The organism is Pseudonocardia sp. CA-142604 (assembly GCF_050948475.1).
GTDB lineage: Bacteria > Actinomycetota > Actinomycetes > Mycobacteriales > Pseudonocardiaceae > Pseudonocardia > Pseudonocardia alaniniphila.
In genome coordinates this window covers 341564-399234 of record NZ_CP192045.1, presented here as the reverse complement: position 1 = coordinate 399234, position 57671 = coordinate 341564, and the positions used below count along the sequence as shown (strand labels likewise).

General features: G+C 70.5%; 51 protein-coding genes, 1 tRNA gene and 1 pseudogene (2 of these 53 running past the window's edge). 33 read left to right on the top strand and 20 right to left on the bottom strand.

Annotated elements, in window-relative coordinates; translation table 11 throughout:
* From ACQPZQ_RS01920 to arfB, 3 genes are all read right to left on the bottom strand, one after another.
* Positions 1-789, bottom strand: the 5' portion of a protein-coding gene (locus ACQPZQ_RS01920; RefSeq protein WP_433291367.1) for an alpha/beta fold hydrolase. It extends 144 nt beyond the left edge of the window; only the first 789 of its 933 coding nucleotides appear in the window; it begins with the start codon at positions 787-789; its stop codon lies off the left edge, out of view.
* Between the two features lie 5 nt (positions 790-794).
* Positions 795-1316 carry a phage holin family protein gene (locus ACQPZQ_RS01915; protein WP_241041842.1) on the bottom strand — a complete coding sequence of 174 codons (522 nt, stop codon included), beginning with the start codon at positions 1314-1316 and terminating at the stop codon, positions 795-797.
* A gap of 168 nt (positions 1317-1484) precedes the next feature.
* Complete coding sequence (gene arfB / locus ACQPZQ_RS01910) at positions 1485-1913, bottom strand: alternative ribosome rescue aminoacyl-tRNA hydrolase ArfB (protein WP_433291364.1); 429 nt, start codon at positions 1911-1913, stop codon at positions 1485-1487.
* 201 nt (positions 1914-2114) lie between these two features.
* Here arfB and ACQPZQ_RS01905 point away from each other — a divergent pair, with 201 nt between their 5' ends.
* Positions 2115-2855, top strand: a complete 741-nt coding sequence (locus ACQPZQ_RS01905) for a GntR family transcriptional regulator (protein ID WP_241041840.1) — start codon at positions 2115-2117, stop codon at positions 2853-2855.
* Between the two features lie 249 nt (positions 2856-3104).
* Complete coding sequence (locus tag ACQPZQ_RS01900; RefSeq protein ID WP_433291362.1) at positions 3105-3296, top strand: hypothetical protein; 192 nt, start codon at positions 3105-3107, stop codon at positions 3294-3296.
* Between the two features lie 73 nt (positions 3297-3369).
* On the opposite strand, the gene ACQPZQ_RS01895 is transcribed toward ACQPZQ_RS01900, so the two are convergent.
* Complete coding sequence (locus tag ACQPZQ_RS01895; protein WP_433291360.1) at positions 3370-4761, bottom strand: MFS transporter; 1392 nt, start codon at positions 4759-4761, stop codon at positions 3370-3372.
* 137 nt (positions 4762-4898) lie between these two features.
* Between ACQPZQ_RS01895 and sucC the strand changes: the two genes are divergently transcribed.
* The 5 genes from sucC to ACQPZQ_RS01870 all read left to right on the top strand — a co-directional run bounded on the left by sucC (position 4899) and on the right by ACQPZQ_RS01870 (position 9787).
* Positions 4899-6071: an ADP-forming succinate--CoA ligase subunit beta gene (gene sucC / locus ACQPZQ_RS01890; protein WP_433291358.1), complete on the top strand. Its 1173-nt coding sequence runs from the start codon at positions 4899-4901 to the stop codon at positions 6069-6071.
* Positions 6072-6074: 3 nt separating this feature from the next.
* The gene (gene sucD / locus ACQPZQ_RS01885) at positions 6075-6962 is read left to right on the top strand and encodes a succinate--CoA ligase subunit alpha (RefSeq protein WP_433291356.1); all 888 of its coding nucleotides are present in this window, start codon (positions 6075-6077) and stop codon (positions 6960-6962) included.
* A gap of 64 nt (positions 6963-7026) precedes the next feature.
* A complete protein-coding gene (locus ACQPZQ_RS01880) occupies positions 7027-7884 on the top strand; it encodes a hydroxypyruvate isomerase family protein (protein ID WP_433291354.1) in 858 nt (285 codons plus the stop codon).
* Positions 7881-8093, top strand: coding sequence for an NAD(P)-binding domain-containing protein (locus ACQPZQ_RS01875; RefSeq protein ID WP_433291352.1), 213 nt, complete (start codon positions 7881-7883; stop codon positions 8091-8093). Before ACQPZQ_RS01880 ends, ACQPZQ_RS01875 begins: the two co-directional genes overlap by 4 nt.
* A 35-nt stretch (positions 8094-8128) precedes the next feature.
* Positions 8129-9787, top strand: a complete 1659-nt coding sequence (locus tag ACQPZQ_RS01870) for a thiamine pyrophosphate-binding protein (RefSeq protein WP_433298954.1) — start codon at positions 8129-8131, stop codon at positions 9785-9787.
* Positions 9788-10005: 218 nt separating this feature from the next.
* Here ACQPZQ_RS01870 and ACQPZQ_RS01865 read toward each other — a convergent pair whose 3' ends face one another.
* Positions 10006-10983 carry a 2-dehydropantoate 2-reductase gene (locus tag ACQPZQ_RS01865; RefSeq protein ID WP_433291350.1) on the bottom strand — a complete coding sequence of 326 codons (978 nt, stop codon included), beginning with the start codon at positions 10981-10983 and terminating at the stop codon, positions 10006-10008.
* 214 nt (positions 10984-11197) lie between these two features.
* On the opposite strand from ACQPZQ_RS01865, the gene ACQPZQ_RS01860 reads away from it, so the two are divergent.
* The 6 genes from ACQPZQ_RS01860 to ACQPZQ_RS01835 all read left to right on the top strand — a co-directional run bounded on the left by ACQPZQ_RS01860 (position 11198) and on the right by ACQPZQ_RS01835 (position 19767).
* Entirely contained in the window at positions 11198-12925 is a 1728-nt protein-coding gene (locus ACQPZQ_RS01860; RefSeq protein ID WP_433291348.1) for a thiamine pyrophosphate-binding protein, read from the top strand.
* Positions 12926-12953: 28 nt separating this feature from the next.
* A complete protein-coding gene (gene frc, locus ACQPZQ_RS01855; protein ID WP_241040541.1) occupies positions 12954-14180 on the top strand; it encodes a formyl-CoA transferase in 1227 nt (408 codons plus the stop codon).
* A gap of 2 nt (positions 14181-14182) precedes the next feature.
* Positions 14183-16327: an acetate--CoA ligase family protein gene (locus ACQPZQ_RS01850; RefSeq protein ID WP_433291346.1), complete on the top strand. Its 2145-nt coding sequence runs from the start codon at positions 14183-14185 to the stop codon at positions 16325-16327.
* A 307-nt stretch (positions 16328-16634) separates the two neighbouring features.
* Positions 16635-18041, top strand: coding sequence for an Nramp family divalent metal transporter (locus tag ACQPZQ_RS01845; protein WP_433291344.1), 1407 nt, complete (start codon positions 16635-16637; stop codon positions 18039-18041).
* A 1-nt stretch (position 18042) separates the two neighbouring features.
* On the top strand, positions 18043-18645 hold the full coding sequence (locus ACQPZQ_RS01840; protein ID WP_433291342.1) for a hypothetical protein: 603 nt from the start codon (positions 18043-18045) through the stop codon (positions 18643-18645).
* An 87-nt stretch (positions 18646-18732) separates the two neighbouring features.
* On the top strand, positions 18733-19767 hold the full coding sequence (locus ACQPZQ_RS01835; RefSeq protein ID WP_433291340.1) for a TerC family protein: 1035 nt from the start codon (positions 18733-18735) through the stop codon (positions 19765-19767).
* Positions 19768-19852: 85 nt separating this feature from the next.
* Here the strand turns inward: ACQPZQ_RS01835 and ACQPZQ_RS01830 are convergent, their stop codons facing one another.
* The 3 genes from ACQPZQ_RS01830 to acs all read right to left on the bottom strand — a co-directional run bounded on the left by ACQPZQ_RS01830 (position 19853) and on the right by acs (position 25206).
* The gene (locus tag ACQPZQ_RS01830) at positions 19853-20392 is read right to left on the bottom strand and encodes a beta-class carbonic anhydrase (protein ID WP_433291338.1); all 540 of its coding nucleotides are present in this window, start codon (positions 20390-20392) and stop codon (positions 19853-19855) included.
* A gap of 179 nt (positions 20393-20571) precedes the next feature.
* Complete coding sequence (locus tag ACQPZQ_RS01825) at positions 20572-21963, bottom strand: OFA family MFS transporter (RefSeq protein ID WP_433291336.1); 1392 nt, start codon at positions 21961-21963, stop codon at positions 20572-20574.
* 1260 nt (positions 21964-23223) lie between these two features.
* Positions 23224-25206: an acetate--CoA ligase gene (acs, locus tag ACQPZQ_RS01820; RefSeq protein ID WP_433291334.1), complete on the bottom strand. Its 1983-nt coding sequence runs from the start codon at positions 25204-25206 to the stop codon at positions 23224-23226.
* Positions 25207-25406: 200 nt separating this feature from the next.
* Here acs and ACQPZQ_RS01815 point away from each other — a divergent pair, with 200 nt between their 5' ends.
* Entirely contained in the window at positions 25407-26177 is a 771-nt protein-coding gene (locus ACQPZQ_RS01815; protein WP_433291332.1) for an oxidoreductase, read from the top strand.
* Positions 26178-26549: 372 nt separating this feature from the next.
* On the opposite strand, the gene ACQPZQ_RS01810 is transcribed toward ACQPZQ_RS01815, so the two are convergent.
* On the bottom strand, positions 26550-27380 hold the full coding sequence (locus ACQPZQ_RS01810; RefSeq protein WP_433291329.1) for an HAD family hydrolase: 831 nt from the start codon (positions 27378-27380) through the stop codon (positions 26550-26552).
* A gap of 398 nt (positions 27381-27778) precedes the next feature.
* Here ACQPZQ_RS01810 and ssd point away from each other — a divergent pair, with 398 nt between their 5' ends.
* The 7 genes and pseudogenes from ssd to ACQPZQ_RS01775 form a co-directional block, all read left to right on the top strand.
* Positions 27779-28891: a septum site-determining protein Ssd gene (ssd, locus tag ACQPZQ_RS01805; protein WP_433291327.1), complete on the top strand. Its 1113-nt coding sequence runs from the start codon at positions 27779-27781 to the stop codon at positions 28889-28891.
* 220 nt (positions 28892-29111) lie between these two features.
* Entirely contained in the window at positions 29112-30257 is a 1146-nt protein-coding gene (locus tag ACQPZQ_RS01800) for a TadA family conjugal transfer-associated ATPase (RefSeq protein WP_433298952.1), read from the top strand.
* Complete coding sequence (locus tag ACQPZQ_RS01795) at positions 30251-31054, top strand: type II secretion system F family protein (RefSeq protein ID WP_433291325.1); 804 nt, start codon at positions 30251-30253, stop codon at positions 31052-31054. The genes ACQPZQ_RS01800 and ACQPZQ_RS01795 overlap by 7 nt, the downstream gene beginning before the upstream one ends.
* Positions 31051-31809 carry a type II secretion system F family protein gene (locus ACQPZQ_RS01790; RefSeq protein ID WP_433291323.1) on the top strand — a complete coding sequence of 253 codons (759 nt, stop codon included), beginning with the start codon at positions 31051-31053 and terminating at the stop codon, positions 31807-31809. The genes ACQPZQ_RS01795 and ACQPZQ_RS01790 overlap by 4 nt, the downstream gene beginning before the upstream one ends.
* A 34-nt stretch (positions 31810-31843) precedes the next feature.
* On the top strand, positions 31844-32056 hold the full coding sequence (locus tag ACQPZQ_RS01785; RefSeq protein ID WP_433291321.1) for a DUF4244 domain-containing protein: 213 nt from the start codon (positions 31844-31846) through the stop codon (positions 32054-32056).
* Between the two features lie 98 nt (positions 32057-32154).
* Positions 32155-32493 (top strand): TadE family type IV pilus minor pilin, encoded by a 339-nt coding sequence (locus ACQPZQ_RS01780; RefSeq protein ID WP_433291319.1) that lies wholly within the window; start codon positions 32155-32157, stop codon positions 32491-32493.
* Positions 32490-32783 (top strand): annotated as a pseudogene (locus ACQPZQ_RS01775) (Rv3654c family TadE-like protein); the annotation flags it as partial. The gene ACQPZQ_RS01780 and the pseudogene ACQPZQ_RS01775, both read left to right, overlap by 4 nt.
* A 643-nt stretch (positions 32784-33426) precedes the next feature.
* Here the strand turns inward: ACQPZQ_RS01775 and ACQPZQ_RS01770 are convergent.
* Together ACQPZQ_RS01770 and ACQPZQ_RS01765 are read right to left on the bottom strand one after the other, a co-directional pair.
* A complete protein-coding gene (locus tag ACQPZQ_RS01770) occupies positions 33427-35895 on the bottom strand; it encodes a DEAD/DEAH box helicase (RefSeq protein ID WP_433291317.1) in 2469 nt (822 codons plus the stop codon).
* 31 nt (positions 35896-35926) lie between these two features.
* On the bottom strand, positions 35927-36895 hold the full coding sequence (locus tag ACQPZQ_RS01765; RefSeq protein WP_433291315.1) for a serine hydrolase: 969 nt from the start codon (positions 36893-36895) through the stop codon (positions 35927-35929).
* Positions 36896-37126: 231 nt separating this feature from the next.
* Between ACQPZQ_RS01765 and ACQPZQ_RS01760 the strand changes: the two genes are divergently transcribed.
* The 6 genes from ACQPZQ_RS01760 (at position 37127) to topA (ending at position 45302) form a co-directional block, all read left to right on the top strand.
* Positions 37127-39439, top strand: coding sequence for a sodium-translocating pyrophosphatase (locus tag ACQPZQ_RS01760; RefSeq protein WP_433291313.1), 2313 nt, complete (start codon positions 37127-37129; stop codon positions 39437-39439).
* Positions 39440-39573: 134 nt separating this feature from the next.
* A complete protein-coding gene (locus ACQPZQ_RS01755; RefSeq protein ID WP_433291311.1) occupies positions 39574-40128 on the top strand; it encodes a hypothetical protein in 555 nt (184 codons plus the stop codon).
* 73 nt (positions 40129-40201) lie between these two features.
* A complete protein-coding gene (locus ACQPZQ_RS01750) occupies positions 40202-40795 on the top strand; it encodes a hypothetical protein (protein WP_433291309.1) in 594 nt (197 codons plus the stop codon).
* Positions 40796-40913: 118 nt separating this feature from the next.
* Complete coding sequence (locus tag ACQPZQ_RS01745; RefSeq protein WP_433291307.1) at positions 40914-41519, top strand: hypothetical protein; 606 nt, start codon at positions 40914-40916, stop codon at positions 41517-41519.
* A 118-nt stretch (positions 41520-41637) separates the two neighbouring features.
* Positions 41638-42231: a hypothetical protein gene (locus ACQPZQ_RS01740; RefSeq protein WP_433291305.1), complete on the top strand. Its 594-nt coding sequence runs from the start codon at positions 41638-41640 to the stop codon at positions 42229-42231.
* A 380-nt stretch (positions 42232-42611) separates the two neighbouring features.
* Positions 42612-45302 (top strand): type I DNA topoisomerase, encoded by a 2691-nt coding sequence (gene topA, locus ACQPZQ_RS01735; protein WP_433298950.1) that lies wholly within the window; start codon positions 42612-42614, stop codon positions 45300-45302.
* 17 nt (positions 45303-45319) lie between these two features.
* Here topA and ACQPZQ_RS01730 read toward each other — a convergent pair whose 3' ends face one another.
* A complete protein-coding gene (locus ACQPZQ_RS01730; RefSeq protein ID WP_433291303.1) occupies positions 45320-45790 on the bottom strand; it encodes a GatB/YqeY domain-containing protein in 471 nt (156 codons plus the stop codon).
* Between the two features lie 144 nt (positions 45791-45934).
* Between ACQPZQ_RS01730 and ACQPZQ_RS01725 the strand changes: the two genes are divergently transcribed.
* From ACQPZQ_RS01725 to ACQPZQ_RS01715, 3 genes are all read left to right on the top strand, one after another.
* On the top strand, positions 45935-46876 hold the full coding sequence (locus ACQPZQ_RS01725) for a metallophosphoesterase (protein WP_433291301.1): 942 nt from the start codon (positions 45935-45937) through the stop codon (positions 46874-46876).
* 24 nt (positions 46877-46900) lie between these two features.
* A tRNA-Pro gene (locus ACQPZQ_RS01720) sits at positions 46901-46974 on the top strand.
* Positions 46975-47090: 116 nt separating this feature from the next.
* Positions 47091-47681, top strand: a complete 591-nt coding sequence (locus ACQPZQ_RS01715) for a VanZ family protein (RefSeq protein WP_433291300.1) — start codon at positions 47091-47093, stop codon at positions 47679-47681.
* 71 nt (positions 47682-47752) lie between these two features.
* Here ACQPZQ_RS01715 and ACQPZQ_RS01710 read toward each other — a convergent pair whose 3' ends face one another.
* From ACQPZQ_RS01710 to ACQPZQ_RS01700, 3 genes are all read right to left on the bottom strand, one after another.
* Positions 47753-49306, bottom strand: a complete 1554-nt coding sequence (locus tag ACQPZQ_RS01710; RefSeq protein WP_433291298.1) for an amidase — start codon at positions 49304-49306, stop codon at positions 47753-47755.
* Positions 49287-49574 carry a hypothetical protein gene (locus ACQPZQ_RS01705; protein ID WP_433291296.1) on the bottom strand — a complete coding sequence of 96 codons (288 nt, stop codon included), beginning with the start codon at positions 49572-49574 and terminating at the stop codon, positions 49287-49289. Before ACQPZQ_RS01705 ends, ACQPZQ_RS01710 begins: the two co-directional genes overlap by 20 nt.
* Positions 49575-49826: 252 nt before the next feature.
* A complete protein-coding gene (locus ACQPZQ_RS01700; protein ID WP_433291294.1) occupies positions 49827-50246 on the bottom strand; it encodes a DUF1707 SHOCT-like domain-containing protein in 420 nt (139 codons plus the stop codon).
* A 95-nt stretch (positions 50247-50341) separates the two neighbouring features.
* Here ACQPZQ_RS01700 and ACQPZQ_RS01695 point away from each other — a divergent pair, with 95 nt between their 5' ends.
* A complete protein-coding gene (locus tag ACQPZQ_RS01695; RefSeq protein WP_433291291.1) occupies positions 50342-51265 on the top strand; it encodes a cation diffusion facilitator family transporter in 924 nt (307 codons plus the stop codon).
* A gap of 9 nt (positions 51266-51274) precedes the next feature.
* Here ACQPZQ_RS01695 and ACQPZQ_RS01690 read toward each other — a convergent pair whose 3' ends face one another.
* Genes ACQPZQ_RS01690 through ACQPZQ_RS01675 form a run of 4 tightly spaced genes read right to left on the bottom strand, consistent with a single transcriptional unit; the run spans position 51275 to position 54191 of the window.
* On the bottom strand, positions 51275-51604 hold the full coding sequence (locus ACQPZQ_RS01690) for a YnfA family protein (RefSeq protein ID WP_241040490.1): 330 nt from the start codon (positions 51602-51604) through the stop codon (positions 51275-51277).
* Between the two features lie 4 nt (positions 51605-51608).
* Complete coding sequence (locus ACQPZQ_RS01685; protein ID WP_433291289.1) at positions 51609-52829, bottom strand: hypothetical protein; 1221 nt, start codon at positions 52827-52829, stop codon at positions 51609-51611.
* On the bottom strand, positions 52830-53735 hold the full coding sequence (locus tag ACQPZQ_RS01680; protein ID WP_433291287.1) for a hypothetical protein: 906 nt from the start codon (positions 53733-53735) through the stop codon (positions 52830-52832).
* A 54-nt stretch (positions 53736-53789) separates the two neighbouring features.
* Positions 53790-54191 carry a hypothetical protein gene (locus ACQPZQ_RS01675; protein ID WP_433291285.1) on the bottom strand — a complete coding sequence of 134 codons (402 nt, stop codon included), beginning with the start codon at positions 54189-54191 and terminating at the stop codon, positions 53790-53792.
* Positions 54192-54257: 66 nt separating this feature from the next.
* On the opposite strand from ACQPZQ_RS01675, the gene ACQPZQ_RS01670 reads away from it, so the two are divergent.
* Positions 54258-56123, top strand: a complete 1866-nt coding sequence (locus tag ACQPZQ_RS01670) for a prolyl oligopeptidase family serine peptidase (RefSeq protein ID WP_433291282.1) — start codon at positions 54258-54260, stop codon at positions 56121-56123.
* Between the two features lie 51 nt (positions 56124-56174).
* Here ACQPZQ_RS01670 and ACQPZQ_RS01665 read toward each other — a convergent pair whose 3' ends face one another.
* Positions 56175-56597, bottom strand: a complete 423-nt coding sequence (locus ACQPZQ_RS01665; RefSeq protein WP_433291279.1) for an organic hydroperoxide resistance protein — start codon at positions 56595-56597, stop codon at positions 56175-56177.
* A gap of 130 nt (positions 56598-56727) precedes the next feature.
* On the opposite strand from ACQPZQ_RS01665, the gene ACQPZQ_RS01660 reads away from it, so the two are divergent.
* On the top strand, positions 56728-57671 hold the 5' portion of the coding sequence (locus tag ACQPZQ_RS01660; protein WP_433291277.1) for a GNAT family N-acetyltransferase. Its footprint extends 94 nt past the window's final position; the window shows 944 of its 1038 coding nt (coding positions 1-944); its start codon is at positions 56728-56730; its stop codon lies beyond the right edge, outside the window.

Here is a 57671-nt window from a genome sequence, read left to right as displayed (position 1 = left end):
GCACGGGTCCAGCGCGCCGTGCACCTGCAGCACCGGCACCGCGGTCGGCCGGGCCACAGCGGCGGCGAACCGCGGTCCCTCGGCCCGCAGTTGCGAGCGCGCGGCCCAGCGGTAGTACTCCATCGCGCAGTGCACGACCCCGGGCACCTGGATCGCGCGCCGGTAGCACGCGGTCGCCGCCGCGAAGTCGTCCGAGGCCGCCCACTCCGGGCCCGCCCATGCGCGCATGATCCGGACCACCCGAGCGCCGTCGTCCGCTCGCAGGGATCGCTCGGGCCAGCGGGGCAGCTGGAAACCCAGCGCGTAGCTCGCACTCGCCCGGCCCTGGCCGCGGAGGTCACGCAGCACCGAAGCACGCACCGCCAGCGGGTGGGGAGCGCCGAGTACGGCCAGCGATCGCACGAGCCGCGGGTGCAGCGCCGTGACCGTCCAGGCGATGAGCCCACCCCAGTCGTGCCCGACGAGGTGCGCCCGCGACTCCCCCAGCGCACGGATCAGGCCGGCGACGTCGCCTGCGAGGGTCCAGAGGTCGTAGCCGCGGGGTGGCTTGTCGGAGTCGCCGTAGCCACGCAGATCGATCGCGACGGCCCGGAAGCCGCGCTCAGCCAGATCGACGAGTTGGTGGCGCCAGGACCACCAGAACTCGGGGAACCCGTGCAGCAGCACCACCAGCGGGCCGCCCCCGTCGCATTCGGCGACGTGAAGCCGGATGCCGTTGGCCGAGACCGCGCGGTGGGTCCACGGGCCAGGCAGCCGGACCGACGACGGGTCCGGGCCGGCCCTGCGCACTCCGATCAGTGTGCTCGGGAGGCCGGTCGGCCGTTCAGCTCGTGCGCCGCGGCTCCGTCCGGCTCGCCCCGGCCGCGCTGGGACAGCACTTGAGCCGACTCCTTCAGGCTGGAGAGCGTGCGTTCCGGCTTGCGGATCCGCCGCACCCGCAAGTAGCCGAAGAGACCGAAGAGACCGGCGACGAGGAGCATGATCCCGAAGACGATCGCGAACGAGACGGCGCGGTTGAGCCACAGGGCGAGCAGCTCAGCGAGGGCGAAGAACGCGAAGAAGAGGCTGAACAGCAGGATCGTCAGCGCGACGATGAAGAAGACGCTGCCCTGCACACCCTTCTTCACCTCGGCCGTCACCTCGGCGCGGGCGAGCTCCACCTCGGCCCGCACCAGCGTGGAGACCTGTGCGGTGGCGTCACGGACGAGTTCGCCGATCGACTGCTCCGACGCCGGTTTGACCGGCTCGCGCGATAGCGGGATCGAGGGCAGCACGGGCGGAACCTCCGCGCCGCTGGAGCTGGTCGGGCTGGCCACCGGTCCTCCTGCACGTGCTGCTCGGCATGTCCGTGATCGGTCCGCCATCCTTCCACGGTCGCGGGGTCAACGCCCGACCAGGAGCACGGGCGCGCCGCGCCCTCCACCGGTCGGGTCGGATCCGTCACCGACACCGGTGTGAGGTGTGCGGGAACGGCGCCGCGAACGTCACTCCTCGGGTCGGCCGCGCAGCCGTTTGACGGCGCCCCTCCGGGTCTTCGCGTCGAGCCGCCGCCGCTTCGCCCCAGCCGTGGGCCGGGTAGGCCTGCGCTGCGGCGGATCCGCTGTCATTGCTTTCCGCAGGATCTCCGCCAGCCGCTCACGTGCGGACTCACGGTTGCGCAGCTGGCTGCGCTGCTCGGACGCGACCACCGTGATCACCCCGTCGACGAGCCGCCCGGCGAGCCTGCCCAGCGCCCGCTCACGGAGCGGCTCGGGCACCGAGGGGGACCGGGCGAGATCGAAGGACAGCTCCACCCGCGAGTCCGTGGTGTTCACGCCCTGGCCACCCGGCCCTGACGCACGGGAGAACCGCCAGTGCAGCTCACGCTCGGGGAGCACCAGCGATCCACGTACCGGCAGGTCGCCGTCAGCCACACCGTTAGCATGCCTGAGTGCTCGCGACAGGGCAGGCACCACCTGTTCACCAAACGGACACATCGGGCGGATGTCGTGAGGAGCTTCACCGCCAGTAGTGCGACAAAGTACCGCGGCACTTTGTATGCTGTAAGCAGTCGACCGGACAGGAGTGCCCCCGCAAGGGACCGGATCGACTCACCGTCCCACCTGGAGTCCACGATGTCACTGTCCGAGACGCAGCCCGACGCCGCCGGTGCACGACGTATCGCCCGGCCTGTCCCGCTCCGCGAGAGCGTGTACAGCGCGATTCTGGACATGATCGTCAGCCGGAATCTCCAGCCAGGCCAGCACCTGGTCGAGAGTGAGCTCGCGCTGATGCTGGGAGTCTCCCGGCAGCCGGTGCGTGAGGCGCTCCAGTGGCTCAAGAACGATGGTTGGGTCGACCTCCGGCCCGGCCTGGGCGCGTACGTCCACACGCCGACCGTCGAGGAGGCGGATCAGCTTCTGGCCGTACGCAGGCTGCTGGAGACCGAGTCCGCCCGGTTGGCCGCGCAGCACGCCACGGAAGAAGGCGTCGAGCACCTGCGGGAGCTGTGCCGCCAGGGATTCGCGGCGCTCGAGGCCGAGGATGTCGCCACCATGGTGGCCCTCAACGCCGAGCTGCACGCCACGGTCATGCGGCTCTCGCGCAACGACGTGCTGGTCGAGCTCGCGAGCCAGGTCGACCGCAGGGTGCGCTGGTACTACACGCCTGTGGCACGCCACCGTGGCGCGCAGAGCTGGACCGAGCACTCGGCACTGATCGACGCGATCGCCGCAGGCGACGGGGATCGCGCAGGCGAGGTCATGCACGCGCACACCGAGCACACGCGCCTGTCGTACCTCGAGCAGCAGAACCTCGAGAAGTCCGGCGCCGACGCCGGATCGCCCGCACGCCCGATCACGGGTCGCCGGCCCTAGGCCGCAGCCCGCACCACACCTTCTCCCGTCGACGCCGACGGGCTCACCGTCGACGACCAGCAGCAGTTCGTCGACGTCCAGATCTGACGTCCAGATCTACTGCGCCCCGCGCTCCAGAACCGGGCAGCGGGGATGCCCCTTCACGCGCAGAGCCGCGCGCTACCTGCTCGCCGTACCGACGGCGCAGCCGTGGCCAGGCCGCATACCTCGGCCGCGGAATGGGAACACTCAGTAACAGAGGTGATACGAATGAACACGTTCCGGAAGATCGTCGACGCCCTATCCACGATGCCGCGCGGCTTCAACGCCGACGGACGGGCGCTCGGCCTCGGGCTGGACGCCGCACTGAAGGCCCACCGGGCAGCCGGTGCAGACGTGCAGCCGCTCCGCAGCGCGGAGCGGCCCGTGCACGCCGACACTCCGTTCTCCCGCGCCTCCTGATCGTGGCGCAGCGGCCATCCCTGGGTCGGCTCCCCGCACGGAGCCGACCCAGGGATGGGTGGTAGCCGTAGCCTCAGGTGGCATAGCGCGAGGGGACCGCGCTGTGCTTCGACACCCGTGCTGACGGCAAAGTGCTGGGCAGCCCCGGCCGCTGCAGAGCGCCGGTGGCCCAGGCTGCTCCGAGCGACACGAACGCTGCCACGAGGAACGTGACGGCGAAGCCCCACGAGCTGACCGCGATCGCGGCCAGCCCGACTCCCAGCAGCCCCCCGAGAGCCTTGGCGCTGTAGACGAGGCCGTGCACCTCGAAGGCGCTCTGCTCCCCGAAGTACTCCCTCGCGATGCTGGCGAACAGCGGGTAGAAGCCGCCCCCACCGATGCCGGCAAGCACAGCTGCCAGCACCATCGCGACGCTGGAGTGCGTGCTGGCGGCCAGCGCGAACAGAGTCTGGGCCACTGCCTGCACGAGAAGTACGACGTTGAGCGTCCGGCAGCGCCCGACCCTGTCGGAGATCCCCACCGAGACGGCCCGCCCGGCGCCGTTCACCCCGGCCAGCACACCTGCGGCGAGGGCGATCACACCGATGCCCGCAGGGAAGCCGGAGGCGAAGACCACGACGAACGCCGCGTTGAACAACGAGACCGCTCCGGCGGCGAGCAGGATCACGTACAGAACCGGCATGACGCGCGTGCGCATCGCCTGCATCGCCGAGTACTCGCGCACCGCAGGCGGGTTCTTCCGCCGCCCGGGGTTGACGGTGGCGCCGAGCCCCCACGCACGCGGGTCGACCTCCGCGGGCCACCAGCGGGCCGGTGGGTCGCGGAAGTACATCCCGGCGCCCGCCACCACCGCGAACATCACGGCCGCCGCCACGTCGAAGACCGGCGTGATGTTGCCGGCGTGGAGTCCGACCACAGCGGCGATGATGAAGGGCACGGAGCCGTACGCGAAGACCCCGGTCACCCGGCTGACCCGCAGGGCCATGCGCTCCGGGTACCACTTGGCCACCGCGGACGTGCACGCCGCGTAGACGAGGCCCGCACCCGTGCCCCCGAGCACCGAGTAGCCCAGCAACGCGGCAGCCAGGCTGGTGGTGTGCGCGAGGGCCACGAGGCCCAGTGCGCTCAGCGCCGCGCCGGCGATCATCACGGCGCGCGGGTCGAGGCGCCTGCGCTCCCGCAGGTAGGCGGTGGGGAAGCCGACGCCTGCCTGGAACACGATCCACACGGCGAGCACCCAGAACGCGCCGACGAGCCCCCAACCGTTGCGCGCCATCAGGGCCGGGACCGCCGCGCCGTAGCCGTACTGCAGCACGCCCACAGCGGCCATCGGGACCCAGGCCATACGTAGCACCGATGATCGAGGCCGGCCGATGAGGTCCACCGGGTCCTCCCCCACCCGGTACCGACGGCCGTACCAGTCGCGCACCTCCTGGAAGGCGGCAGTGCGTTCAGGTGCTCCCACGACGACTCCCCTCCATACTGTATGCCAAATAGTGACCACGACGTGAGCTGGAACACAAGAGCCCTGGACAAAGTCGTTCCATACTGCATACAGTCGACCACTCCGTGACGAGGCCGTCAGACAGGAGATGCCGCAGCGTGGACCTCTACGAGCACCAGGCAAAGGACTTGTTCGAAGGGCATGGCGTCCCGGTGTCCCGCGGCTCTGTCGCGATCACGGCCCATGAGGCCGAAGTCGTGGCCCGCGGCATCGGGGGCGCCGTTGTCATCAAGGCGCAGGTGAAGACCGGTGGCCGGGGCAAAGCGGGCGGCGTCAAGCTCGCGAAGACGCCGGAAGAGGCCAATGAGAAGGCCGCGGCGATCCTGGGCATGGACATCAAGGGCCACACCGTGCACCGCGTGCTGGTGGCCGAGGCGTCCCAGATCGCGCAGGAGTACTACGTCTCGTTCCTGCTCGACCGCGCCAACCGCACCTTCCTCGCCATGGCGAGCGCCGAGGGCGGCATGGAGATCGAGCAGCTCGCCGTGGAGCGCCCCGAGGCGCTCGTGAAGGTGGCCATCGACCCGCTCACCGGCTGCGACGTCGAGAAGGCCCGGGCGATCGTCGACGCGGCCGGGTTCCCCCAGGAGGTGGCGGGCGGCGCCGCCGAGGTCATCGCGAAGCTGTGGGAGACCTTCGTGGCGGAGGACGCCACTCTCGTCGAGGTCAACCCGCTGATCTCCGACGCCTCCGGCGCGGTCATCGCGCTGGACGGGAAGGTCACGCTCGACGAGAACGCCGACTTCCGGCACCCCGACCACGCGGCGCTCGTCGACCAGACCACGGAGAACCCGCTGGAGGCGAAGGCCAAGGCCAAGGGCCTCAACTACGTCAAGCTCGACAAGGGCCAGGTCGGGATCATCGGTAACGGTGCCGGTCTCGTGATGTCCACGTTGGACGTCGTGGCGTACGCCGGTGAGAAGCACGGCGGCGTGAAGCCGGCCAACTTCCTCGACATCGGCGGCGGCGCGTCCGCGCAGGTGATGGCCGACGGGCTGAACGTCATCCTCGGCGACCCCGACGTGCGGTCGGTGTTCGTCAACGTCTTCGGTGGCATCACGGCCTGCGACGCCGTGGCCAACGGCATCGTCGAGGCGCTGAAGATCCTCGGCGACTCGGCGACCAAGCCGCTGGTCGTGCGGCTGGACGGCAACAACGTGCTCGAGGGCCGCCGGATCCTCGACGAGGCGAACCACCCACTGGTCACCCAGGTGGACACGATGGACAACGCGGCCGACCGGGCCGCCGAGCTTGCGGCTGCGGGGGTCTGAGCCATGTCGATTTTCCTGAACGAGAACAGCAAGGTCATCGTGCAGGGCATCACCGGCGGTGAGGGCACCAAGCACACCGCGAAGATGCTGGCCGCGGGCACGAACATCGTCGGTGGCGTGAACGCGCGCAAGGCCGGCACCAGCGTGTCGATCGGTGGCAAGGACCTCACCGTGTTCGGCACGGTCGAGGAGGCCATGAAGGAGACCGGCGCCGATGTCAGCGTCGTGTTCGTCCCCCCGCGGTTCGCCAAGGACGCGGTGATCGAGGCGATCGACGCCGAGATCGGCCTCGCGGTCGTCATCACCGAGGGCATCCCGGTACACGACTCGGCCTACTTCTGGGCACACGCGGTAGCGAAGGGCAACCACACCCGGATCATCGGCCCGAACTGCCCCGGGATCATCAGCCCCGGCCGTTCCAACGCGGGCATCATCCCGGCCGACATCGCAGGCGAGGGCCCCATCGGGCTCGTGTCGAAGTCGGGCACGTTGACCTATCAGATGATGTACGAGCTGCGGGAGATCGGTTTCTCCACCGCGATCGGTATCGGTGGTGACCCGGTGATCGGCACCACCCACATCGACGCGCTGGCCGCGTTCGAGGCCGACCCCGACACCGCCGCGATCGTGATGATCGGCGAGATCGGCGGCGACGCCGAGGAGCGGGCGGCCGACTTCATCAAGGCCAACGTGCGCAAGCCCGTGGTCGGCTACGTCGCGGGCTTCACCGCCCCGGAGGGCAAGACCATGGGCCACGCCGGCGCCATCGTGTCCGGCTCCGCCGGCACCGCGCAGGCCAAGAAGGAGGCCTTGGAGGCCGCGGGCGTCAAGGTCGGCAAGACCCCCAGCGAGACCGCGGCACTCATGCGGGAGCTCATCAAGGCGCACTAGCTCCCAGGCCTGCCGGAGCCGATCTCCGTCCTCGCCACGTCCGTCGACTCCGGGAGGAGCCCCTATGCCCGACGCCGCCCAGATGGCATTGCGTTACGACGTCAATCTGTCCATCTTGTTCACCGAGCTACCGCTGCTGCAGCGACCCGCTGCCGCCGCGGCAGCCGGGTTCGACGCCGTTGAGCTGTGGTGGCCCTTCCCGGAGCCGGTGCCGTCCGATCGGGATCTCGACCAGCTGCGTGACGCGATTCTCGACTCGGGCACGCGGCTGGTCAGCCTGAACTTCGACGCGGGCAACATGGCAGCAGGAGAGCGGGGGCTCCTCTCCCGGCCCACCGACAGCGAGCGCTTCCGTGCGAACATCGACGTGACCGTCGGCTTCGCAGCCTCGCTCGGATGCACCGTGCTCAACGCCCTGTACGGAAACTGGGACCCCGAGTCGAGCGTGCCCGAGCAGCGCGAGATCGCGACGGAGAACCTCGTGATCGCCGCGCGCTCCGCCGAGCGGGCAGGGGCCACCATCGTGATCGAGGCACTCAACAACATCGAGAGCCCCGGCTACCCGATCACCTCCTCGCACGAGGCGCTGGACCTGATCGAGTACCTGCGGGTCATCCACGACGTGCCGAACATCGCGTTCCTCGCCGATCTGTACCACCTCGCCCGCATGGGCGAGCCGGTCGAGCAGCTCATCGAGCGGCGCGCCGACCGGTTCGGTCACGTCCAGATCGCCGACCCACCCGGCCGGGGCCAGCCGGGCACGGGCAACCTCGACTGGCCCACCGTGCTCGACCGGCTGGCCGAAAGTGAGTACCGCGGCTACGTCGGACTCGAGTACAAGCCGGTGGGGCCGAGCGCCGACAGCTTCGACTGGCTCCCCCGGCACCTCCGGTCCGCCGCCGCCGTCGAGGAGTCCGTGTGACACAAACCGTCGGGATCGTCGGCCTCGGGATCAGGGCCGCCGTCACGACCGACGCCGATGCCGTCATCACGCGGCTGCCGGACTCGTCACACGGGGAAGAGGTCGTTCTCGGGCCCGGTGGGGTGCCCGAGAACGCCGAGCCCGGACTGCTGTTGATCGACACGAGCACGATCCGGCCCGACTCCTCGGTGAAGGTGGCGCAAGGCTAGCGATGGCAACCACCGCGAGCAGGGTCGTGCCCTGCATGGAGGCGGTGGCGGTAGTCATGGCGTCGGAGGGTGTCGACACCGTCTTCGGCATCCCCGGCGCCACGGTCCTGCCGCTGTACGCGGCGCTGCGGAACAGCGGGATCAAGCACCTGACGGTGCGCCACGAGGCAGGCGGCACGCACGCCGCCGACGGGTGGGCACGAGCCACCGGCAAGGTCGGCGTGACGATCGGTACGTCCGGTCCTGCCGCCACGAACATGATCACCGGCCTCCACACGGCGCTGGCCGACTCCATCCCGATCATCTGCATCACGGGCCAGGCGGAGCACGCCGAGCCGTGCCAGGAGGCGTTCCCGGCCGTCGACATCGTCGAGATCGCCAAGCCTGTGACGAAGTGGGCCGTGCGGCTCACGGAGCCGGCCCAGGCCGCCTGGGTGTTCCGTGAGGCGTTCCGGATCGCCCGCTCGGGCCGTCCGGGCCCGGTGCTCATCGACCTGTCGATCGCCGTGCAGCGCGGCACCTGCCTCTACAACCGCAAGGTCGACGCACCGCTCCCGATCGAGGTGCCGGCGCCACGGGTGCAGCCGATCAACGCGGCCGTGCAGATGCTGGAGGCGGCCGAGCGGCCGATCATCCTCGCCGGCGGCGGGGTCATCGGCGCAGAGGCGTCGGACGAGCTGCGCCAGCTCGCTGAGTACCTCCAGGTGCCTGTGCAGGTCACGCTGATGGGCAAGGGATCGTTCCCGGAGAACCACCCGCTGTTCGCCGGTATGGCGGGGCTGCAGACGCAGGCCCGCTGGGGCAACGCCCCGTTCCTCGAGAGCGACCTCGTGCTCGCGGTCGGAGTGCGGTTCTGCGACCGGCACACCGGCGACCTGCAGACCTACCGGCACGGACGGAAGTTCGTCCACGTCGACATCGAGCCGACGCAGATCGGCAAGGTGTTCGAGCCGGACCTGGGGATCGTCGGGCACGCCAAGCCGACCTTGGCCGCCATGCGTGACCACGCCCGGCGCTCGTCGCCGCAGCACGCGCCCGGGGTGTGGGTGGAACGGGTGGCGCACCTGCGTGCCACCCTGCGACGCCCGGACGACGTCGACGTCGACGTCGACGTCGTGCCGATCAAGCCCTCGCGTGTGTTCCGGGAGATCGACCGGTCGTTCGGACCCGACACCGCATTCGTCACTGCGATCGGTCTTCACGAGATCTGGTCCGGCCAGTTCCAGCAGACGTTCAAACCGCGCCGTCACATCGTGTGCGGTCAGCCCGGCCGACTCGGCTGGGAGGTGCCAGCCGCGATCGGCGTCAAGAGTGCGCTACCGGACAAGCAGGTTGTCGCCGTGGTCGGCGACCATTCCTTCCAGTTCCTGATGGAAGAGATCGCCGTCGCCGCCCAGCACAAGATTCCGTTCGTCATCGTCATGGTCAACAACGCCGTCGATCTGCATCACGGCGAGGGCGGAATCGACCACGTCACGCTCATGGATGCCTTCGGCTGCCCGGCGCGACGCATCGAGCAGCCCGGCGACATCGCCGATGCGCTGAGCTGGGCGACGCTCGAGTCGGAGGCTCAGCAGCTGCCGGTCCTCGTCGAGCTCATGGTGGAACGCGAGGTCGACGCCGCGACGGGCACGTCCCTGAACGCCGTCGACGAGCTCGAGCCGGCGTCCGAGCTGGTGCCACTGGCCGACTGAGGCCCCCGGACGCAGAACGGCCCCCTCGTCCGGCAGGACCGGCGAAGGGGGCCGTCTCGCATATTCAGGGCCTCGCAACGTGCACGCCGGCCGCCCGGAATACAGAAACGGCACCCCCGTCGACTCGATCGGGAGTGCCGTTCGTGCGGTTCGGGCCCGGAGACGCGCCGGCCGCCGGCAGGCTGTTCACCCGCCGACGGCCTCTGGGCGTGGACCTGTCAGGACGCCGCGGCCACCTGCTGGTTGAGCAGGTCGGCCACAGCGGTGATCGCCCGAAGAGTGGGGACCTCGGCGCCGGTGAGATCGGCGAGCTCCACCACGGCGGTCAGGAGCACGTCGAGCTCCATCGGGCGTCCACGCTCCAGGTCCTGAAGCGTGGAGGTCTTGTGCTCGCCGGTGCGCTCGGCGCCGGCGAGACGCTTCTCCACGGAGATCTCGGGGTAGCTGCCCACCCGGTGGGCGACCTCGAGGGTCTCCTCCATCATCTGGGCCACAAGGGCGCGAGTGCCCTGGTGGCGGCAGATCCCGGCCATCGTCGCCCTGGTGAGCGCGCTGAGCGGGTTGAAGGCGATGTTGCCCATCAACTTGATCCAGATGTCGCAACGCAGGTCGGCCTCGACCGGACACTTGAGTCCGCCGGCCACCATCGCCTCGGCGAACTCCGTGCAGCGTGTGGAGATGCTGCCGTCCGGCTCCCCGATGGAGAACCGCGTGCCCTCCAGATGCCGTACGACGCCGGGAGCTTCGATCTCCGTGGCGGCGTAGACCACGCAACCGATGGCCCGATCCAGGTCGAGCGCGGCCGTGACCGCACCGCCCGGGTCGACACTCTCGATGCGGTGGCCCTCGAACTGCCCGGGAAGGCGGTGGAAGTACCACCACGGGATCCCGTTCTGAGCGGCGATGATGCTGGTGCTGTCGTGCAGCAACGGCTTGATCATGGGGCCGGCCGCTGCGTAGGCGTTGGCCTTGAACCCCAGGAACACGTGGTCGACGGGCCCGATCTCGCCGGGATCGTCCGTTGCGTGGGGATGGGCGGTGAAGTCACCGCGGGGACTCAGTACCTGGACTCCGTTGGCTCGGAGCGCTTTGAGGTGCTCGCCGCGGGCGACCAGGTGCACATCGACACCCGCCCGACTGAGGCTCGCTCCTACATACGCACCGATCGCACCGGCACCCAGCACAGCAACCTTCACGTCGAGCTCCCGTCCTCGGCGACTGTGCATTCAGTATGCAGTATGGAACCGCGACGTCAAGACGGAACAGGACGGACATACAGGGGTCACGAGGGCTGTCGGGAAACCAACTCTGGACATCCGACGAAGCTAGGAGTACCAAAGCACCCATACCGTATGCAGTATGGAACTAGCCGCTGGCCGAGTGGCGACGACTACGAGGAGGTGCATCGCCATGACGCAGACGATCCCCGCGAGCGCTCAACGCCACGGGGTGAGCGATGCGGCGATCGCACCCGAGACGATCTCCGGCGGCCACCTGGTCGCGAAGGCACTCAAGGCCGAGGGCGTGGATACGGTCTACACCCTCTGCGGCGGTCACATTATCGACATCTACGACGGCTGTGTCGATGAGGGCATCGAGGTCATCGATGTACGTCACGAGCAGGTTGCGGCCCACGCCGCCGACGGCTATGCGCGCATCACCGGCAAGCCCGGCTGCGCGGTCGTCACTGCCGGCCCGGGCACCAGCGACGCCGTGACCGGCGTCGCCAACGCTCTACGCGCGGAGAGCCCGATGCTGCTCATCGGGGGTCAGGGCGCACTGAGCCAGCACAAGATGGGCTCGCTGCAGGACCTCCCGCACGTCGACATCATGACGCCGATCACGAAGTTCGCCGCCACGGTGCCGGACACGGCCCGCACCGCCGACATGGTGTCGATGGCGTTCCGTGAGTGTTTCAACGGAGCCCCGGGCCCGTCGTTCCTCGAGATCCCGCGCGATGTCCTCGACGCCCACGTGCCCTACGAGCAGGCCCGTCTCCCCAGGCCCGGCTCCTACCGCGCCTCCACGAAGTCCGCGGGCGACCCCGCCGCCGTCGAGCAGCTGGCCGACCTCATCGCGCAGTCCGAGAAGCCGTGCGTCCTGCTGGGCAACCAGGTGTGGACCTGCCGGGCCACCGACGTCGCCATCGAGTTCGTCCGCACGCTCAACATCCCGGCGTTCATGAACGGCGCCGGCCGGGGCACGCTCGCCCCGAAGGACCCGATGCACTTCCAGCTGGCCCGCCGCCATGCGTTCAACGAGGCCGACCTCATCATCATCGTCGGCACGCCGTTCGACTTCCGGATGGCCTACGGCCGGCGGCTCTCCCCCACGGCCAAGGTCGTTCAGATCGACCTGGACTACCGCACGGTCGGCAAGAATCGCGACATCGACCTCGGCCTCGTCGGCGACGTGGGCGCGATCCTGGAGGCCACTACGGCCGCTTCCTCGGGCCGCATCAGCCCCGGCGCGGCCAAGCGGAAGGCCTGGATCGACGAGCTACGGGCGTTCGAGACCGCCGCGTACGAGAAGCGCCTCCCTCGCCAGCGCTCCGACGCCATGCCGATCGACCCGTACCGGCTCGTGCACGAGATCAACGAGTTCCTCACGGAGGACTCGATCTACATCGGCGACGGCGGTGACATCGTCACCTTCTCCGGCCAGGTCGTGCAGCCCAAGTCCCCCGGTCACTGGATGGACCCGGGCCCCCTGGGCACCCTCGGCGTCGGCATCCCCTTCGTGATGGCCGCCAAGCACGCCCGTCCCGACAAGGAGGTCGTCGCCCTCTTCGGCGACGGCGCCTTCAGCCTCACCGGCTGGGACTTCGAGACCCTGGTTCGCTTCAACCTCCCGTTCGTCGGGATCGTCGGCAACAACTCGTCGATGAACCAGATCCGCTACGGGCAGATCCAGAAGTACGGCGAGAACCGGGGCCGCGTGGGCAACACGCTCGGCAACGTCAAATACGACCAGTTCGCCAAGATGCTCGGTGGTCATGGCGAAGAGGTCCGCGACCCCGCCGACATCGCCCCTGCACTCCAGCGAGCCCGCGAGTCGGGCTTGCCGTCCCTCATCAACGTCTGGGTCGACCCGGAGGTCTACGCCCCGGGGACCATGAACCAGACCATGTACAAGTGATCACTGCAGATCCCCGGGGAGTATACGAATGAGCGCACTAGACGGAATCCGCGTTCTCGACATGACCCACGTGCAGTCCGGGCCGTCGGCGACGCAGATCCTCGCCTGGCTCGGCGCCGATGTGGTCAAGCTCGAGGCGCCGACCGGGGACATCACCCGCCAGCAGCTGAGGGATATTCCGGACGTCGACAGCCTCTACTTCACGATGCTGAACTGCAACAAGCGCAGCATCACGCTCAACATGAAGAGCGAAGAGGGCAAGAAGCTCTTCATCGAGATGGTCCAGAAGTCCGACGTCCTGGTGGAGAACTTCGGCCCGGGCGCGGTCGACCGGATGGGATTCACCTGGGACCGCCTCCAGGAGATCAACCCCCGGCTCGTCTACGCCTCGATCAAGGGCTTCGGCGAGGGTCCCTACACCCACTACAAGGCGTACGAGGTGGTCGCCCAGGCCATGGGCGGCTCGATGGCCACCACCGGGTTCGAGGACGGGCCGCCGCTGGCCACCGGAGCCCAGATCGGTGACTCCGGCACCGGCATGCACGCCGTCGCCGGCATCCTCGCGGCGCTGGTGCAGCGCAACACCACGGGCCGCGGCCAGCGCGTCACCGTGGCGATGCAGCACGCCGTGCTCAACCTGTGCCGCGTGAAGCTGCGCGACCAGCAGCGGCTCGAGCACGGCCCGCTCAACGAGTACCCGAACGAGTCCTTCACCGACGAGGTGCCGCGCTCGGGCAACGCCTCCGGTGGAGGCCAGCCCGGCTGGGCGGTGAAGTGCAGCCCCGGCGGCCCCAACGACTACATCTACGTGATCGTGCAGCCTCCGGGCTGGGCCCCCATCGCCAAGCTCATCGGCCGGCCCGAGCTCGCCGAGGACTCGGAGTGGGCCACTCCTGCGGCGCGGCTGAACAAGCTCGACAAGATGTTCCAGCTGATCGAGGAGTGGTCGTCCCGCCTCTCGAAGTGGGACGCGCTTGCGGAGCTGAACGCTCTGAACGTTCCGTGTGGCCCGATCCTGTCGACCAAGGAGATCATCGAGGACGCCTCCCTCGCCGACAACAACATGGTCGTCACCGTCGACCACCCGGAGCGGGGCGCCTTCAAGACGGTCGGCTGCCCGATCAAGCTGTCCGACTCCCCGGTGAAGGTGGAGACCTCGCCACTGCTCGGGGAGCACAACGAGGACGTGTACGTGCGCGAACTGGGGCTCGCCCCGGAGCGCTTCGCTGAGCTCAAGACGCAAGGAGTGATCTGAATATGGCCAACGAGAGCGTGGCCTACGACAAAGACGCGGTACGCGAGGTCCTGGACAAGGCCCGCGCGGAGGGCCGTGACTCGCTGACCGCCCCCGAGGGTCGCCGCGTGTGCGAGGCCTACGGGATCCCGACCCCCGGCGAGGGTCTCGCCGGCACGGCCGACGAGGCGGTACGGCTGGCCGGAGAGCTCGGCGGCCCGGTCGCCATGAAGATCGTCTCCCCGGACATCCTGCACAAGACCGAGGCAGGCGGCGTCAAGATCGGCATCTCGGGCGACGACGCGGTGCGCGGCGCCTTCGACGAGATCATCGCCAACGCCAAGGCCTACAACGCCGAGGCCGGCATCGACGGCATCCAGGTCCAGCAGATGCTGAGCGGCGGCCAGGAAGTGATCATCGGGGCCACCACGGACCCCACCTTCGGCAAGGTGATCATCTTCGGTCTCGGCGGTGTGCTCGTCGAGGTGCTCAAGGACGTCACGTTCCGGCTCGCGCCGGTCGACCACGCCACCGCGATCTCGATGCTGGACGGCATCAAGGCCGCCGAGATCCTCCGCGGTGTCCGCGGCGGCGAGGCGGTGGACGCCGACGCTCTCGCCGACGTCATCACGCGCCTGTCCGACCTCGTCACCGACTTCCCGCAGATCAGCGAGTTCGACCTGAACCCGGTGTTCGCGCGCCCCGATGGCGCGTCCGCCGCCGACGTGCGGATCCTGCTGGACAACAGCGAGCACGCCGAGCCGGTGCGCTACAGCCAGGAGGAGATCCTGGCCACGATGAGCCGGATGATGCGGCCGAAGGCGGTCGCGGTCATCGGCGCGTCGGCCGAGGACGGCAAGATCGGCAACTCCGTGATGAAGAACCTCATCAACGGGGGCTACGCAGGCGAGATCTACCCCATCAACCCCAAGGCCGACGAGATCCTGGGGCGCAAGGCCTACAAGAACATCGGCGACGTGCCCGGTGACGTCGACGTGGCCGTGTTCACGGTGCCGGCGAAGTTCGTGCCGCAGGCGCTGCGCGAGGTCGGCGAGAAGAACATTCCTGCCGCTGTGCTGATCCCCTCCGGCTTCGCGGAGACGGGCAACCACGAGCTCCAGGACGAGATCGTCAAGATCGCCCGTGAGGGCGGCGTGCGGCTGCTCGGACCGAACATCTACGGCTACTACTACACGCCGCAGGACCTCTGTGCGACGTTCTGCACGCCCTACGACGTCAAGGGCGGTGTCGCCCTCACCTCGCAGTCCGGCGGCATCGGCATGGCGATCCTCGGGTTCAGCCGCACCAGCAAGATGGGTGTCTCGGCGATCGTCGGCCTCGGCAACAAGTCCGACCTGGACGAGGACGACCTGCTCACCTACTTCGAGCAGGACCCCGACACCAACATCGTCGCGATGCACCTCGAGGACCTGAAGGACGGCCGGTCCTTCGTCGAGGCGGCGCAGCGGATCACCAAGAAGAAGCCGGTGGTCGTGCTGAAGGCCGGACGTACGGCGCTGGGTGCCAAGGCGGCCAGCTCGCACACCGGTGCTCTCGCCGGCGACGACAAGGTCTACGACGACATCCTCAAGCAGTCGGGTGTGGTCCGGGCCTACTCGCTCAACGACATGCTGGAGTTCGCCCGGGGCATCCCGGTGCTGCCCACGCCGAAGGGCGAGAACGTCGTCATCATCACCGGTGCCGGCGGTTCGGGCGTGCTGCTCTCCGACGCGGTGGTCGAGAACGGCCTGTCGCTGATGGAGATGCCGAAGGACCTCGACGAGGCCTTCAAGGCGTTCATCCCGCCGTTCGGCGCGTCGGGCAACCCGATCGACATCACCGGTGGGGAGCCGCCCTCGACGTACGAGGCCACGATCCGGCTCGGTCTCGAGGACGACCGGATCCACGCCCTGATCCTCGGCTACTGGCACACGATCGTCACCCCGCCGATGGTCTTCGCCGAGCTCACCGCTCGCGTGGTGGCCGAGGCTCGGGCGAAGGGCATCGAGAAGCCGGTCGTGGCGTCCCTCGCGGGGGACGTCGAGGTCGAGGAAGCCAGCGACTACCTCTACCAGCACGGGGTCGTCGCGTACCCCTACACCACTGAGAAGCCCGTCGCCGTTCTGGGAGCGAAGTACCGCTGGGCCAGGAGCGCCGGACTGATCTGAAAGGTCTTCGGGCCGGCCCTTCCGGGGGCCGGCTCGAACCGGTCACGGCCCCAGCGCCGGACCGGGTACGGGACGGTCGGCCCGGCCGGCGTCCCCTGGGGGATCTCGCCCACCCTCCAGGGACAGCCGGCCGGGCCGACCGTCGCCGCATCGTCACGACAAGGAGGCCATGGCGAGGGGCGATAGGCCGTACGAAGCACCAATCGGAAGGTCCACAAAAGTGACTACAGCAAAACAGCCCGCTAGAACCGGGTACGCAACTGACGCAACCGGCGAACGCGTCTGGCATGCGGGTGGCCTTGAGCCCATGCCCATCCGCAAGCTGCCGGAAGCTCCCCCATCAGTCCACATTCTCGGCCCGACGGTCTTCCTCGTCGCGCTCGGTGTGGGCATGGGCGAGTCCTACATGTGGCCCCGGCTCGTTCTCTTGTTCGGGCCAGAGATCCGCTGGCTGTTCCTTATCGGCGTAACCATCCAGGCCATTGTACTGCTGGAAATGGCCCGGTACGCCATGGCAACCGGTGAGAGCATCTTCACAGGCGCTGCCCGGGTGTTCAAACCGATCATGTGGTTCTTCTTTACCATCGCAATACTTATCTACATCTGGCCCGGTCACCTGTCGGCCGGAGCGTCCGCTTTCGAAGCCGTCACGGGCGTTCCATGGCAGGTTGCCGCGATTGTCGGAATGCTCCTGGTCGGCACGGTGTTCACGCTGGCCAAGTTCATCTACAACCTGCTCGAGAGCGTGCTGTCGATCCTGATCGGCACGCTGGTGCTCGGCACCGCGATCATCGCCTCACTCGTGGGTTCGTGGAGCGACCTGGCCAGCACGATCACCGGCATGTTCGCCTTCGGGTACCTGCCTGAGGAGGCCCTCACGGCCGCCTGGTTCCCGGTGGTGGTCGGTGCGATCGCGTTCGCCGGTCCGTCCGGCATGCAGCAGATGTGGTACACGCTGCACCTGCGCGACAAGGGCGCCGGCATGGGCGCGCACATCCCGAAGCTGCGTGGTCTTCGTCACTCCGGCGACGAGGAGATCATGCCGTCGCGCGGCTTCATGTTCGACACGGAGGACGCCGATGAGATGCGCAAGTGGAAGGGCTGGCGCCGCTGGGTGACGTTCGATGCCCTGCTGCTGTTCTGGGGCATCACGATGCTCGTCACGATCTCGTTCACCGTCATCGCGCAGGTGGCAGCCCGGCAGAGCCCGGATGTCGTCAACCTGCTCCGGGACGGCGAGCGGGAAGCAGCTCTCGCGGCGATGTCCTCGTCGATCGCCTCCGTCGGTGTGCCGGCGCTGGGTTCGGTGTTCATGGGCTTCATCGCCCTGATCGGCCTCAACGCCACCCTGGGCCTGTTCGACTCGTTCTCCCGTGGACAGTCGGACATGACCTACCACTTCGTGCCTGGCGCGAAGCGGTTCCGGATGGCACACCTCTACGCCGGCTTCCTCTGGGGCGTGATCCTCTTCGGGATCGTCATCCTCCTCTGGGGCCCGGCCGACGGTCCGGCGGCGATCCTGGACGTCCTGGCGTTCCTCTCCGCGTTCGCCATGGGCGCCTACTGCGTCGTGCTGCTGCTGGTGAACAACAGGTTGTTGCCCAAGCCGATCCGACCGAAACTGTGGACCAACCTGGTGATCGGCTTCGGCGCGGTGTTCTACCTGGGCTCGCTGTTCTACAGCCTGATCCGCTTCGGCGCGGTGCTGGACTGACATGTCCAAGACCAGAGCGCTGCAGCTCGCCGAGCTCGGGGTACCGGGCGCGGCGGTCGGAGCTGCGTCGGGTGCCGTGGTCGGTCTGCTTGCAGCGGCCGTCGGCCATCCCATCGGGTGGGCCGCGGTCGGGGCACTGACCCTCGGTGTTCCGCTCGCACTGCTGGGAGCCGGCTACGGGGCGATCGCGGCCACCGGCTGGTTTCGGCCGGGGGTCTTCGCACCCGTGGCGATCTACTGGATGCTGGGCTTCCCCCTCTCGCGCCTCCTGCACGAGACGGTGACGCCCGCGCTGCTCGGCGGAAGTTTTGCGCCGCCTGGCGACGTTCTGACGTTCCTGGTCTTCCAGGCTCTCGTCAGCATGGGTTACGCGATCGGCTTCATCTGGCTCCACGAGCGGATCGCGCCGCACTGGCTCATGCGCATCCAGGATCACAATCCCGCCGCCCAAGCCTTGTTCGCTGTCTACGTGAAGCAGGCAAGCGCGATGTGGGAGGCGCGGGAGAGCAAGCGCGCCCGGCGCAGCAGCACCGGTCGCGATCGTCCGCGTGCTGCGGCGTCGTCGTCCGGCGTCGCACTGGCGAGGTCCCGACGGTCCTCGTGACCGCAGTGCCGCGGCGGGGCCGGGTCGATCCGGCCACGGTTCCGCCGCGGCACTTCGATCGTCGACCGCCGATTTCCGAGGAGAGAGATGAGTGTTCCGGTCTGGGCCTGGCTCGCGACGATAGGCGCGTTCGTGGCCATCATCGCCTTCGACTTCTATCTGGTCGCCCGCAATCCACGTGATCCGTCGATGCGGGAGTCGACGATCTGGGTCTGTTGTTACGTCGCTCTCGCTGTCATCTTCGGGCTCGGTGTACTGGCCTTCACCGGGCCGCAGTACGGAGGTGAATTCTTCGCCGGCTGGATCACCGAGTACTCGCTTTCGGTGGACAACCTGTTCATCTTCGTCCTGATCATGAGCAGATTCGCCGTGCCCCGCGAGTACCGCCAGAAGGTACTGCTCATCGGGATCGTTCTGGCTCTGCTCCTGCGCGGCATCTTCATTGCGCTCGGCGCCGAGGCCATCTCCCGTTTCGACTGGATGTTCTACCTCTTCGGCGCGTTCCTCATCTACACCGCGTGGAAGCTCATCCGGCATTCCGACGACGACGAGGAGTTCCAGGAGAACCGCGTGCTGCGCGCCGTTCGCCGGGTCGTTCCGTCGACTACCGAGTACCAGGGTGCTTCGCTCACCACCAAGGTCGACGGGCGTCGGCTCGTCACGCCGATGCTCATCGTGATGGTCGCGATCGGCACCACCGACCTGCTCTTCGCGGTCGACTCCATCCCGGCGATCTTCGGGCTCACCCAGGAGCCGTACCTGGTGTTCACCGCCAACGCGTTCGCACTGATGGGCCTGCGGCAGCTGTTCTTCCTCATCGGTGGCCTGCTCGACCGGCTGGTGTACCTGAGCAAGGGCCTCGCGATCATCCTGGCCTTCATCGGCTTCAAGCTGATCTTCGAGGCGATGCACCACCACGGTGTCTCGTGGGCCCCCGAGGTGCCGATCTGGGCGTCGCTGCTGGTCATCGTCGGCACGCTGGCGATCACCACCATCGCGAGCCTCGCGAAGTCCCGCAAGGACTCCGCCGCGGAGAACGCGGCCACCGGCCCCGCCACCGCCAAGGACGGCGACGACCCGGCCGAGGAGGTGCCGGAGCCCACCAGCAAGTCCGCCGGCTGACCCCACAGACGTCCGCTCCCACTGCCCGTCCCGTAACCCGGGGCGGGCAGTTCGGCGTTCGGGGGCGGTCGCTGCGTGCGTCATGTCAGGCCGAGTCCCTGACGCCGGCCAGGCCTGCGGGCTCGTCGCCACCGACCTCGGTGAGGGCGAAGCTCTCGATGTCGAGCACGAAACCGCGGACGACCGTCTCCGGTAGCAGGAACGGATCGCGTCGCAAGCGGTCCACGCCCCGCTGCACGTCCACCGCGGGATCCGTGAAGGCGTACGTCCGCCACAGCGGCCGCATCCCCACCTCCGCCGCGAGCTCCTCCGAGAAGTCGTCGTCGCTGAACGTGGCCATCCCGCACCGGCTGTGGGCCACCACCAGCACCTCACGCGTTCCCAGCTTCCGCTGGCTGACAACGACCGAGCGCACCACGTCGTCGGTCACCACCCCGCCCGCGTTCCGCAGCGTGTGCACCTCACCCAACCCCAGGCCGAACAGGGCCTGGACGTCGATCCGGGTGTCCATGCACGTCACCACGACGGTGCGCAGCGCAGGCACGGCCGCGGCACTCCGAGCGTTCGACGCAGCGAGCCGGGCGCCTCCTGCCTCGTGCCGCCGCAGCAGCTCCTCGCTGCTCATAGCGATACCTGGGGCGCGGGGAGCGCCCCGTGGCGGGCCCTGCACCTCGAGCGATTCACCAGCGATCTCCATTTCGTCTCACACGGGCCGACAGGCCCGGTAGGTCACCGACCGGACCGGGCGAGCCACCGGCAGCACCCGGCAGCTCGCCCGATCCATCCCATCGGCACCGGGTCGGGTCAGGCCCGGCCCCCATCGGCCACCGCGTGGGGAGCGGACGAACCGAGGGCGGAGTTGGACGCCGCGCGCTCTCGTGCGCCGCGACCGGGCTGCCGGAGGAACAGCGAGATCAGTGCAGACAGGAACGCGATGGCACCGGCGATCGTGTACGCCCCGTTGTAGCCCCATGTCGAGACCACCCAGGACGCCACGCCGAGCCCGAAGAGCCCGCTGACCAGCTTGGAGCTGTAGACGAGCCCGTAGTTGGTCGCGTTGTTGTTCTCACCGAAGTAGTCGGGGGTGAGCGAGGCGAACATCGGGAAGAACGCACCGCCACCGATGCCGGCGAGGAAGGCGAAGAAGATGAACAGGAACTCGTTGTGTGTGTCCCCGCCCCAGAGCAGGCCGAACTGCGCGACTCCCTCGACCACCAGCACGATGATGAGCGCCTCCTTGCGCCCGATCTGGTCGGAGAGCCAACCGATGAACGCCCGGCCGAAACCGTTCACGACCGAGAGCACGCCCGCGGAGGACGCGGCGATGAACGGGCCGAAGCCCACTTCCTTGGCGAAGTCGACCTGGTAGCCGATCCCGAACAGCGACACGCCACCGATGATCGCCAGCGCGAACCACATCAGCGGCAGCTGACCGGTCTTGATCGCCTCCATGGGCCCGTACTGCTTCACCGCGGGGGGGTTCTTGGCCAGGCTACGAGCGGACTTGGGGCTCGCTGCCCACTCGAGCGGGTCGACGTCGTGGGGCCACCAGTTCTTGGGCGGGTCCTTGAACAGGAAGCCGCTCACGCCGACGACCACCAGCATGTACACGGCGATGATTGTGAGGACCGGCGTGAAGGTGCTCTCGTCGAACAGGTAGCTGAAGACGAAGATGAAGGGCACGGCGCCGTAGGCGAAGGCGCCGTTGACAAACCCCGTCTTACCGCCCCGCTTCTCGGGGAACCACTTGCCGACCATGTTGATCGAGGTGGCGTACACGAGGCCGGCACCGGTGCCGCCGATCACCGAGTAGAAGAGGAAGTTCAGTACGAGGTTGCCCGTCAGGCCGAGCACGAGGAACGCCGCGAACACCATGACGGCACCGGAGAGCATTGCGGTCCGGGCCGAGACGATGCCCTTCTCGCGGAGCCGTCCGGCCGGGAACGCGACTCCCGCCTGGAATACCGTCCAGATGCTGACCAGCCAGAATGCCTGCCCGAGCGACCAACCGTGTACGTCCTCGAGGGTGCTCTCCGCGGCGCCGTAGCCGTATTCGAAGACGCTGACCCCGAACATGGACGCCCACGGCAACCACATCATCCACTTGCGCGAGCGCCCAAGTATTTGTTCCGCCGGTATCCCGACGCGGTAGACGCGCCCGTTGGAGTCGGTTATTTCACGATCCGCGACAGTCACGTCGTCTCCTTTGACGAGAAGGGAGGATGGACCCGACCACTTGTCGTGTCTTCCATCAATTGGTCGACTGGTAAGCGCCCGAATTCGGGCGCAACCGACCGAGCAGGCAGTACGGCTGGACCGCGCTGCCGCTCCCTTGGTGCTGGTTGTAGGCTCCCGACGGTCCTGTTATGCCGACAGCGTCTTGCTAGCAAAGATGCTGGTAGACCGGCTGACAGGGCGAGGCGTCAGGGAACCGGCAGAGCCACCGCTCGTGGTCGACGGGCGGCGTCGAACGTCCGCAGGACGAACTCGGGGACCAACTGAGGCATGTGACGCATCTCCTCCTGTCGCCGCTGCGGGACTGGTTCACATACTGCATACGGTATGACTCCTTGTCTAGATTTTGTTGTGCCCAAATGGCCCAACGGCACATCTTTTACCCAACATCAAGTTGAACTTGGCAGTCCCTTTACCATAGCTAATTGTCCGAATTAGGCGAGATTCGACTACTTCGTCCCGCAGTTCTGTCACGGAGACCGGACAGAACGGTCCCGAGCACACGGGAAGGCGGTTCACGCCGTGGGCGGCGACCGCAGCAGCGACCGGCGACGGCGACGAGGGCCCGCGAGAGAGGAAGCTCCCGCGGCAGAGTCGGCCTACCGGGCGTAAAGAGGCCTGTGCGAAGCCAGGGCCATGGCGCGCGACAAGGAAGGCTTGAACGCCCGCGGAGCGGCTCACCGGACCGGGCGAGACCGCGCGGACGCCAGCCGAGGCGGCGGCGCCGGCGACGCCCGTGGAGCGAACTACCGCGCCTGACAGAGGCCTATGGAGCAGGGGTGGCCCTGCGGGAACCTCCGCGGAGGGGGCCCATCGAACCGGAGTGACCGGCGAGAGGCGAGGTCAGGCCGCCGCGTGGCGACGTCCGCCGAGCGGGGGCCGGACGAGCCTGGGGAGACTGCCGACGAGAAGCCGGGTCAAGCAGCCAGCAACAACGTCCACGGTGCAAGCCTGACGAGCCCCGGGGGCCGGCGGAAAGCTGTCAGTCCCGCGGCAACACCTGTGGAGCGGCCTTCTGTGCCGGGAGAGCGCGGAGAAGCCAGGCGAAGGCAGCCCACGAGCAGCGTTGCAGGGCAGCCCGCCGGGGCGGGCCAAGCCAAGGATCGAGGCTACGAGCGGCACTGTCGTCCGATAGGTCGGGACGGATGTACCGATCGTCCAGAGGGGATGGTCGGCGCGGGCCGGCCCGGTGGCGTCACCACCGGGCCGGGCACCGGCCCGTCAGTCCTCCGACTTGCCTTCCTTGAGACCCTCGGAGATGAGGTCCATGACGGAGGAGTCGGCGAGCGTCGTGACGTCCCCGATCTCGCGGTTCTCCGCCACGTCGCGCAGGAGCCTGCGCATGATCTTCCCGGAGCGGGTCTTGGGCAGCTCGTCCACGACCATGATCTGGCGCGGCTTCGCGATGGGCCCGATCTCCTTGGACACGTGGTCACGCAGTGCCTTGATGGCGTCGGCGCCCTTCGCCTCGTCCTGCGCGACGTTGCCCCGCAGGATGACGAACGCGACGATCCCCTGCCCCGTGGTGGGGTCCGACGCACCCACGACCGCCGCCTCGGCCACGGTGGGGTGGCTGACCAGCGCCGACTCCACCTCCGTGGTGGAGATGCGGTGGCCCGACACGTTCATCACGTCATCAACCCGGCCCAGCAGCCAGAACGCGCCATCGTCGTCGTACTTCGCGCCATCGCCGGCGAAGTAGTAGCCCTGGTCGGCGAACCGCGACCAGTAGGTCTCCCGGTAGCGCTCCTCGTCGCCCCAGATGCCCCGCAGCATCGACGGCCACGGCTCGTCGAGCACGAGGTAGCCACCGTTGCCGTGCTCCACCGGCGTGCCACCCTCGTCCACGATCGTGGCGGCGATACCCGGCAGCGGACGCATGGCCGATCCGGGCTTCGTGGCGGTGACACCGGGCAGCGGCGAGATCATGATCGCGCCGGTCTCGGTCTGCCACCACGTGTCGACGATCGGGCAGTTGTTCTGACCGATGTTCTCCCGGTACCACATCCAGGCCTCGGGGTTGATCGGCTCACCCACACTGCCCAGCACGCGCAGCGAGGAGAGGTCGAACTTCTCCGGGATCTCCTTGCCCCACTTCATGAAGGTGCGGATCAGCGTGGGTGCGGTGTAGTAGATCGAGACCCCGTACTTCTGGATGATCTCCCAGTGCCGGCCCTCGTGCGGGGTGTTGGGCGTGCCCTCGTACATCACCGATGTCGCCCGGTTCGCCAACGGGCCGTAGACGATGTAGGTGTGCCCGGTGACCCAGCCGATGTCGGCCGTGCACCAGTAGACGCTCTCCCCCGGCTTGTGGTCGAAGACCACGTTGTGGGTGTAGGCCGCCTGAGTCAGGTATCCACCCGAGGTGTGCAGGATGCCCTTCGGCTTCCCGGTGGTGCCCGAGGTGTAGAGGATGTAGAGCGGGTGCTCGGCGTCGAAGGGCTGGGCCTCGTGCTCGTCGGACTGGCGGTCGACGATGTCGTGCCACCAGATGTCGCGGCCCTCGGTCCAGGGCACATCGGTCTCGGTGCGCTTGACCACCAGCACGTGCTCGACGGACGGCGTGTCCTTGACCGCCTCGTCGGTGTTCTCCTTCATCGGTGCGGGCTTGCCCCGCCGGAACTGCCCGTCCGAGGTGATCAGCAACTTCGCCTGCGCGTCCTCGATCCGCGAGCGCAGCGCCCCCGGCGAGAACCCGCCGAAGACCACGCTGTGCGCCGCGCCCAGCCGCGCACAGGCCAGCATGGCGATCGCGGCCTCGGGGATCATCGGGAGCTGGATCGCGACCCGGTCGCCCTCCCCCACACCCAACTCGGCCAGCGCGTTGGCGGCCTTGCAGACCTCACTCTTGAGATCGGCGTAGGTGATGGTGCGGGTGTCACCGGGCTCGCCCTCCCAGTGGAACGCGACCTGCTCGCCGTGACCGTCCTCGACGTGCCGGTCGACGCAGTTGTAGGCGACGTTGAGCTTGCCCCCCACGAACCACTTCGCAAACGGCGCATCCCACTCCAGGACCCGGTCCCATTTCTGGTGCCAGTGCAACCGGTCGGCCTGCTCGGCCCAGAAAGCGTCGCGGTCGGCCGCGCTCCGGTCGTACCACTCGGCCGTCGCGTTGGCCTGGGCCGCGAACTCCTCGCTCGGAGAGAAGCTCCGACTCTCGGTGGACAGGTTGCTCAGCGTGGCTTGAGTCGATTCGTCGGCCATGAATGCCCTCCCGATAGTGGGCGCCTCACGCCGGGCAGTCATTGCCCGGCTCCTCGTGCGTAGCACGACGCTAGCGGCCTCTCCGAGCCGCCGCATCGCCAGTCTGTCCAGGTCGATCCCGATCTTCCGCCCCGCTCGGCAGCCAGGCACGACGGCCCCCGAGACGGGGAACGGGCGCCCGGCGGTGGCACCATGCCGGGGTGTCCACGACCGCCGATCCGCTCGCGCCTCTGCTCGATCTGCCCGGCGTCCAGGACGCCGTGGCGAGGGCCCGGGACGCGCTGGTGGCGGTGCACAACCATCCGGTCAACCGGCGCGGATGGCCGGCAGGCGCGGCGGAGGCGAGCATGCGGGCCGCGCGGGCCTCAGCCGCCCTCGACGGCGCTCCGCTGGGGGGTGTCGATCTTCACGGTGGTGCCCCCGGAGCGGAGCACAGCATGAGCCCGGTGCTCGCCGGGGCCGTTCGCGTCGCCGAGGAGTCGGGCCGACTGCTGGCGGTCTGGCGTACCTCGCCGTTGCAGGCGCTGGCCCGCCTGCACGTGGTGGCGGCCGCCGATCTCGTTCCAGCCGAGCGCCACGACGCCGAGCTCGGCAGGCCGATACGCACCGAGGGGATCTCCGCGCGGCTCGGGCTGCTCGCCGACATGCTGACGGGCGGCACGTCCGTGCCCGGACCGGTGCTGGCCGCCGTGGTGCACGGCGAGTTGCTGACGCTCGCCCCCTTCACCACCGCGAACGGTGTGGTTGCGCGCGCCGCGGCACGGCTCACGGCCGTGGCCGCGGGCCTCGATCCCAAGGGACTGGCCGTGCCCGAGGTCGGGCACCTGCGCCACGCCCACGAGTACCGCACGGCAGCCGCCGCCTTCGCCGGCGGCACTCCCGAGGGCCTCAGGACATGGCTGCTGCACTGTTGTGCGCAGTGGGAAGCCGGAGCCCGAGAAGGAATGTCGATCGCCGACGCCCGGGCCTGATCAGGGTCCCGGCCCCCGGGCAATGAGACGGGCGGCGCCCCTTGGCAGGAACACCGCCCGTCTACGCGCAAACATCAGGATCCAGGCGTGCACTACGTGTCGTGGTAATGGCCTCGGCGTCCAGCGTCCCGGTACGCAGGCCCACGACGACATGCCTCCCGCGGCGTGCTGTGCGTGGAGTGCCCGACCTTTGCGCACGGAGCCCCAGTCAGGGGGAACGGGTGCTTCTCCACCGCACCGTCCCTGGCCGACCAGGAGTCCGTGCGCCCTTTGTAGTACGTGACGCGGAGCACAGCAAGAGTCACACGGCAGTGCACCGGTTCAGAACACCCGGGGCCGTGTGAAGGCCTCTCGCAGCGCCTCCGCGGCCGCTCATCCGCGGGTTCGCCGCCGGTGCCCGTACCACGACACCCCGACCAGCGCCGCCGCTCCCAGCCCGGCCGCAGCCAGCGTCGTCCGCTTCTCCGGAGCCCGAAACCGTCGCAGCGCGACCGGATCGGCGAAGGTCAGGATCGGCCATCCCCGCTGCACCGCTTCGCGGCGCAGGGCCCTGTCCGGGTTGACCACCGTGGGGTGCCCGACGGCCTCCAGCAGCGGCAGGTCGGTGATCGAGTCGGAGTAGGCCCGGCAGTCGGCGAGCTGATAGCCCTGCTCGGCGGCGATGGACCGCGCTGCCTCCGCCTTCTCCTCGCCGTAGCAGTAGTAGTCGATCACACCCGTGTAGCGGCCCTCCAGCACGCTCATCCGCGTGGCCAGGCACCGATCCGCCCCCACGAGAGCCGCGATGGGTTCCACGACCTCCATTCCCGACGCGGACAGCACCACGACCTCGTCACCGTTGGCCTTGTGCTCGGCGATGAGCTCCGCGGCCTCGGCGTAGACCAGCGGCTCGACGATGTCGTGCAGGGTCTCGGCGACGATCGCCCGGATCTGCGCGACCTCCCACCCGGTGCACAGCGCGGTGATCCGCCGGCGCAGCAGGTCCATCGTGTCGGCGTCGGCCCCCGAGAGCACAAGCAGCAACTGTGCGTATCCGCTCCGCAGGGCAGCGCGCCTGCTGATCAAACCTCGCCGACGGAACGGACGGCTGAACGCGAGCGCGCTCGACCCCGCGATGATCGTCTTGTCGAGGTCGAAGAAGGCAGCGGCTCCCGAGGCCGCGGGTAGTGGCTTCGGGCGTAGCGTCGGCAACGGACCAGGCACGTCGAGCGAGCTTGCCAGAACCCCCGAACGGCGGCCGACCCCCGCGGCACTGCCCGAACGCAGCACAGATGGTCCGTCCAGAGGCGCGCGTTGCAGCCCGTCAAGGGCTACAGTTGGTTGTGCTCGGACGTGTCCGGGCGCGGTTCAGCTCGACCCCCCGGAGCTGAACCACCGACGGCCCCCGCCAATCCCCCCTGGCGGGGGCCGTCCCGTGTCCAGGGGCCCCCGAATCACACTGCCCCTCAACACCGACAGAACCGGGCATTCGGGTACCGATTCGATCCGGTTTATCCACATCGGTCACCGCCTGTCCACAGGATCGTGATCCGCCCGCCACCGAGGCCTCACGCACCGCACGCTGGTCAGGCCGCTCTTCCGAGCGGCAGGACGAGGGAGGCATGGTGCAGCAGAGCGCAGGCGAACGGCGCGGGTTGGTGATGGTGTCCGACCCCGATTTGCTCGACACCATCCTGCGGTTGGCCGCAGCAGCAGGATGTGACCTCCACCGCACCATCGACGCGGCGCAGGCCCGCCCCCACTGGCCGCGAGCGCCTCTCGTGCTCCTCGACGCGGCCGCGGCCCAGCAGTGCGCGCAGGCGGGGCTGCCTCGTCGGGGTGAAGTGATCGTCACTGTCCGTGGGGAACCGGCCCCTCCCGTGTGGCAACACGCAGTGGCGGTCGGCGCCGAACACGTCATCTCACTCCCCCAGGCGGAGTCGTGGCTCGTGGCGGCCCTCACAGAGGCCGCCGAAGGCCCCGGCCGCAACGGTGCCGTGCTCGCCGTCGTGGGCGGTCGCGGCGGCGCAGGCGCCTCGGTGCTCGCAGCGGCCGTCGCGGTCACCGCCGTACGCGAGGGCTCACGCGTGCTGCTCGTCGATTGCGATCCGCTTGGCGGAGGCCTCGACCTGGTGCTCGGAGCAGAGGAGCTGGGCGGTCTGCGGTGGCCCGACATCGGGGTCGGCGGCGGGCGCGTGCCGGCCACCGCCTTGCACGCCGCCCTTCCCGCGCCCGCAGTCGCCCGCCGCGGTGGTGGTGAGCTGGGCGTTCTCTCCTGCGACCGTTCCGCCCACGCTCCATCGCCCGCCGCAGTCCGGTCGGTTGTCGAGGCCGGTCGGCGGGCCGGGGAGACGGTCGTCTGCGACCTCCCGCGCTACCCCACCGAGGCTGCGGTCGCCGCGCTGTCGTCGGCCGACCTCACCGTCCTCGTCGTGCCTGCCGAGGTACGGTCCTGCGCCGCCGCGGCCAGGGTGGCCGCCGTACTCGCCGAGCACGGCGGTCCGGTGCGTCTGGTCGTCCGGGGTCCGGCTCCCGGAGGCGTCGCGGCCTCCGAGATCGCTCGCGCCCTCGGGCTTCCGCTGCTGGCCGCGATGCGGCCCGAGGCAGGGCTCGCCAGGGCGTTGGAGCGCGGCGACGCCCCGGGCAGGCCACGCGGTCCGCTCGCCGCCACCGCGCACACGGTGCTCACCGAGCTTCGCGCGCTCGCGGGGCCGACGGCGGGGGTGCCCGCGTGAGCGAGCGAACCATCAGCCACAGCAGCTTCGCGAACGCGGCCAACAAACGCCAGCGAGGAGGCTTCGTGAGCGAGCTTGCGAGCGAACCATCAGGCACAGCAGCTTCGCGAACGCGGCCGACGAGCGTCAGCGAGGGGGCTTCGTGAGCGGGCCGAGCCGCGCAGGCCTGGCCGTTGCGGCCCGCGCCACAGCCGATACCGGCCCGCGCTCCGCGTCTGCGCTGGTCGACCGGGTGCGATCGCGGCTGGCCGCGGCCGGCGGAGAGATCACCGAAGCGGCGGTGGCCGCGGCTGTGCGGGCGGAGTCCGGCGGGGTCGCCTCCGACCTCGACGTGCTCGCGGCGCTGCGCGTACTGCGCCAGGAGTTCGTCGGCGCAGGCCCTCTCGACGAGCTGCTGCGCGACCCACGCACCACCGACGTCCTCGTGTGCGGGCCCGCATCGGTGTGGGTCGATCGCGGATCGGGACTCGAGGCCACCGACGTCCGCTTCCCCGACGAGGCCGCCGTCCGCAGGCTCGCCCAGCGGCTCGCCATCGCGGCAGGCCGCCGGCTCGACGACGCCAGCCCTTACGTCGACGGCTGGGTCGCCGACGTCGGGGTGCGGCTGCACGCCGTGCTGCCGCCCGTCGCCGCCGACGGCACCTGCCTGTCCCTGCGAGTCCTGCGTCCCGCCGCGCACGACCTGCCGGCGCTGCGCTCGCTCGGCACCGTCGACGCCACCGGCGAGGCCCTCCTGCGGGCGGTGCTCTCCGCCCGGCTCGCGTTCCTCGTCTCAGGAGGCACCGGCACGGGCAAGACGACGATCCTCGCCGCGATGCTCAGCACGGTCCACCCGCGGGAGCGAATCGTCTGCGTCGAGGATGCGGAGGAGCTTCGCCCCAGGCACCCGCACGTCGTACGGCTCGTCGCCCGGCCGGCCAACATCGAGGGAGCCGGCGGCGTCGTGCTGCGCGACCTCGTGCGCCAGGCATTGCGGATGCGGCCCGACCGGCTCGTCGTCGGCGAGGTCAGGGGCGCCGAGGTCTGCGACCTCCTGGCCGCGCTCAACACGGGCCACGACGGCGGTGCCGGCACGGTCCACGCCAACTCGGCAGGCGAGGTGCCGGCACGGATGGAGGCGCTGGCGGCCACCGGCGGCCTGCCCCGCGATGCCCTGCACAGCCAGCTCGCCGCCGCTGTGCAGGTGGTGCTCCACATGCGCAGGCTCGGCTCCGGCGCCCGGGTGCTGGATGTCGTCGGTGTGCTCACCCGCACCTCCGAGCGAGTCGCCGTCGAAGCAGCGTGGAGCCGCACTCGCGGCTGGTCCACCGGACGCGATGCCCTCGGGCGGCTGTTCGCCGAGCGCGGGGTGCGGGCACCGTGGTGAACGCAATGGCGTGTGCCGCTCTCGCGGCGGCGATCGGATGCCTGCCCCCGGCTGCCGGGGCCACGAGGTTCGCGGTGCTGTGGCCTGTGGAGGCGATCCGCGGCCGGCGAATCGCATGGGCCGCGGCACCGGCTGTGTTCGGTGGGCTCGCCGGGCTGCTGCTCGCGGGTCCGGGTGGAGCGCTGGCGGGCGCGCTCGTGGCGTTCACGGTCCGACGGCGGCAGGCCCGGCATCGAGCAGCCGGCGAAGCGGCGGCCGCTGCGGCTCAGCTCGCCGACGCGGTCTCCCGCATCACCGAGGAGCTGCGGGCGGGCAGCCACCCGGCCGCCGCGCTCGCCGGAGTGCGGGCAGACGGTCCGCTGGCCCGCGAGACCCTGGATCCCGCGGCCGCCGCCGCACGCCTCGGTGACAACGTGGCCGCCGCCCTGCGCCGGGGCGCGGTCGGACGGCCGGGGATCGGGCCCGACGTCGAGCGGATCGCCGTGGCCTGGTCGCTCGCGGAACGGCACGGGATCCCGCTCGCCGAACTGCTCGGGAGTGCCCACCACGACATCCGCTGGAGAGTGCGGTTCGGGGACACCGTGCGGGCGCAGCTCGCCGGGCCGCGGGCCACCGCCCACGTACTCACCGCATTGCCGCTGCTCGGGCTCGGGCTCGGCCAGCTCGTCGGCGCCGACCCGGTCGCGGTGCTGCGCGGCGGCGTGCTCGGCCAGGTGCTCCTGGTCATCGGCGTCACGCTGGTGGCGGCGGGCTCAGCGTGGTCGGAGCGCATCCTCCGCTCGGCGGTGCCGTCATGAGTCCGTCGATCGGCCCGGTGCCGGGCACCACCGCCGCCGCACTCGCGGTGCTGGCCGCGGCGCTGCTCGTCGCCGCAGGGCCCGGCAGCTCGGGCAGGCTGCGGGCGCTGCAGGCCGATCCGCCGCCACCGGTCGATGCCGTGGCGCCCCCGCCACTGCGCGGTTCGTGGCTGGCCGTCGGGGCGGCCGCCGCCGGTCTGCTCGGATGGGCCGTCGCCGGGGCCACCGCGGGCGTGATCCTCGGGATCGCCGCCGGAGGGGCCGGCGCGGTGTTCGCTCGGCGCGCTGCCGGTCGCGCCGGCCCGGGCACCGAGCCGGACGGCGACATCGCCGGCGGCTGGGAACTGCTCGCGGTCTGCTTGGAGGCGGGGTTGCCCGTCTCGGTCGCGGTGTCGGCGGCAGCGGAGCCACTCGGCGGTTCCACCGGCGCTCAGCTGCGGCGGGTCTCCGGCCTCCTCGAGCTCGGAGCTGATCCGGTCGATGCCTGGCTAGCGGCCGAGGACGTGCCCGCGCTCGCAACGTTCGCCCGCGCAGCGGGCCGCTCGGCCGGCACCGGCGCAGCTCTCGCCCAGGTGGCGAGAGCCGAGGGCGGGCGGCTCCGTGCTGACCTGCTCGACTCCGCGCAGGCACGGGCGGAGCGCGCCGGGGTGCTCATCACCGGCCCGCTCGGACTCTGCTTCCTGCCGGCGTTCCTGGTCCTCGGTATCGCCCCGGTCGTCATCGGCCTGGCGGGCGAGGCACTCGCGCAGTGGTGACCACCGCGCATGTCCACCATACGAAGGAGATCTGATGTCCCTGCTCACCATTCCCACATCGCTGAACACATCCGCCCGCCTGCGGGCGCTCCGCCATGACGACGCGGGCATGAGCACGGTGGAGTACGCAATCGGGACTATTGCCGCCGCCGCGTTCGCCGCCGTTCTCTACGCGGTGATCAGCGGTGAGTCGATCGTCACGGCCCTCACCGAGCTCGTCGAGCGCGCGTTGTCGGTGACGTTCTGATGGTCGCCCGCACACCGGCGGCACGCGCAGGGCACCGTTCGCCGGGCCGGCGCGAGCTCCGGTGTGCGGGCGACCGGCGACCACGGTGGCAGCGGCGTTTGCAGGCGGACGGCGGCGCCGTCACCGTCGAAGCGGCTCTCGCCCTGTGCAGCCTCGCGGTGTTCCTCGCGGTCGCGGTCGCCTCGGTCGTCGCGGTGGCGGCAGCGATCCGCTGCATCGACGCCGCGCGCGAGATGGCCCGGCTCGCCGCCCGTGGCGAGGCCGACCGCGGTCGCGCTGTGGCCGCCGAACTCGCGCCCACCGGTGCTCGTTTGGAGCTGGTGCATCGGGACGACCTCGTCATCGCGGAGGTCTCCCACGATCTGCTGCGGCCGCTCCCGCTCCGGGTCGGCGGCCGCGCCGTCGCCGCCCTCGAACCCGGAGCCGTCGGATCATGACGCCACTCCGGGCACGTCTCGCTCACGACGAAGGGGTCGCCACTGTATGGGCCGCCGCAGGCGCTGCCGTGATCATGGCTGCGCTCCTGCTCGGTCTTCATCTCGGCGCCGCTGTTGCTGCCCGCCACCGGGCAGAGGCCGCAGCCGACCTGGCTGCGCTCGCCGCAGCCGGGCAGGCCGTCCACGGCGCGGTCACCGCCTGCCAGCGGGCCGAGGTGATCGCACAGGAGATGGGCGGCGAGGTCATCCGATGTTTGCTGTCGGGATGGGACGCTCTGGTCGAGGTCCACGTCCCGGTGCCGCTCGCGTTTTCCGGTGCCGTGGCCGTCGGTCGGGCCCGGGCGGGGCCGATGGAACCCGAGCCGCCGCCAGCACCATCACCCGCTGACCAGCGCACGACCCACCGCCTCGGCGGCCCCGCCAGACGCAAGCCCGGCTCTGCCGCCACCGTCCGCCGCGCTCTCCGCACTGGTAGTGCCGGGGACGAGCGATCTCGCGCCCCACGCGTCGCCTCCGGCAAATGCGGATCCTGCTCTGTCCGCGTTCAGCGCACCGTTCATCCAGCTCTTTCCGATCTCTACTCCACCATCCGGAAATCTGCGCGGCGAACGGTAGTCAGTATTCGACGGGTGGGCAGGACACTGTCGATCAACCCGATTCGTCCGGCTTGGCCAGCCGTCCGACGACTCGGCGCACTACCGCAACGCTCGTCGTGGCTGCCGAACCGATGGGCGACGGCCACTGGCGACACACGGGACAGGGCGCGCCTACTTGACGTGGTTCCGAACGGCCCCGGCCACCGGCACCACGAGCTCGCTCCCCAGGCTGCGGTGGGGCCGGCGCGTCCCCCCCGACGCCCACCCCGATACCGGTTCCACCGCGCTCCGGCCGTCGTCGGCCGGCCCGGCCCCCGATGTGGCCGGCCGACGGCGGCTACTTCGAAACTTGCTCCGTGTGCCGCGGTGGCGACGCGGTTTCCTCTGGTTCCGGCGCCGACAGTGCGTCCAGCACCACGCCCAGCACGATCACAGCGCCCGCCTTGTCGAGCGGCACGTTCCCGTTGCCGCACTTCGGCGACTGCACGCAGGACGGGCAGCCCGTGCGGCACTCGCAGCCGCCGATGGCGTCCCGCGTGGCCGTCAACCACGCGGCAAGCACGGCGTGCCCTCGCTCGGCGAACCCCGCGCCGCCCGGATGCCCATCGTGCACGAACACCGTGGGGCGACCGGTCTGCGGATGCAGGGCCGTGGACATCCCCCCGATGTCCCACCGGTCGCAGATCGCGAACAGTGGGAGCAGGCCGATCGCCGCGTGCTCCGCAGCGTGTAGCGCACCCGGGATCCGCACGGGCGGCACCCCGGCCGCGATCAGTGCGCCTTCGTCGATGTCGTACCAGACCCCGCGGGTCCACAGGGTCTGCTCGGGGAGGTCGAGGGGCACGGTCTCCAGCACGGTTCCATCGGGTGCACGCCGTTGATAGCCCACCACCTGCGACGTCACGGTCACCTCGCCGAACGACACACGCACGTCTCCGAGGTCGTGGTGCGCAAGTACCCGCGCCACCTCCACGTCGGCCGTGGATCGAGCGTCCGTGCGCCAATCCGGGTCGGCGGAGCTCACCAGTGCCACACCGGCCTCGAGGTCGAGCTCCTCGACCAGATAGCTCTCGCCACGATGCAGGTACACCGCTCCGGGATGCGCGGTGGCCGGGGCCGAGGGGCCGTCCACGGTGCCGAGCATCCGGCCGGTCTCGGCCTCCACCATCGCCACCTGGCCCAGGCCGGAGCCCCGGATGTCCACCGATGCCGCGGGCCGCTCCCGCGTCGAGGGCCAGAACCAGCCGGTGGGCCTGCGTCGCAGCACGCCGTCGGCCACCAGCTCGTCCAGCACGGCGGCCGCCGGAGCGCCCCCGAACACCTCCGACACGTCGTGCTCCGTCACGGGGAGCTCGGCCGCGGCGCACACGAGTTGGGGGCCGAGAACGTAGGGGTTGAGCGGGTCGAGCACACAGCCCTCCACCGGGGCGCCGAGCAGCGCCTCAGGGTGGTGGACCAGGTAGGTGTCCATGGGGTCGTCGCGGGCAACGAGCACCACCAGCGCTTCGTCGCGGGCCCGTCCCGCGCGACCGGACTGCTGCCAGAACGACGCCCTCGTGCCCGGGAAGCCCGCCACCACCACCGCGTCGAGGCCTGCGATGTCGACGCCCAGCTCGAGCGCGTTGGTGGTGGCCACCCCGAGCAGCTCGCCGCGCACCAGGGCCGCCTCGAGCGCCCTGCGTTCCTCGGGGAGGTAGCCACCGCGGTAGGCGGCCACCCGCTCGGCCAGCGCGGGGTCGACCTCGGCGAGCAGCCGTTGCGCACCCAGCGCGGTCACCTCCGCCCCACGGCGGGAGCGCACGAAGGCGAGCGTCCGTGCGCCCTCCACCACCAGGTCGGCGAGCATCCGCGAGGCCTCGGCGCCCGCCGCCCGGCGCACCGGAGCGCCGTTCTCCCCCGCCAGCTCGGGCAGCAGCGGCGGTTCCCACAGCGCGACGGTGCGCCCCGCTCCCGGCGAGCCGTCGTCGGTCACCGCCACGACGTCACGACCGGTGAGCCGGGACGCGAAGGCAGCGGGCTCCGCCACGGTGGCCGAGGCCAGCACGAGCGTGGGCCGCGAGCCGTAGCGGGCGCAGACGCGCAGGAGACGGCGCAGGAGCAGTGCGACGTGCGAGCCGAAGACGCCGCGGTAGGTGTGGCACTCGTCCACCACCACGAACTGCAGCCTGCGCAGGAACGCCGTCCAGCGTCCGTGTTGCGGCAGGAGCGATCGGTGCAGCATGTCCGGGTTGCTGAAGAGCCATCGGCCGTGCCGGCGCGCCCAGTCGCGTGCGTCCATCGGGGTGTCGCCGTCCAGCGGTGCCGGCCGCACGTCCGGCAGGCCCAGAGCGTCGAGTGCCCGAAGTTGGTCGGCCGCGAGTGCCTTCGTCGGCGACAGGTAGAGCGCGGTGGCGCGGGGGTCCTCCGCAAACCGGGCGAGCACGGGCAGCTGGTAGACGAGCGACTTGCCCGACGCCGTGCCCGTGGCCACCACGACGTCCTGGCCGGCGTGGGCCAGCGCTGCGCCGTCGGCCTGGTGGCTCCAGGGTGCCTGGACACCGGAGCGGCCGAACGCCTCCCGCACCTCCTGCGGCACCCAACCCGGCCACTCGACGGGCCGGCCGGGCCGTGGGGGCATGTGCACGGAGTGGCGCAGCGGGCCTGCCTCGTGCTCCACGTCGTGCGCTTCCGGCCCGTCCGCCGGCCGCCACAGTGGCTCGGCTCCGGCGCCTGCCAGCACTCGGCGGAGCAGGATCTCGCCGCGCCCGGCCCGCGCGGCTACCTCCGGCCCCGCGACACCCCCGGCTCGTCCGTTCCCGCCACCCACGGTGTTCGAGGTTGGCACATCGGTCCGACGGTCAGGCCGTCGCCTGCACTGCCGCGGTGGCGATTCGCGTCATCTCCTGGCGTGCGGCCTCCCAGCCCGGCGTGCGGGGCACCCTGGCCAGCAAGGCCATCAGGAAGCGGCGGTCGCCGCCGACCGCACCCGTGCTGTGGATGTAGTACTTCCCGGAGAAGCAGCACATCCAGCCCTGTTTGGCCACCGCTCCTGGGGCGTCCGGCCCGTCCACCGCCGGGGCGAGCAGCCCGAACGCCTGGTTGAACCCGTCGGCCGCCCGCGCCGGAGCGGCCTCCATGGCGGAGGCGAGCAGATCGCGGTCGGCAGCGGGCATGTCCTCGAGCAAGTACTGCCAGGTCCGCACGGTGTCCTCGGCCGACATGGACACCTCGCCCCACTGGGATGGATCCCGCGGCCCGGTGGTGCCGGTGAGCCCCACCCGGCTGCTGACCCGCCCGATGCCGCCGACACCGTCGAAGCGGCTCCAGAGCGCGTTCATGGCGTTGTCGTCGCTGGGTCCCAGTGCCCGGTTCAGCAGGGCGATGTCGGCATCGGCGACGGCCAGGCCGTCGAGCCGCCTGCGGTCGAGGATGTCCACGGCGACGAGCACCTTGGACAGCGAGGCCGTGTAGTACGGCTCCCCGCCCCGCGCGCCGAGGGCGAGCTCGCCTGTCTCGCGATCCAGCACGGCGACGGCGAGTTCCGTGGCGCTCGCCGCCGTCCCCTGCGCAGCGTCGACGGCGGCTTGGGCGAGCCCGGTGCGGGGGGCAGGCGCAACCGGTGCGGCCAGCGCCTCGACGCCCGGGATAGCAGCGCTGAGCTGACCGGAGGGCCTCGCGGACGCGTCGCTGAAGGCCATTTCGCCGCTGGGCTTCGCCTCCGCGTGGCCGAGCCCACTGGCCGCAACGACGGGCACGGCCACGAGCAGCGCGAGGGTGCAGATGATGACCAGGAACTGTGTCCGGTGTGAGGGAGCGCTGACCGTCACGTGAACTTCACGATCGACACCATCGGCAAGTTCGGATCCCAACCGTAATCGACCGACTCGTGATCAGATCGTTAAGCTTAGCGCGCCCCTGCCCCTCACTCGCGGGTGCCCTGCGTACCACCCATAGACTGCAGACGCCTGCACCGCGCCCACCTGCGGCGACGGGTTTCGAGACGCCAGGGGTGCCGTCTGGAGTTCCCTGGCCCGGTATTCACTGAACCAGGAGGACGGATGTCCACGTCCACCCTCGCCCAGGGCCTCGAGCTCGGAGCGAATGACCGCATCCTCGTCGGTGTGGTCGCGGTGGTCGCCCTTGCTGCCCTGGCCATCGGCTTCGTCTTGCGCCGGGAGGTACTCGCCGCGGGCGAGGGCACCTCCAAGATGCAGGAGATCGGCCGAGCGGTCCAGGAAGGCGCCACGGCGTACCTCAACCGCCAGTTCCGCACGCTCGGCATATTCGTCGTGATCGTGTTCGTCCTGCTATTCGCTCTCCCAGCGGACGACCTCGGCGAGCGCATCGGGCGATCGATCTTCTTCATCGTCGGCGCTGTGTTCTCTGCCACAATCGGCAACCTGGGCATGCGGCTCGCGACCTTCGCCAACATCCGCGTCGCCGCCGCGTCGCGCGAGGAGGGCGGCAGGGAGAAGGCCACCCGTATCGCGTTCCGCACCGGTGGCGTGGTCGGCATGTTCACCGTCGGCCTCGGTCTGTTCGGGGCGGCCGTGGTCGTGCTGGTCTACGCCGGCCAGGCACCGAAGGTGCTGGAGGGCTTCGGCTTCGGCGCCGCACTGCTCGCCATGTTCATGCGTGTCGGCGGCGGCATCTTCACAAAGGCCGCGGACGTGGGCGCCGACCTGGTCGGCAAGGTCGAGCAGGGCATTCCCGAGGACGACCCGCGCAACGCCGCGACGATCGCCGACAACGTGGGCGACAACGTCGGTGACTGTGCCGGCATGGCCGCCGACCTGTTCGAGTCCTACGCCGTGACGCTGGTGGCCGCGCTGATCCTCGGCACCGCCGCCTTCGGCCTGCAGGGCCTGCTCTTCCCGCTGATCGTGCCGGCCATCGGTGTGATCACCGCAGTCGTGGGTGTCTACATCACCCGTACCCGCGAGGGCGAGAGCAGCCTCACCACCATCAACCGCAGCTTCTACATCTCCGCGGCCATCTCCGCGGTGCTGTGCGTGATCGCCGCCTACGTCTACCTCCCGGGCAGCTTCGAGGGGCTGACGAGCCCGACCGACACCACGGTCGTGGCCGCCATGGCGGGCAGCGACCCCCGGCTGATCGCCTCGATCGCCGTCATCATCGGCATCGTGCTGGCGGGCGTGATCCTCTGGCTCACCGGTTACTTCACCGGCACCGAGGACAAGCCGGTCAAGACCGTCGGCGAGTCGTCGCTCACCGGTCCTGCCACCGTCATCCTCGCCGGCATCTCGATCGGCTTCGAGTCGGCGGTGTACACCGCGCTGGTCATCTGCGCGGCGGTGTTCGGTGCGTTCACGCTGGCCACGGGTTCGATCACCGTTGCGCTGTTCGCGGTCGCGCTCGCGGGCACCGGCCTGCTCACCACGGTCGGCGTCATCGTCGCGATGGACACGTTCGGGCCCGTCTCGGACAACGCGCAGGGCATCGCGGAGATGTCGGGCGACGTCGAGGGGGCCGGGGTCGGCATCCTCACCGAGCTCGACGCGGTCGGCAACACGACGAAGGCCATCACCAAGGGCATCGCGATCGCCACGGCCGTGCTCGCGGCCACGGCGCTCTTCGGCTCCTACCGCGATGCCATCGGCCAGGCGCTGGCCGACGCGGGCGGCACCCTGCAGGACGCCGGCACCGCGTTCGCCTTCGAGGTCTTCGCCCCGAACACCCTCGTCGGCGTGATCATCGGTGCGTCGGTGGTGTTCATGTTCTCCGGGCTCGCGATCAACGCGGTCACCCGGGCGGCGGGCGCCATCGTCTTCGAGGTGCGTCGCCAGTTCCGGGACAACCCCGGGATCATGGAGGGCACGGTCCGCCCGGAGTACGGCCGCGTCGTGGACATCTGCACGCGCGACTCGCTGCGCGAGCTGGCCACCCCCGGCCTGCTGGCGATCTTCGCCCCGATCGCCGTCGGCTTCGGCCTCGGCGTCGGCCCGCTGGCCGGTTACCTGGCCGGTGCCATCGCTGCCGGCACGCTGATGGCGGTCTTCCTCGCCAACTCCGGTGGCGCGTGGGACAACGCGAAGAAGCTGGTGGAGGACGGAAACCACGGCGGCAAGGGATCGTCCGCCCACGAGGCCACCATCATCGGTGACACGGTCGGCGACCCGTTCAAGGACACCGCGGGTCCGTCGATCAACCCGTTGATCAAGGTGATGAACCTGGTCTCGGTGCTGATCGCCCCGGCGGTCGTGACGTTCTCCGTCGGCCCGTCGGCCTCGGCCCCGCTGCGCATCGCCATCGCGCTCGTGGCGGTCGCGATCATCGTGGCCGCGGTCGTCGTCTCCAAGCGGCGTTCCACCTCGATCGCCGACACCCCGGCAGCCAGCTCGGTCAGCTGACCGCTCGTCCCTGTCCGGAGGCCGTTCACCCGTTCGGGTGGGCGGCCTCCGGCCGTTCTGAGGCCTACCAGTACCTTCCCCCGCGAATCGACGCGCGCCGCGCGTCATGATGCGCACCGCTGCGGGAGGACCGCATGAGTACTCGCAGGCTCACCTACACACTCGCCTCGGCGTTCGTTCTCCTCGTCGCGACAGGGTGCGGCACCGGGGGTGACAGCGACGCCGAGGCGGTGGCCTGGACGAACCAGGTATGCGGTGCACTGTCCGGCTTCGCCCGGGCGGCCACGACGCAGCCGCAAGTGAACGGGGCCGACCCCGTCGCGACCGTTCGCGGGCTCGGCGACTACTTCACTGCCACGGGCACCGCGGTGCAGGGCTCCATCACCGCACTCGACTCGATCGGCCCATCGCCGGTTGCAGGCGGTGACGAGTACGTCGCCCGGCTCAAGGGAGCCCTGACCCAGATCCGCACCGGCTTCGACGCGGCGCGCGGACAGCTCACCACCGTCGACACGTCCAGCGTCCAGACCATGTCCGTTGCCCTTCCGACGGCGCTCGCGCCGCTGCAGGAGCTGCGGAACATGGCCGACCCCACTGCCGGACTGCAGGCCAACGACGAGCTGAAGGCCGCCGCCGACAAGGCTGCGAACTGCCAGCAGGTCCGCTCGACGACGTCACCTGCTCGCTGACCGGCCTGTCGCGGTGCATCGCTCGGCAACGCGGCACACTGGCCGCCCACATCACCTTCGATCCAGGAGCAGCATGTCAACCACACCGCGCCCGGTACTGCTGCTTCCGGCGCTCGCCGCGCTAGTGGTGGGCATCGCGGGCTGCACGTCGGCCGTCTCGGGCACGGCGGCCCCGGCCGGACAGTCCCCGGCCACCGCTGCGGGAGATCCCGTGCAGTGGGTGGACGGCGTCTGCGGGGCACTCCTGCCGTTCGTCAAGACGGCAGGCACCCCACCACAGCTCAACACCGCGTCCGACCCCACAGCGCTCGCGAAGGGCATCAGCGACTACCTGGGGCAGGGCGCGACCGCGGCCGACTCGGCGATCAGCGGGATTGCGGCCGTGGGCCCCTCCCCGGTGGCGGGCGGGGACGACGTGATCACCCGGCTCACCCAGACCCTGACCACGTTCCGGACCTCCTTCCAGGACGCCAAGACCCAGGTGGACGCGGTCGACACCACCAACCCGCAGGCGCTGCGCACCGAGCTGCCGAAGGCGGTCGCGCCGCTGGAGCAGCTGGCGAACATGCCGGACCCCACGGTCGATCTGCAGACCAGCCCTGAGCTGGAGCGGGCCAGCTCGCAGGCGCCGAACTGCCAGCAGGTCGAACGCCAGACCGGAGGCTGACACGGCGCACCGACGCCGACCCGGGGCCGGGCGCTGCGGGTCGGCCGGACCTCCATGATCAGCGCCGGAGGACCCCGGGCACACTGACGCCGACCTTCCACCGATCCGGAGCCGGCGCATGACTCGCTCGACCCGCCCCGCCCTGACGGCCGTCGCCGTGCTCGTCGCCGCCGCCGTCCTCGCCGGTTGCACGACCACGGTCGCTGGCAACCCCGGCGCCGACCCTGCCCCGACCCCGACCGAGGGCCCCGGGAGCGATCCGGTGGCCTGGGCCGACCGCCTCTGCGGGGCCGTCATGAGCTTCGCGGTGCCGGCCACGACGCCGCCCGCCATCCCACCGGGGGCCGACCTGCCCACCGTCAAGGGCGCTGTCAGCGACTACCTCGGCACGGTCCTCAACGGAGTGCAGCAGGGCCGCTCGCAGCTCGGTTCGATCGGCCGCTCTCCGGTGCAGGGTGGCAACGACGCCGTGGGCCGGGCCCAGAGCGCGCTGGAGTTCCTCGAGCAGGACTTCACCGGAGCCAAGACCGCGGTGGACGCCGCCGACCCGAACAACCCCGAGTCCGTCATGGCCGCGCTCAACCAGGCCCAGTCGACCTTCGACGCGATCACTCCGCCGAACCCGCTGGCCGACCTGAGCGCCACGCCCCGGCTGCAGAAGGCCGCCGAACGGGCGACGCAGTGCCAGCAGCTCTCCGCGCTGTCGGCCACCGCCCCGCGCTGACCGGCGCCTGACAGGGCCATCAGGAGCTTGTCGCCTTCTTTCTCTCTGACGCCCGAGAGTGTCGATCTTCCGGCGCGCCCTGGCCATAACGCTCGAACGCGTGTTCTACTGTGCGCTCGTGTCGCAGCTGTCGCTGTTCTCCGCCGATGCCCGCCCTCCGCGGGTGAGCGACCTGGCCGGGCTGCTGTGCGGGCCGGGACAGATCGTCAGGTTCGGGGCGGGCGATCAGGCCCGGCTCTCGATCGTGCTGCCTGACCCGGCCAGAGCACCGGCGCTCACGGCAGCGTGCGCCGCCACCGGCATCCGGATGGAGGCGGTACGGACGGAGAGCGGCGCCACCGCGTTACGCTCGGCGTTCCGCTGCGATCTGGTGGGGTTGGCACGGGCGTGGACACACGGGGCGGTCAAATCGGTCCCGGCGGGATGGCAATTGGACGGGCCGGCGTTACGACTGTGGGCTCTGGCCGCAGGCCGGCCCGACGAGCGGGGCGGTTACCTGCTCGGGCTCGACCCGCACGCCCCTGAAACTCACCTGCCTCTGGTGGCCGCGGCCACCAGAGCCGGAATATCACCCGCGAGGGTGGGTAGCGGGCAGGCGTTGCGGATCAGCGGCACGCGACGGGTCCAACGGCTCGTCGAGCTCGTCGGCCCGGTTCCGGCCAGGGCCGACACCGCCGACTGGCCCCGATGCTGGGGCAGGGCTGCGTCTTGACGAGCTGGTTACGCTCGCGCGGCGCAGGCCGACACGGTGTCGCAGGCGCTCCGCCGGGCGACGCTCGGTGTGATGAGGGCGACACGCTAGGTGGGCGGGTGAAGTCTAGGTTCCGGTACTGCCGGAACGGAGGACCCGCATACTCGGTGTCCGGGCACTGCCGCGCATCCGGCGCGGAAACCCAGCAGAACGGCTGGTGCGCGGCGCCGAAACGGCCGTAGACGATGGAGTAGGACCAGGTGGCAACCGGAACGACGAGTGCGAAGCCCGCGACCCCGAGGGGCACGGGCAGCCGGAAGGCTGCCGCGAAGGCCGCCCCGGGTCGGCCCAACGGCACAGCTGCGGTCACCGCCAACGGGCGACCGCCACGCCGACTCGTCATCGTCGAGTCCGGGACGAAAGCGAAGAAGATCCAGCAGTACCTCGGCAACGACTACATCGTCGAGGCTTCCGTCGGGCACATCCGCGACCTTCCGCGCGGCGCCTCCGACGTCCCCGCCAAGTACAAGGGCGAGGCATGGGCGCGGCTCGGGGTGGACGTCGACAACCAGTTCGCGCCGCTCTACGTCATCACGCCCGAGAAGAAGAGCAAGGTCGCCGAGCTCAAGGACGCTCTGAAGTCGGTCGACGAGGTCCTGCTCGCAACGGACCCCGACCGCGAGGGCGAGGCCATCGCCTGGCACCTGCTCGACACGCTCAAGCCGCGCATCCCGGTGCGCCGGATGGTGTTCCACGAGATCAGCGAGCCTGCCATCCGTGCCGCCATCGACAACCTGCGCGATCTCGACCACGACCTCGTCGACGCGCAGGAGACCCGCCGCATCCTCGACCGCCTCTACGGCTACGAGGTCTCCCCCGTGCTGTGGAAGAAGGTCATGCCGAAGCTCTCGGCAGGCCGGGTGCAGTCGGTGGCCACGCGGATCATCGTGCAGCGCGAGCGCGAGCGCATGGCGTTCGTGTCGGCGTCGTACTGGGACATCGCCGCGCAGCTCGACGCCGGTGCCGAGGCAAGCCCCCGGCAGTTCCCCGCGCGCCTGGTCTCGATCGACGGCACCCGGGTGGCCACCGGGCGCGACTTCGGCCCCGACGGCCGTCTCAAGAGCGCGGACAGCGCCAAGGAGAGCGCTCGCGTCCTCGACGAGGCGAGCGCCCGCAGGCTGGCCGAGGCGCTTCAGGGCCGTGGGCTCACCGTCGAGTCCGTCGAGTCGAAGCCCTACACCCGCAAGCCGTACCCCCCGTTCATGACGTCCACGCTGCAGCAGGAGGCCGGCCGGAAGCTGCGCTTCTCCGCCGACCGCACGATGCGCAGCGCGCAGCGGCTCTACGAGAACGGCTACATCACCTATCTGCGCACCGACTCCATCACGCTGTCGGAGGCGGCGATCCAGGCCGCCCGCACCCAGGCCCGCGACCTGTACGGCGACGCCTACGTCCCGGCTCAGCCGCGGCAGTACACGCGCAAGGTGAAGAACGCGCAGGAGGCCCACGAGGCGATTCGGCCCGCCGGCGACACCTTCCGCACCCCGGGCGAGATCGCCCGTGAGGTCGACGGCGACGACTTCCGGCTCTACGAGCTGATCTGGCAGCGCACGGTGGCCTCGCAGATGGCCGACGCCCGCGGCACCACCGTGAGCGTGCGCATCGGCGGCAGCGCGGCCACCGGCGAGGCGGTCACGTTCGCCGCGTCCGGGCGCACGATCACCTTCCCCGGGTTCCTCAAGGCCTACGTCGAGACCGTGGACGACCAGGCCGGTGGCATGGCCGACGACGCCGAGTCGCGGCTGCCGGAGCTCACACAGGGCCAGGCGCTGACCGCCACGCAGCTGACCCCCGAAGGGCACTCGACCAACCCGCCGTCCCGCTTCACCGAGCCGAGCCTGATCAAGACGCTCGAGGACCTCGGGATCGGCCGCCCGTCCACCTACGCGTCGATCATCAAGACGATCCAGGACCGCGGGTACGTGTGGAAGAAGGGCCAGGCGCTCGTCCCGTCGTGGATCGCGTTCGCGGTGGTCGGGTTGCTCGAGCACCACTTCGGGCGGCTGGTCGACTACGACTTCACCGCCGCGATGGAGGACGAGCTCGACTCGATCGCCGCCGGGCTGCAGGGCCGCACCGACTGGCTCTCGGGCTTCTACTTCGGCGCCGACCAGGGCAGCACGGGATCGGTGGCACGGGCAGGCGGGCTGAAGAAGCTCGTCGGGATCAACCTCGAGGAGATCGACGCCCGGGAGATCAACTCGGTCCCGGTGTTCGACGACGTCGTGGTGCGTGTCGGCCGTTACGGCCCGTACCTCGAGCGCATGCGCGACGGGCAGTCGCAGCGGGCCAACCTGCCCGACGACCTCCCGCCCGACGAGCTCACCCCCGAGGTCGCCGAGCAGCTGTTCTCGGTGCCGCAGGACGGCCGTTCCCTGGGCGTCGACCCGACCACGGGCCACGAGATCGTCGCGAAGGAGGGCCGCTACGGGCCCTACGTCACGGAGATCCTTCCCGAGCCCGTGGCTCCGGAGGCCACCGCCAACGGCTCCAAGAAGAAGGCACCGGCCAAGCCCAAGCCGCGCACCGGATCGCTCTTCAAGGACATGTCGACCGAGACCGTCACGCTGGAGGACGCGCTGCGCCTGCTCTCGCTGCCGCGGCTGGTCGGCACCGACCCCGAGACCGGCGCCGAGATCACCGCGCAGAACGGGCGCTACGGGCCGTACCTGAAGCGCGGCACCGACTCACGGTCGCTGGCCAACGAGGAGCAGCTGTTCACCGTCACGCTCGACGAGGCGCTGGAGATCTACAAGCAGCCCAAGCAGCGCGGCCGCCGCACCGCCGCGGCTACCCCTCCGCTGCGTGAGCTGGGCGCGGACAAGTCCACGGGCAAGCCGATGGTGATCAAGGACGGGCGGTTCGGCCCGTACGTCACCGATGGCGAGACCAACGCCTCGCTGCGCAAGGGCGACAGCGTGGAGGAGATCAGCGACGAGCGCGCCTCCGAGCTGCTGGCCGAACGCCGGGCGCGCGGGCCTGCGCCGAAGAAGCGCACCACGACGACACGGAAGAAGGCTCCCACCAAGTAGGCCGGGAGCACGACTCCTCAGGGAACGAGCAGGGCCTTCACCGCGGCGGCCACCCGGCCACCCTCGGCACGGCCGGCGGCGGCCGCGGTGGCCTTCTTCATGACCTGCCCCATCTGCCGCGGTCCGGGCTGCTCGCCGAGCTCGGCGGCGGTCTCCTCCACCGCTGTGCGCGCGATCGCGGCGAGCTCGTCGTCGGACAGCTGGGCCGGGAGGTAGCGGGCCAGCACCTCGCCCTCGGCGCGTTCCTGGGCGGCCAGCTCTTCGCGGCCGGCGGCGGCGAACGCCTCCGCCGACTCGGCGCGCTTCTTGGCTTCCTTGGTGATCACCTTGATGATCTCGGCGTCGTCGAGCTCGCGGGCCTGGGTGCCGGCGACCTCCGCGTTGCCGATCGCCGTCAGCGTCATCCGCAGGGTGGCCTTCACCAGCTCGTCGCGAGCCTTCATGGCGGCGGTCAGGTCGGTCCGCAGCTGCTCCTTCAAGGTGCTCACGGCGCTGCACGCTAATGCATGTCCGCCTGGGTGTCCGCGTACATACCCGGCCCGGGTCGCCGCGATCGGGGCTGTGGAGTCAAGAGTTCGTCACCGAAATACAGGGGATCGCGGAGGAACCGGCATTCGCCGTACCCTGGCCGGGTGAACAGCTGGGCTCGGATCGCTCTCGGCGCCACCACGACGGGAGCGGCAACGCTCGCCTACGCGGCGGGGATCGAGCGCCGGAGATGGACGCTTCGCGAGGCCACGCTGCCGGTCCTGGCGGAGGGTGCGCGCCCGATTCGCGTCCTGCACGTGTCCGACCTGCACCTCACCCCGCGGCAGCACAGCAAGCAGCGCTGGGTGGCCGAGCTCGTCGCCTTGGAGCCCGACCTCGTCGTGAACACCGGCGACAACCTGGCCCATCCTCGCGCCGTGCCCGCTGTCGTCGCCGCCCTCGGGCCGCTGATGCAGTACCCGGGCGTGTTCGTCTTCGGCAGCAACGACTACTTCGGGCCCACCCCGAAGAACCCGGCCCGCTACCTGGTCAAGAGCAAGCGACGCCATCACGGCGCCCCGCTGCCGTGGCGTGACCTGCGGGCAGCGATGGTCGAGCGGGGCTGGGCCGACGCCACCCACGCACAGGTGAGCCTCACCGCCGGGGACGCCACCGTCGCCGCCGCCGGTGTCGACGACCCCCACCTCGGGCTGGACCGTTACGACCGCATCGCCGGCAGCCCCGCTCGCCAGGCGGACCTGCGGCTGGGACTCACCCACTCCCCGGAGCCACGCGTCCTCGATCGGTTCGCAGGCGACGGCTACGACCTCGTGCTCGCCGGCCACACCCACGGCGGGCAACTGCGTGTGCCGGGTATCGGCGCGCTCGTCACCAACTGCGGGATCGACCGTTCCCGCGCCCGCGGCGTCTCCCGGTGGGGCGCCCACACATGGCTGCACGTCTCCGCAGGTCTGGGCACCTCACCGTTCGCGCCCGTGCGGTTCGCCTGCCCGCCGGAGGCCAGCCTGCTGACGCTCGTGCCCCGCCCGTCGGTGGTCGCGTCGGCGCGGGCAACCCGCGCGTCGGCGCCCGCAGACGTCGGCTAGAGTTGGTCACGGCCCACGGGCCACCGGGGTGTGGCGCAGCTTGGTAGCGCGCTTCGTTCGGGACGAAGAGGTCGCAGGTTCAAATCCTGTCACCCCGACACAGGCCAAAGGCCCTGTCCGAGATCGTCGGACAGGGCCTTTGCCGTTGGTACGGCTGCGTCGCCCGTCGTGCCGGCCCGGGTAGATTCCACGGTCCGACGGGAGCGGAGGTGGCATGGCCGGGGGCTGGCACTTCTGGGTCGGCACGTTCACTGGCGTTGCATTCATGACGGTGGCCGCACTGCCGTTCGCCGCGCTGACGGTGTGGGCTCTGGCACGCCGTCGGAGTGCCACCGGCACCAACCCGGCGTGGCGGTTGTCGCTGGCCGAGGTCGGCATCGTCTACGGGACGGTGCCGTGGGTATGGATGATCATGTTGCCGGGCAGCCGGGCGGGTGCCATCCCCGGTCGGGTGAGCCTGGTGCCGCTGCGGGATCTGCTCACGATCCTCGCCGCCGCGCCGTTGACGGCGACGGGCCAGATCGTCGGCAACCTGCTGGTGTTCGCGGCGCTGGGGTTCTTCGCCCCGATGCGGTTCGCGGCGCTGGCGTCGGTACCGCGGATCCTTGCGCTCGCTGCGGGCTGCTCGATCCTGGTCGAGGTCGCGCAGTACGTCCTGCAGCTGGATCGGGTGTCCTCTGTGGACGACGTACTGATCAACGCCGCCGGCGCCGGGCTGGCGGCGCTGGTATCGCGCCGCTGGTGGCGCGCTACGGCCACAGCGTCGTCAGATCGACTTCGATCGGCCCCGGTACCGGGGCGCTGAGCCGCCCGCGGCACGCCGGTCATCGGCGCACCGGGCCCGTTGACGTCCGTACAACTGCGGATCCGTGGCGCTCACGAAGAGGCGACGCCCCCGACCATCACTCCAGCAGGCGCCGGAAATCCACCCACGGCCTGCTCGAATGTGTGGGCCACGCGCAGCACGGTGGCGTCGTCGAACCGCTTCCCGATGATCATCATCCCGGTCGGGAGACCGTTCGCCATCCCGGCGGGCACGCTGCACGCGGGATGGCCCGACACGTTCGTGGGAGTGGTGTTGTTCACCATCTCAAAGGCGCGGGCGATCATTTCCTCGCGGGGGGCGTCGTCGGCCGGGATGACCGAAGCCTGGATCGGCGTGGTCGGCATGACCAGCACGTCGAAACGCGACAAGGCCTCGTCGTAGGCCGCCTGCAGGTGCGAGGTCAGGTTGCGGGCCATCGCGTAGTGCTTGCCCCGATAGCGGTCCAGCGAGTACCGGCCCGAGAGCAACACGAGCTTGATCGTCTCGGAGAACCGGCTGCCGTCCTCGCGCCACTTGTTGCCGTAGAACTCCATGAACTCGGGGTCGTAGAGGCCCTGCCAGTTCAGCCCGTAACCGTTGGCGTCGACCATCTGCGCCGTGGCGCCCTCGATGGTGATGACGTCCCAGAGCATCCGGCCGTGCACGTGCCACGGGATCGAGACGTCCTCGACCGTGAGCCCGGATTCGCGCAAGGTCTCGACGGCCGCACGCACCGTGTCGTCCACGGCGGTTTCGGAATTCGGATGCCCGAAGCCCTCGGCAACCACGCCGACCCGCAGTCCGTCCGCCGAGCGGGCCAGCGCGCCTACGTAGTCGTCGACGACGAGGTTCGCGGGTTGCCGCGGGTCGTGCCCGTCGCGCCCCGCGATGACGCCGAGCATCAGCGCGGCGTCCGCCACCGTGCGCGTCAGGGGGCCCACGTGGTCGATCGTCTGCTCGATCGAGAGCGCGCCCGTGTACGGCACGAGGCCGTGGGTGGGCTTGTGCCCGACGATCCCGCTGAAGGATGCGGGCATGCGGATCGACCCGGCCTGGTCGGTGCCGGTGGCGAAGTCGACCGCACCGGAGGCGACAAGCGCCGTGCTGCCGCTGGAAGACCCGCCACTGGACCGCGCGAGGTCCCAGGGGTTGCGCACCGGCCCGGTGTGCGAGGTGTGGGAGCCGCCGGAGGAAGAGAGGTTCTCGCACACGGCCTTGCCGGCGATCGTGGCGCCGGCATCGAGCATCCGGGAGACGATCGTGGCGTCCCGGCGCGGGACGAAGCCCTCGACGATGGGGGATCCGTTCATCATCGGCACCCCGGCCACGGCGGTGTTGTCCTTGACCGCCACCGTGCGCCCGGCCAGCGGACCCTCACCGCTGCCGATCACCTCGCAGGTCACGTACCAGGCACCCAACGGATTGTCGGCCGCCTCCGGACGCGTCCAGGCCCGCTCCGGAACCGCCGGCTCGACCTCCGCGTGCAGCCGCTCGACGACGTCCCAGGACTGGAACAGACCGTGCACCAGCGGGGTGAAGAACGCGACGTCGGTGTCGGTCAGACCCAGGCCGTAGCTCTCGGCGACCTTGGTGATGGCCGACGGATCAGGCGGCTGAACAGGCATATGGGTTCTCCTCGAAGTCGGCAGCCACCGAATCGTGACGAGGGGCGAGCCGACACGTGCCAATGGTGAAGGCGAATGTACCTTCAAACAGCCAAGGGGAACCCGTTTTCTCGCCACTCGGTTGATCGTCGATCCCATCACAGACCATCTTCGACAGGCTGGCCTGCGAGCACTTCCCACCTCGGACTTCAGACAATTCGGGACGGTTGAGAATTTTCCACGCCTCGTGAACCTTCTCCATGCATTGCAGACCATCACCGCTGGTCACAGCAGTTCTCAGCGTGCCCGAACGATGCATCAAAGGATGGGGTCGCGACGGTTGGAGTGGTTGGTCTGCCGTCGACCCGTTCCGGTGAGTTACCAGAGATTTCACACAGCTCGGGACACGACAGGAGGAAGTCGGACAGTTCTGACGCCATCACAGATGATGCGACCGTCGGTGCGACGGAATTCGTCCCGACTACCCATGTCAACTTCGCCGGTCACCACGCGCTTCAACAATTACAGAGCTATTACCACCTCAGCTGCGCCGCGGGCGCCCGATCCCTGCCAGGTACAGCACCAGGAGCACGAGGCCGGGCGGCAGTGCCAGCCACAGCAACCACAGCGAGCTGCCGGCGTTCACCGCGAAGAGGGCCCAGACCGACAGGCTGACCACGGAGAGGCACGACCAGATGATCGTCAGCACACGCATGGCGACACCGCCACCGGTGTCGGAGAACACGGTGCGACGCCCCGGCTCTGGCGGCAGTGCGGGCAGGTCGGCAGTGACGCGCGCGAGCTCGCCCCGAGTGCGGGCGGCCCAGACGGAGCGCACGCGCTCGTCGAACTCGCCGAGGTCCAACTGGCCGATGTCATGTGCGCGGCGCAACGCATCTTGCACCTTGCCGCGCTCGACGTCCGATACGCGCATGTCCTCCGGTAGGACGGGTTCCGTCACGCGCGGATGATCGCACGACCCTCTGACGGCGGCGATCACCGATCGTCGGGTGGCTCAAGTTGCACTCATGCACACTCCCGCATATGTTGGCGGCCATGGGGGCTGGTCACGGTCACGGTCACGGCGTCGACGCCGGTCAGAGCGCATCAGGTCGCTATTCGCGACGCTTGGCGATCTCGGTCGTCGTACTCACGGCGTCGCTCGTCCTGCAGGTGGTTGTCGGACTCGCCACGTCGTCGCTCGCGTTGCTCTCCGACGCGGGGCACAACTTCACCGACGTGCTCGGCATCGTGATGGCGCTCGCCGCGATCACCGCCGCCCGTGCCTCCCAGCGCGACGACCGTCGCACCTTCGGGCTCTACCGCGCCGAGGTGCTCGCCGCACTCGCCAATGCAGTGCTGCTGTTCGGCGTGGCCGCTTGGGTGGTCGTGGAGTCCGTGCACCGGTTCACCGACCCACCCGAGGTGCCCGGGCTCCCGCTGATGCTCACCGCGATCGCCGGCCTCGCCGCCAACCTCATCGTGTTCGGCCTGCTGCGTCAGGGCGCGAAGGAGAGCATCAACCTCCGCGGCGCGTACCTCGAGGTCATCTCCGACACCCTCGGGTCGATCGGTGTGCTCATCGCCGGTCTGGTCATGCTGGTGTGGGGCTGGCCTTACGCCGATCCGATCATCGCGATCGCGATTGGTCTGTTCATCCTGCCGCGTACCTGGTCGCTCGGCCGGCAAGCCGTCCGGATCCTCGTGCAGGCCGCCCCAGCCGACGTCGACGTCACCGCCATCCGATCCGAACTCGCCGCCCTCGAGGGCGTCCAGGACGTGCACGACGTCCATGTCTGGACGCTCACATCCGGGATGGAGGTCGGCTCCGCCCACCTCACCGTCGACGCGGAATGTGATCCGGCCGTGGTGCTCACCCAGGCGCAGACACTGCTCTCCGAACGCCACCATCTGGCGCACTTCACCCTGCAGGTGGAGCCGCCCGGAGCGCGCACGGGCTGCGCGGAGCTCGCCTGGTGACGCGACCCGTCAGCGGGGCACGTACATGATCACCGCGACTCCGGCGAGGCACAGCGCGGCTCCGACGTAGTCGAGCCGGTCCGGCCGGAACCCGTCCATGACGACCCCCCAGGCGAGCGAGCCCGCCACGAAGATCCCCCCGTACGCCGCGAGGATCCGGCCGAAGTGCGGATCCGGCTGCAGGGTGGCGACGAACCCGTAGGCCCCGAGCGCCACCACGCCGGCCCCGACGAACAGCAACCCGCGGTGCTCCCGCACTCCCTGCCAGATCAGCCACGCTCCACCGATCTCCGCCACCGCCGCGACGACGAACAACAGGATCGACCGGACCACCGTCATGGCATCAGGAGAGCACGAGCAGGAACAGCCCAGCCATCGTGTAGGCCACCATCAACAGTACGAGCGGCACCTGGTCGGCGAGGCGCCGGTGTTCGGGCAGCAGGGCCACGCTCCGGTCGTGCGCGGCGACGACCGCCACGACGTGCCCGACGAGCACGGCGGCGATCTGAACGCTCGCCACGATCGCCGGTGCGGGCACGGCGGTGACCGCCCCGAGGTGCGCGCCCGCGAGCTGCGAGAGCCCCCGCGGCCCTTCGACCAGCAGCAACGTGACGTAGTGGGCGATCGTGTACCCGGCCGCGATCGGCACCAGCGTGGTCACGAGCGGGCCCGCCAGCCGTCCGGTCGCGGCTCGGTAGAGGCCGGCGACCATCAGCACCAGTCCGATGAGCACGAGGGTGTCGAGCACCAGCGGGAGGTTCAACGCCTGCCAGCCGATCCAGCCGGTGAGGCCGTCGAACACGGTGGAGCCCCACCACACCGCGACGAACCCGACGAGTCCCGGCGCCGCGGGAACGGCCGCGAGCCCCCGGAACGGGTTGCGCAGCCCGATCCGCCCGTTGTCCAGCCGACCGACGGGGGCGAGCGCGCCGGTGAGAACCGAGTAGGTCTCGAAGGCGTCGGCCCGGTCGAACCAGCGCGCGCCGAACCGCAGCGCCGCCACGGTGTGCACCACGGCGTACGCCAGCAGGAACCCCGCGACGACGGCCGGCCGGTCGCGTCCCGGCGCGACCAGCTCCAGCCAGACGAACACGAGCAGCCCGGCCGCGGCCGGGAAGTGGCCGAGCCGATCGGGTAGCGGTGCGGTGCCCTGCACGGGCATGCGCAGCGCCGTCGCGACGAGGCGGTGCAGCAGCCGCAACGGGTTGACCACCCGCCAGACCGGCCCCAGCAGCAGCGACGCCGGGACGACCCCCACCCACAGCAACACGTAGAGCGCTCGGGGAGCCGGGTTCGCGTCGGGGTCCTGGGGACCGGCGAAGCCGTAGCCCACGATCGCGACCGCCCCGGCCAGCGCCACCGCCTGGAGAGCGTCGCGCAGGCGGGGCGAGTCCAGAACGGCAGGCAGCGGCCGTCCCGTCAGCGGGCCGGTGAAGCGCGGTTGCTTCCACAACAGCGCAACCGCCAGGAACGACACGAGCACGACCACGCCGCCGGTCTGGAGCACGAGCTCGCCGTCGAGAGGCAGCCCCTCGACAGCGCCGATGCCGTGCGCGAGCAGCATCTACGCCGCCGGGACGGGACCGCGGCGCAGCACCGCCATCCCGGCGACCACGACGCCGAGGCCTCCGCCGAGAGTCAGCGCGACGAGAAGCCGGTCGAAATCCGCGCCCCACGAGAACGGGACCACGGCTTCGACGAGCGTGAAGGCGTCGATCGGGGTGATGACGATGGCGAACAGGCCTCCTGCCGCGACGCACAGCAGCGGGCCGCCGACGTGCCCCCGCACCGTGAGCCATGCCCCGACGGCGCCGAGCGGCCACCCGAGCAGCGCGTATCCCGCGGCGCTGAGCAGCATCAGCGCGTACGGCTGGTCCTCCGGCACCCCGGCGGAGCCGAAGACATGCAGCAGGTGCGAACCGATCACCACGACCGTGGCCGCAGCGAGTGCGACCCGGCCCAGCCGCCGCCCCGCTCCGAGCACACCCACCACGGCCGGGACGGCCAGCGCGACGAGCGCCAGCGCCACCCACAGCGCCGTGGCCGGGGGCGGGGGCCAGAACTGCTCGCCGTGCACCGTCGCCACGCTGGAGCCCACGCGAAGCGGAACCGACCAGGCGAGCCGGTCGCCGTCCGGGCGGTCGCCGGCTGCGGCAGCGGTGACCCGCGGGTCGACCCAGTAGGCGACGGCGCCCGAAGCGACGGCGGGCAGGGCGGCGAGCGGGGAACCGTCCGGCGATTCGACGACCACGGTGTCGCCGGTGCCGTTCTCGATCCGCAGGCGGGCACCGAACTCGGCCGCACGGACGTCCAGACCGGGGACGGGCGGATCGATCGCGAGCACCCGCGCCTCACTGGTGGACGACGACAACCCACCGGCGTGTGCGAGAGCCGGCGTCGCGCCTCCCGGGAGTAGGAGCGCGGTCATGGCCACGAGCAGGAGCAACTGCGCAATCCGCACCCCCGGCACAAGGTCACCCTACGCGGAGACGCACGCAGGTGATCGACGCACGCCCCGCCCCGGCTAGGCGATCTGGAGTTGCGTCAGGGGGGTGCCGCTGCCCTCCATCTCGACGTCGAACACCCCTGGCAGGTCGGCCGCGAAGCGCAGCGTGGCGGTGGCGCCCGCGGTGACGTAGGTCATCCGGTCGTAGCCGTGCAGGTGCACCTGTTCGGCCACGTCGCTCGCCACCACCAGGTCGACGGTGGACCCGAGCGGCACCGCGTACCGCCGCACCCCGCCGGTGACTGCTCCGCCGGCGAACGTCACCTCCACCCGTTGGACACCGTCGGCCGTGACGACGGGCGCGGCAGCGCCAGTGCCCGCCGTTCCGCATCCGACGACGAGAAGCACCATCGCCACCAGCGTCGCCGCCAGGCGCGGCCCCATCAGACGGCCGCCGGTCGTGGTCCCCCGAATCCGCACGACGAGATTCAACCGTGGGCCCATGGACACGCCGGTGTCCGGGCAACGTGCGGCAGGATCGAAACCGTGACCGAACACCCTGCCGCACCCGTCCCCGACCGGCTCTTCGACGACGAGCGCGAGCAGCGGTGGCGCGCGCGGTTCACCGCCACGCGGATGTCGCGGCCGGGCTGGGCCCGCGACGCCCCCGACCGGTCCGTGTACACGTCCAACAGCAGCGGGACCACCGAGGTCTACGTCTGGGACCGCGCGGCAGGCACGCACCGGCAGGTGACCGATCGCCGCAGCGGAACGCTCACGGCAACCCTCCCGCCCGACGGCGGGACGGTGTGGTGGTTCGCCGACACCGACGGCGACGAGTTCGGGCACTGGGTGACCGAGCCGTTCGCCGGACTCACCGACGGGGCCACGGCCGCCGCCGCCGTCGCGGGTGTCGAGGACGGCTACCCGGCGGGCCTGGAGATCGGCCGCCGGGTGGTGGCCGTCGGTACCTCGACCGACGACGGCACGAAGATCTGGCTGCACCGCGGCGACGGCCCGCCGGAGGTGATCTACACGCATGCCGAGGACGCCGGCGTCGGAGCGCTCTCCGAGGACGAGACGCTGCTCGCGATCAGCCACTCCGAGCACGGCGACTCCCGGCACCCCTCCGTGCGCGTGCTCAGGGTGTCGGACGGCGGCACGGTGGCCGAGAAGTCCGACGGCGAGGGGAAGGGCCTGACCCCGCTGGCGTTCGCCCCGATCGCCGGCGACGGGCGGCTGCTCCTGCTGCACGAACGCCACGGCCGCGAGGAGCTGCTGATCTGGGACGTCCCCGCCGACACGGAGCGGGAGCTGCCGCTCGACCTGCCCGGCGAGATCGTGGCCGACTTCTACCCCGACGGCCGCAGCCTGCTCGTCTGGCACACCCACGCCGCCCGCACCCGCCTGCACCGCTACGACCTCAACACGGACGAGCTGACGGAGCTGCCCGTGGCGCCGGGATGCATCGGATCGGCAGAGGTCCGCCCGGACGGCACGGTCGAGTACACGTGCTCGTCGGCTGCGGAGCCCCCCGCGGTGCGCGCCCTGCGCCCGGACGGCACCGACCACGTGCTCATCGCACCGCCCGGGGAGCGTGCGCCAGGATCGGTGCCGGTCGAGGACCTCTGGGTGGACGGGCCCGGTGGCCGGGTGCACGCGCTCGTCGCCCGGCCGTCCGGCGTGGAGGGCCCGGCGCCTGCCGTGTTCAGCCTGCACGGAGGCCCGCACGCGGCCGACGAGGATCGCTTCAGCGCGGCCCGCGCCGCCTGGGTGGACGCCGGGTTCGTCGTCGTGGAGGTGAACTACCGAGGCTCGACCGGGTACGGCTCGGCGTGGCGCGACGCCATCGAGGGCAGGCCGGGGATCACCGAGCTGGAGGACGTGGCCGCGGTGTTCGACCAGTGCGTCGAGTCAGGGCTCGTCGACCAGAAGCGTTGTGTGGTCGAGGGCTGGTCATGGGGCGGTTACCTGGCGCTGCTGGCCGCCGGCACGCAGCCCGACCGCTGGGCCGCGTCGCTCGCGGGGGTGCCGGTGGCCGACTACCTCACGGCCTACGCCGACGAGATGGAGCAGCTCCGCGCGTTCGACCGGGCCTTGTTCGGCGGGTCACCACAGGAGCGCCCGGAGGCCTACCGGGTGGCCTCGCCGCTGACCTATGTGGCCGAGGTGCGCGCCCCCGTGCTGGTGCTGGCCGGGGAGAACGACCCGCGGTGCCCGATCCGGCAGGTCGACAACTACCTGGACGCGCTCGCCGAGCGCAGCGGCGTCGAGCCGCTCGTGGGCACGTCCCGGGGCGACGTCCACTACCAGGTCAGCCGCTTCGACGCGGGCCACGGCTCGCTCGTGGTGGACGAGACCATGCGCCACATCGCCACCGAGATCGCCTTCGCGCTGCGGGCGGTGGCCTGACACAGCCCTGCGCGGATACGGATGCGGGAAGCATCCGTATCCGCCGATGGGTCAGACCGTCGCGTTCAGCTGCACGTCCACGTTGCCGCGGGTGGCCTTGGAGTACGGACACAGCTGGTGGGCGGCCTCGACGAGGTCGTCCGCCGTGGCCTGGTCGAGGCCGGGCAGGTGAGCGGTGAGGGCGACGCTGATCGCCATGCTGGTGTCGTCGCGGCCGATCCCGACGGCGGCGTCGACGCTTGCGCCGTCGGGGATACGCACGCCCTTGTTCTTGCCGGCGAGGCGCAGGGCGCCGTGGAAGCAGGCGGAGTAGCCCGCCGCGAAGAGCTGCTCGGGGTTGGTGGCGCCTCCGGGCCCACCCATCTCCTTCGGGAACTTCACGTCCTGGTCGATGATGCCGTCCGAGGAGCGAACGTGACCGTCACGGCCTCCACCGGTGGATGTCGCCTCAGCGGTGTAGATCGCCTCTGCCATGAACCCGCCTTTTCTCGAGAATATGTCGTGCACAACCTATCTCCGGGATCCAGCGCTGTCATTGTTCGTTAGCGGCCACGAAACATCTCCAAGGAACTCTGGGGACCCGACCCCCGAGGAGGTGGCGTTCATGGCCCTGTGGCGGGTGCATGTCCAGCTGGAGGACCGGCCCGGCAGGCTCGGCGAGCTGGCCACGGCGGTCGGGGCGGCCGGTTGCAACATCATCTCCCTGCACGTGGTCGGCGAGCCTGCCGACGACGGTTCGATCACCGACGAACTGCTCGTCAAGGTGCCGGAGTCGGCCGACCCGGCCATGCTCGTCGAAGCGGTGGAGGGCGCCGAGATCCCCTGCACGCTCCTCGTGCGCGCCGACGCCACCGAGCTCTCCGACCCCGCCACCACCGCGCTGGCCCTGGCCCGGATGGTCGCGGCGGATCCGGGCAGCGCACCGCGCGCGGTGGCCACGATGCTCAGAGCGCGACTGGTGGACCCGTCCGCCGAGCACGACGACGGGCACACGCACGTCATCCGCGTGGGAGCTCAGCAGCTGCGGCTGGGCCGGGCCTGGCCGTTCACGGCCACCGAGCTCTCGCGGGCGGCCGCGTTGCTGGAGCTCGCCACCCAGCTCGCGATGCGCGCCCCGGCACGCGCTGCATCCCCCGACCGGATCCTCCTGCTGCGCGACGGATCGGAGGTGCGAATGCGACCCGCCTCCGACGGCGACGCCCCGCTCGTGGCGGCACTGCACGCGCGCTGCGCTCCGCACTCGCGGCGGTCCCGGTTCCTGAGTCCCACGCGTCAGCTCGCCCCCGGCGAGCTCGAGGCGCTCCTCGGCGTGGGGTCCGAGTACGGCCGGGCCGTGCTCGCGGTGACGGTCGACGGCGGTAGTGCCGTCGGGATCGCCAACCTCGACGGCGTCGGGGCGGGCACTGCCCGCGCCGCGGTCCTGGTGGAGGACGCCTGGCAAGGCCGGGGGCTGGGCACGGCCCTGCTGCGCAAGGTGGCGGAGACGGCAGCCGAGCAGGGGATGACGGAGCTGACCGGAGTGGCCCGTGCCGACGATCTCGGCGTCAC

Excerpts from the sequence above, each read along its gene's own strand:
- acs (WP_433291334.1), bottom strand. The coding sequence starts at position 25,206 with ATGGCCGACGAATCGACTCAAGCCACGCTGAGCAACCTGTCCACCGAG.
- ACQPZQ_RS01685 (WP_433291289.1), bottom strand. The coding sequence starts at position 52,829 with ATGCTGCTCGCGCACGGCATCGGCGCTGTCGAGGGGCTGCCTCTCGAC.
- ACQPZQ_RS01760 (WP_433291313.1), top strand. The coding sequence starts at position 37,127 with ATGTCCACGTCCACCCTCGCCCAGGGCCTCGAGCTCGGAGCGAATGAC.
- ACQPZQ_RS01905 (WP_241041840.1), top strand. The coding sequence starts at position 2,115 with ATGTCACTGTCCGAGACGCAGCCCGACGCCGCCGGTGCACGACGTATC.
- ACQPZQ_RS01835 (WP_433291340.1), top strand. The coding sequence starts at position 18,733 with ATGAGTGTTCCGGTCTGGGCCTGGCTCGCGACGATAGGCGCGTTCGTG.
- frc (WP_241040541.1), top strand. The coding sequence starts at position 12,954 with ATGAGCGCACTAGACGGAATCCGCGTTCTCGACATGACCCACGTGCAG.
- ACQPZQ_RS01665 (WP_433291279.1), bottom strand. The coding sequence starts at position 56,597 with ATGGCAGAGGCGATCTACACCGCTGAGGCGACATCCACCGGTGGAGGC.
- ACQPZQ_RS01690 (WP_241040490.1), bottom strand. The coding sequence starts at position 51,604 with ATGACGGTGGTCCGGTCGATCCTGTTGTTCGTCGTCGCGGCGGTGGCG.
- ACQPZQ_RS01900 (WP_433291362.1), top strand. The coding sequence starts at position 3,105 with ATGAACACGTTCCGGAAGATCGTCGACGCCCTATCCACGATGCCGCGC.
- ACQPZQ_RS01860 (WP_433291348.1), top strand. The coding sequence starts at position 11,198 with ATGACGCAGACGATCCCCGCGAGCGCTCAACGCCACGGGGTGAGCGAT.
- ACQPZQ_RS01880 (WP_433291354.1), top strand. The coding sequence starts at position 7,027 with ATGCCCGACGCCGCCCAGATGGCATTGCGTTACGACGTCAATCTGTCC.
- ACQPZQ_RS01755 (WP_433291311.1), top strand. The coding sequence starts at position 39,574 with ATGAGTACTCGCAGGCTCACCTACACACTCGCCTCGGCGTTCGTTCTC.
- ACQPZQ_RS01830 (WP_433291338.1), bottom strand. The coding sequence starts at position 20,392 with ATGAGCAGCGAGGAGCTGCTGCGGCGGCACGAGGCAGGAGGCGCCCGG.
- ACQPZQ_RS01845 (WP_433291344.1), top strand. The coding sequence starts at position 16,635 with ATGCCCATCCGCAAGCTGCCGGAAGCTCCCCCATCAGTCCACATTCTC.
- ACQPZQ_RS01695 (WP_433291291.1), top strand. The coding sequence starts at position 50,342 with ATGGGGGCTGGTCACGGTCACGGTCACGGCGTCGACGCCGGTCAGAGC.
- ACQPZQ_RS01840 (WP_433291342.1), top strand. The coding sequence starts at position 18,043 with ATGTCCAAGACCAGAGCGCTGCAGCTCGCCGAGCTCGGGGTACCGGGC.
- ACQPZQ_RS01790 (WP_433291323.1), top strand. The coding sequence starts at position 31,051 with ATGAGTCCGTCGATCGGCCCGGTGCCGGGCACCACCGCCGCCGCACTC.
- sucD (WP_433291356.1), top strand. The coding sequence starts at position 6,075 with ATGTCGATTTTCCTGAACGAGAACAGCAAGGTCATCGTGCAGGGCATC.
- ACQPZQ_RS01785 (WP_433291321.1), top strand. The coding sequence starts at position 31,844 with ATGTCCCTGCTCACCATTCCCACATCGCTGAACACATCCGCCCGCCTG.
- ACQPZQ_RS01715 (WP_433291300.1), top strand. The coding sequence starts at position 47,091 with ATGGCCGGGGGCTGGCACTTCTGGGTCGGCACGTTCACTGGCGTTGCA.
- ACQPZQ_RS01710 (WP_433291298.1), bottom strand. The coding sequence starts at position 49,306 with ATGCCTGTTCAGCCGCCTGATCCGTCGGCCATCACCAAGGTCGCCGAG.
- ACQPZQ_RS01750 (WP_433291309.1), top strand. The coding sequence starts at position 40,202 with ATGTCAACCACACCGCGCCCGGTACTGCTGCTTCCGGCGCTCGCCGCG.
- ACQPZQ_RS01870 (WP_433298954.1), top strand. The coding sequence starts at position 8,129 with ATGGAGGCGGTGGCGGTAGTCATGGCGTCGGAGGGTGTCGACACCGTC.
- ssd (WP_433291327.1), top strand. The coding sequence starts at position 27,779 with ATGGTGCAGCAGAGCGCAGGCGAACGGCGCGGGTTGGTGATGGTGTCC.
- ACQPZQ_RS01850 (WP_433291346.1), top strand. The coding sequence starts at position 14,183 with ATGGCCAACGAGAGCGTGGCCTACGACAAAGACGCGGTACGCGAGGTC.
- ACQPZQ_RS01745 (WP_433291307.1), top strand. The coding sequence starts at position 40,914 with ATGACTCGCTCGACCCGCCCCGCCCTGACGGCCGTCGCCGTGCTCGTC.